Consider the following 49,840-nt stretch of genomic DNA (forward strand, 5'->3'; position numbering starts at 1 on the left):
ACTCGAAGGTTCCGCCGACCAGTTCGACCCTCTGGCGCAGCCCCTTCAGGCCACTCCCCGAACCGCTGGACGCCAGCTCCGTGTCCAGCGCGCGCGTCGCCGCCGAATTCGCCACGCGAAGCTGGACCCGCCCCGCCTCATAGCGCACTTCCACCCGTACCGAACTGCCCGGTGCGTGCTTGCGTACGTTCGTCAGGGCCTCCTGCACCACCCGGTACGCGGTACGCGCCACCACCGGTGACCACACCGACCGGTCCCCGACCTCATCGAGCTCCACATCGACACCCACCGCCCGCGACTCCTCCACCAGCACCGAAATCTGCAGCTCCTCAAACCCCATGCCGCTGCCGGCACTCGGCATCACCAACTCCGCCGACTCCAGTGCCTCCAGGCTCTCCGGAGACTTCAAGACCCCCACCAGATCCCGCAGCTCCTCCAGGGCCTGGCACCCCGCAGCGCGCAACACCTCCGCCTCCGCACGCACCACCTCATCCGACGACGACACCCGCAACGCCCCCGCCTGCAACACCATCAACGACACCCGATGCGTGACCACATCATGCATCTCCCCCGCCAACCGCACCCGCTCCTCGGCCCGCGCCCGCTCCGCCAGCAAGAACTGCTCCCGCTCCGCCCGCTCGGCCCGCTCCGTCAACGCCGCGATCAGCCCACGCCGCGCCCCCACATACATCCCCAACAACCCCGGCACCGCCGTCAGCAACACCCCCGACGCCGCCACCGCGAACGACAACTCCCACAACCGAGTCGCCACCAACGTCAACAACCCCGTCAACACCCACGCCACCCGCGAACGCGACGAATACACCACCGCCGAATACGCGGCGAAGGGCGCCGCCAGGGGTACCCACACTCCTGACCCGTCTCCCGATGCCACCAGGAGTCCGGGCGCGAGCCACGCCGACAGCGTCATCACCACTGATGCCGCCACCGCCACACCCAGTACCGTCAACGGCCACACGCGCCGCACCACCAGCGCCAACACCATCGTCACCTGAAGACCAAGCCCCGCCCATGGACCAAACCGGGGATGGTCTTCACGGGGGTAGCCGCTCCACACGGCCACGAAGATGTTCAGCACGACGAGAGCGGCGACGAGGATGGTGTCCTGAACGGCGCTGCGGCCCAACCATCGAATCGGCCATTTCACGGCGGTCACCCTACTGGCGCCCGCGTGCCCTGGGCCCATATGTGCGCCATTGGTCTGGGCGAAGCGTACGAAAGTGGGTAGTGCGCCCCCGAGGTTGCAACCTTGGTCGCTTCCACTCCACACGAACCGCTCTGTCTGCCCTCCCACTCCACTTGTTTGGCTGGTGGGGCAGGAACAGGAACAGCGAAGGCGCCCGGAGAACGGGAAGGGCGCAGAGGGCGGAGGAGCAGTGCCACAAGAGACGCGGCAGCCACTGCGAGGCGGCGCGGGGGAGGCAGCCCACGGCGCCGTCCTGCAGTGCCGACCCGGCCTGCCGCGGCCGCGTCACAGCCTCGACCGCCGCGCCGTCTACTGGTGGATGACGCAGAACCTCCTCGTCGTCGTGCCGGTCCTGGCCGGGCTCGGGGCAGCCACGCTGATCCCCGACGCACCCTCGTGGCTGCGGCTCGTTTTCGCGGTGCTGTGCCCGCTGAGCCTCGGCTACGCGCTCCTGACCCCGTGGTGGCGCTACCGCGCGCACCGCTGGGATGCGAACAGTGAAGCGGTGTCGGCAAGGTCGGGGTGGCTCACCCGGGAGTGGCGCGTGGTGCCCTTCACCCGGATCCAGACCCTGGACACCAAGAGCGGCCCGCTCCAGCACCTGTTCGGTCTTGCCGCGGTGACCGTGACGACCGCTTCGGCCGCAGGCCCCGTCACCATCGACGGCCTCGACCAGAAGCTCGCCGCCGACATCGTCGTGCGGCTCACCGAGCGTGTCCGCGCCCTGCACGAGGACGGCACATGAGCCGCCGTACGCAGACGCCGATGCCGCCCCATCCGGCGTACGAGACGCGTGAAGAGACCGAGATGCCGGCCGAAGAGACTCGGACGCCGGTCGAAGAGCCATGGCAGCGGCTGCACCCGCGCATGGTCGCTGTCAGCGTCAGCTGGCTCGTGGGGCCCGCGTTCCCGCTCGTGGCCGCCATGCTCCTGGCCCAGGACCTGCTCAACACCCATGCCTGGATCGTCCTCGGCTCCTACATCGTGGTCGCGGGCGTGCAGGCGGGGCACGAGTGGGTGCGCTACCGCACGACCCGCTACCGGGTCACGGGCAGCACGGTCGAACTGCACGCGGGGCTGCTGTTCCGAACGAGGAAGTCGATCCCGCGCGACCGGGTGCGCAGCGCCGACCTGACCGCCAACCCCGTGCACCGGCTTTTCGGCCTGGCCGCCGTGAAGATCGGCACCGGGCAGCACCAGAGTTCGGGCGAGGACGCCGAGTTGGTTCTCGACGGCATCTCCCGCGAACAGGCCCTGGAATTCAAGGTGCTGCTGCGGCCGGGCGCGAACGGGGCGGTGCGGGGGAGCGGGCAGGCGGTGCCCGTTTCACTCGCCCGCATGCACTGGTCCTGGGCCCGGTATGCGCCGCTGACGTTCACCACCCTCGCCGGAACGGTGACCGTCGTCGCGGGTGGGGCCAAGCTGCTCGACCTGCTCGGGCTCGACGTGACCAGCGGGCCTGTCGCCAGGTGGACTTGGGACCGTCTCTCGGCGCTCCCGGTCGGACTGGCCGTCGCCGTCGTGGTGGCCGCTCTGTTCGCCGTGGGTGTGCTTGCCTCGCTGGTGGTCATGGGCGAGGCCTGGTTCGGCTACCGCCTGGAGCGGGAGCCCGGCGGCGCCCTGCACATCACGCGCGGCCTGCTCACCTCCCGTTCTGTTTCCGTGGAGGAGCGGCGGATCCGCGGCGTCGAGCTCACCCAGGCGCTGCCGCTGCGCTGGGTGGCGGCGGCCCGCCTGAACATGCTGGCCACCGGGCTCGACCGGGGCGCGAACCGCCTCACGAACCCTGCCCAGCTGATGCCTCCCGCCCCCCTGGACGCCGCGCACCGGGCGACAGCGGACGTGCTCGACGAGGCACGTTCGCCCATTATCGCGGCGGCGCTGTGCGGTCACCCCCGGCCCGCACTGCGCCGCCGTCTGGTGCGCGGTTGCCTGCTGGTCCCGGCCGTAGTGGCAGCTCTGGCCGGGACCGGCGTGGCGGCCGGACAACTGCCCTGGTGGTCCCTCGGGGCCGTGCCCCTCGTCGTGCCCTTCGGGGCACTGCTCGCCCGGGACGCATACCGCTCCCTCGGGCACGCGCTGCACGGGGAGTACCTCGTGGTGCGGCAGGGCACCTTCATCCGCCGCTCGGTGGCGCTGCGCCGCGACGGGATCATCGGTTGGACCGCCAAGCAGTCGTACATGCAGCGCCGAGCCGGGCTGTTCACGCTGAGCGCCACCACCGCCGCAGGCCGGGGCGCCGTCCGGATCCCCGATATGGACGTGGCCGAGGGGCTGCGCTTCGCCGAGGCGGCCCGCCCGGGTCTCGTCGGCTCTTTCTAGATACTCACCGCTTGACCGCTTGACCGCTTGACAGTGACCTCTGGACCTCTAGATCTCTTGGAAGGAACCGTGTTCAAAGCACTAGGACGTTTCGTCGTCGGCCATCGCTGGCTGGTGATCCTCACCTGGCTCATCGCCGGGGCCGCCGTCATCGGCTTCGCCCCGTCCCTCACCACCACGTCTGATCAGGCGGAGTTCCTTCCCGGTCACTACGAGTCGATCCAGGCGCAGAAGATCCAGGAGAAGGCCTTCCCGAAGGGGTTCAGCCCCTCCGCGATCGTGGTCTTCACGCGCGAGAACGGCAAGCCGCTGTCCGGGGCCGACTCGGCGAAGGTCACCGAGATCGGCAAGTCCTTGGAGGCCAAGAAGTACGACAAGGTCGAACAGGTCGTCACCACACCGCCGTCGCCGCACAAGAAGGTGCAGACGGTCATGGTGTCGATGGCCGACGTGAAGGCGGGCGACAAGAGCCAGCAGCACGCGGTCGAGGACATGCGGGACGACCTCAAGCCCCTTGTCCGGGATACGGGGTTGAAGGCCGGAGTCACTGGTGACGCGGCCACTCAGCTGGACAACGAGGAGGCGTCCAAGGAAGCCGACGGGCTGATCTTCCTCGGCACCATCGGCCTCATCATCGTGCTGCTTACGATCATCTTCCGCAGCCCGACCATCACGATCCTCACCATCGCCGGGATCACCCTGGTCTCGCAGGTGGCCAACGGCCTCATCGCGACCTGTGCGGAGGTGTTCCACCTCAAGGCCGACAGTTCGGTGTCGTCCCTGCTGATCGTGGTGCTCTTCGGCGTCGGCACCGACTACATCCTGTTCCTGATGTTCCGCTACCGGGAACGGCTGCGGCTCGGCGAGGACCCGAAGACCGCGATGATCTCCGCGGTCGGCCGGGTCGGCGAGGCCATCGCGTCGGCGGCCGGAGCCGTCGCCGTCTGCTTCCTCGCGCTGCTGCTCTCGACGCTCAGCTTCCTCGTGTCGATGGGCCCGGCCCTGGCCATCGCCATCCTGGTGACGCTGATCGCCTGCCTCACCCTGATCCCGGCGATCGTCTCCCTGATGGGCACCAAGGTGTTCTGGCCGTCCAAGTCGTGGCGCCACGAGCCGCGTGCCGCGCGCTTCGGTGCGATCGGCAACGCGGTGGGCCGCCGACCCGCCCTGTTCGTGATCGGCTCCGGCCTGCTGATGATCGCTGTGGCCGTCGGAGCGTTCGGCTACAAGCCGACGTTCGCGTCCGACGAGTCCGCGACGTCCACCAAGGAGTCGCAGGTCGCCCTGCACGCGATGAGCAAGGACCTGCCGGCGGGCAGCACCAACCCCAGCAGCGTCCTGATGCGCTCCACCAACGGCGAGAAGCTCAGCCCCGCGGACATGACGGCGTTCCTGTCGAAGCTCAAGCAGGTAGAGGGAGTCGGTGACGCCTCCCGCACCCAGCTCAGCAAGGACGGCAGGACCGCCGAGTTCAACGCCGTCCTGAAGATGGACCCCAACGGCCGCGAGGCCATGGACATCGTCCGTGGCCCGCTGCGCACCACCGCCCACGAGGCGGCACCGGCCGGTACGGAGACGAAGGTCGGCGGCATCACCTCCGTCTTCGTCGACATCAACAAGGCCGTCAACCGGGACTTCTCCGTGGTGTTCCCGACGGCGGCCGTGCTCATCATGCTCATCCTCGGACTGCTGCTGCGCAGCATCGTCGCGCCGATCTATCTGATGGTGTCCGTGGCGCTCGGCTTCGGGGCCACACTCGGCGCGACCGTGATTCTCTTCCAGCAGATCGAGGGCAAGTCGGGCCTGACCTTCTTCCTGCCGGTGATCATGTACTTGTTCGTCGTCGCCATCGGCACGGACTACAACATCCTGATGGTGGCGCGGCTACGGGAAGAGGCGAAGGAAGGCCTCAGCCCACGGGAGGCCACTGCGAAGAGCATCCAGCACGCCGGTCCGACCATTGCCGCTGCCGGTGTGATCCTCGCGGGCACCTTCGCCTCGATGCTGCTCGCCAGCGACACCTCGCTCTCCCAGATCGGGTTCGCGGTCGCTTTCGGCATCATGATCTCGTCCTTCGTGATGGCGATGTTCTTCACTCCCGCGCTCACCGCCCTGTTCGGCCGGGCCGCCTGGTGGCCGCGCCGCATCCACCCGGACGTCCCGGCCGGGAGTCAGGGGGACTCCGGCCGACGGGCGCCGCACCACTCGGCGGACCCGGAGCAGGTACCCGCTCAGGGTGGTTCCCCCTACACCCCGCACTCGTCGTACGACCGGCGCGACTGACGGGCCGTCCGCACACAGAACTGTGCCCCACCACTTGGAAGGAGTGGTGGGGCACAGTTCTGTGGGGGGCTCCGTACGAGTAGTGGCCCCGGCTACTCGGCGATCTTGGTGCGGCCGACCCAGCGCAGCTTCAGGGGGTCTGCCGTCTGGTCGCTGAACTCGTAGTGCTCGTATCCGTTTTCGAAGCGGATCTTGATCTTCTCGGGAGAGCAGATCACTTCACTGAGCTCAGCGAGGACGACGACCGAGCCGGAAAGGCTGTGGGGGCCGCCTTCGAGAAACACAGATTCAGGCGTGACGGCGGGGGAGTTGGACTTGATTGCTCGCACGGGGCACCTCTCTTCTTGGAACCTCGGTCTCGCCCATATTGTTCTGCGTCACGGTGCCCGTCGGAAAGCCCCGAGATACCCCTACGTCACCCCTGCTCCCGCCCTGTCGTGGAACGCGAGTCGGGTGATCCTGCGGATCAAGCCATAGTGGCTTGTAAGATGCCGAGTTACTCCGCGACCCGGTATGGCGAGCAGCCCCGTTTCGTCAAGCGCAAGACGCCTGCGCGCAATGCCGTTGAGTTATCGGCCGGTGGAAGTACGGGGCGTGTGAGGTGAGGCACAGCGACCGTGTGCGAGTCCGAAACGGACAGAATGCGGAGCGCGTGCACGGTGAAACGGGCACGGATATCCCGTGATCGGTCGTGCCCGGCGTCGGAGTGCGATGCGTTAAATACTCCGGAGTCAGATGTCGCGGAAGCGAACTGCGGACATTGATGCCAGGTAGTGGAGGTGCCAAGCATTCGCGGCGGCATATACGTGGGCGCGTTCACCGCAGCGGCAAGCGCTTCCTGCATGCCGGTGGGAAAGTGGTTTTAGGCTCCTGCTAGCCACAACAAGAGAGTCTGGTGCGGGCTGCGCCCGCTCGGATACTGTTGGGCCGAGCGCGAGTCCATGGGTATCGCGTTCGATCTGACCATGTGCCACCCGGCCGTAGACTGATCCGGTCTTCTCGGAGTGCCCTCCCTTGGTCCTCCGTGTCGATCCCGGCAGCTGCGTGGGGCTTATATGAAGGAGGGATGAGCATTGCCGGCCATGACGCGGGTCCCGTACTTGCAGGCGTACCGCCTTGGCTGTCCGTGTGAAGATCAGATGGGCTGTACCTGCGTCTTTACCTGTGTCTGAACGCAAGTTGCTGTTCTTCTGAACGGCTTATATCTTTTCCGGCTCTCGACTGATGGGTCGCGAACCAGCCGTTGCGAACGTTGATTCAGGCCGGCGTCTCGTGGAGACGGCCGGGGTCTGTGTGTCACTCTTCCCCGCGCCCCCACAGTCATACCCACGCCGGTTCCCTCACTACCGTTGCCCCCCCCCGCTCAGCCAACGGAGTCTCGAGTGGTCCAACAGTTGTCGCCCCAGCAGGGTGGCGCGACTGCCCCCCAATCCAGTGCCCTCCACCGGGTCGTTCCCGTGTTTCCCGGGCCTGTGCCACCGATGTGTATCGGCACCTCCGCGCGAGCTTCGGCATGCGCGGCCGACCAGCCGGTTTAGGCCCCTTATTAATTCAGTGTTTCAGAGTGATCATGCATGCGGGCCGAATTCTTAACGGAACTCGTATGGCTGGATAGTGACGGCCGTATGGCGGGTTGCTGATGTGCGGGTGGTATCGCCAATCCGCTCTCCCGGGTGCGAGTTGCCGCTGCGCGATGAGGCAGAAGTCGCTGCACGATAGGGCAGACACTGCTCGGCGACTCGGCAAGAGGCGGGCCCTAACTCTCTCCTGGGTGCATTTAGAGCCGGGTAAATTTTGGAAGTCCGTACGGTAAAGCGCGTGAGTCGGCAGGCCCCTGACCCGCGCCTACGCGTGCTCTACGAACGTTTTCCGCCTGCGACAGACCGAAAATAGACCGCAGTTGACAATTTCCGGATAGCTGGCTTTGACTTGCGCTCGTTGCCGAGGCCAAGTGGCCGAGAAAGTATCGAGCCGATTCAGGCCAACCATGCATGTTTCCAGTTCCAGTTCCAGTGGATGACTGACGAAGGCCGAGGCTGCCATGCGCTTATCAGAAGGGGTGCACACCGGCACTGTCGCCGTCATTGGGGCCGCGTCCGCGGCACCGGTGCAGACGGAGCGCGATCACGGTGTACTGGCTGAACTGACGGGTGTACCCCTGCCCGCGGACCGGACAGACGAACTGGAGTCGGCGTGGACGGCCTGTGAGGACGCGGGCATCGGCGCGGACGAGCGGGAAGGCGTCGGTGTCTACCTGGCCGCCGGCGCAGAGGGCGACGACAACGCTGTCGAGCTGGCACGCGTGCTCGGCTTCCACGGTCCCTGCCGGACCGGACACGACCCCCTCGCCGATGCCTTGGCCGCCGTGCGTTCCGGTGAGTGCGACCTGGCGCTGGTCGGGGCAGACGGCGCCTTCGCCGTGCTCACACACGGGGACAGCGCACGGACGACCGCCTTCGCCTACCGACTCGACACCGGCAACAACACCGGCAATGACACCGGCAACGGCAGCGAGTGGTCCGACGGCGTTCCCTCTCTCGTCGAGGCCGCGCTGCGCTCGGGCCGTCCCGAGCTCGGCCGCGCCGCACCGGACGGGCTCGCCGTCCCGATCACGTTATCGGCGCACAGCCAGGGCGCGTTGCGGGCCCGGGCCGCCGATCTGCGCACGCTGATCGAGGCCGAGCCGGCCCTTCCGCTCATCGACCTCGCCTTCTCCCTCGCCACCACTCGACCCGTCCTCGACCGTCGCGCCGTGCTGGTCGGCGGGGACCGCACGCGGCTCGCCGAGGAGCTGCTCGCCGTCAGCGAGGGGCGAATACCGGTGCCGGGGCTCGCGTCCGGGCGACCGGCACGGGCCGCGGCCGACGACATCGCCTTCGTGTTCCCCGGTCACGGGCCGCAGTGGCTGGGCATGGCCGACGAACTCCTCGCCACGTCGCCGGTGTTCGCCGAGCAACTGCATGCCTGTGCGCAGGCCCTCACTCCGTACGTGGACTGGCCCGTCCTTGAGGTGCTGCGCGGCAAGACCGACACGCCGTCCCTCGACCGGCCGGACGTGGCGCAGCCCGCCCTCTGGGCGATGATGGTGTCCCTGTCCGCGCTGTGGCGGTCCTGGGGTGTGTCACCCGGTGCCGTGATCGGCTCCAGCGTCGGCGAGATCCCGGCGGCGACGGTCGCGGGCGCGCTCTCCGTCGAGGACGGTGCGCGGGCAGTGGCCCTGTTCAGCCAGGCGCAGGTGCACTTGCTCGAACAGGGCGTGATGCTCTCCGTGTTGGCGTCGGCCGACGAGGTGCGCGAGCGGCTGACCCGCTACGAGAACCTCGACCTGGCCGCCGTACACGCCCCGGGCTCGGTCCTGGTCTCCGGCACCGAGGAGGAGGCCGACGCACTCCTTGCCGAACTGACCGCCGACGGCATCAGGGCCAGAAGCATCGCGATCCGTCTCGCGGCGCACGGCCGCCAGACCGACTCCGTGCTCGACCTGGTGCGCGAGGGCCTCGCTCCGATCACGCCCCGCCCGACCGAGGTGCCGATCTATACGGGCACCACCGGCACGCGGGTCGACCCGCTCACGCTCACCGCGGACCACTGGTGCCGCAACCTGCGCAACACCGCCGACTTCCAGAGCGCCACGCGCGCCGTCCTGGCGGCCGGGCACCGACTGCTGCTCGAGCCGAGCCCCCACCCCGTGCTGACCAGGGCCGTACAGGAGACCGCCGAGGAAGCCGGTGTGGAGGCCGCCGTCGTCGGCACGCTGCGCAGGGAGCGGGGCGGCGCCGACCAGATGACCGCCGCGCTCGCCGAACTGCACACGCACGGCGTGCTCCCCGACTGGAACGCGGTGTTCGCGGGCCGGGACGCACGGGCGGTGCCGCTGCCCACCTACCCGCTGCACGCGGCGCCCGGCGACCTCCCCGCACCGACCCTCGCCGACCGGCTCGCGGCAGCCGCCGACCGCACCGAGTTCCTGCTCGACCTGGTCCGCACGCAGCTGGCCGCCGTGGTCGGGGACGCCGCGTCCGCCGCCGACGCGGACGCGCCGCTCCTCGAACTCGGCCTCGACTCGGCCGGTGCTGTGACACTGCGCAACCTGCTGAACGGGGCCTCCGGCCTGAACCTCCCCGTGTCGGCGGTGTTCGACACTCCGACGTGCCGTGGCCTCGCCGAACGCATCGACCGGATCCTGCTCGGCACACCGGCCGATGACGACGAGCCGCTGGCCTTCGCGACGGTCGGGGACGACGAGCCGATCGCCGTCGTGGCGATGAGCTGCCGCCTGCCCGGTGGCGTGCGCAGCCCCGAGGACCTGTGGCAGCTGCTGTCCGCGGGCGGCGACGGCATCACCGCGTTCCCCACCGACCGGGGCTGGGACCTGGAAGGACGCTACGACGAGGACGCCGAGCGGGCCGGTGGCTACTACCAGCGCGAGGCTGGTTTCCTGCACGACGCCCACCAGTTCGACCCGGAGTTCTTCGGCATCTCGCCGCGCGAGGCCCTCGCGATGGACCCGCAGCAGCGACTGCTCCTGGAGATCGGCTGGGAGGCGATCGAGCGCGCGGGCATCGACCCGGCAGGGCTGCGTGGCAGCCAGTCGGGCGTGTTCGTGGGCGCGATGACGATGGACTACGGGCCGAAGCTGCACGAGGCCCCCGCGGACCTCGAGGGCTATCTGCTCACCGGCAACACCGCGAGCGTCGCCTCCGGCAGGCTCTCCTACTCGTTCGGGTTCAACGGGCCCGCCGTCACCCTCGACACGGCGTGCTCCTCGTCGCTGGCCGCCCTGCACCTGGCCGTGCAGTCGCTGCGGCGCGGCGAGTGCCCCATCGCCCTCGCGGGCGGCGTCACGGTCATGCCCTCGCAGGGCATGTTCGTGGAGTTCAGCAGGCAGCGCGCGCTGGCCCCCGACGGGCGCTGCAAGGCGTTCTCGGCGAGCGCCGACGGGTTCGGCCTCGCCGAGGGCGCCACCATGGTGCTCCTCGAGCGGCTCTCCGACGCGCGCCGTAACGGGCACCCCGTACTCGCGCTGATCAAGGGCACCGCGATCAACCAGGACGGCGCGTCCAACGGCCTCACCGCCCCCAGCGGCCCCGCGCAGCGCAGGGTCATCCGCCAGGCGCTCGCCGACGCGGGCGTCCCGGCCGCCGAGGTCGACGCCGTCGAGGCGCACGGCACCGGCACCCGCCTCGGCGACCCCATCGAGGCGGACGCCCTCCTTGCCACCTACGGCCGTGAGCACCCCGCCGACCGGCCGCTGCTGCTCGGCTCGGTGAAGTCCAACATCGGTCACACACAGGCGGCTTCCGGAGTCGCGGGCCTGATCAAGATGGTCCTCGCGCTGCAGCACGGCGTACTGCCCCAGAGCCTGCACATCACCGAGCCCACTCCGCACGTGGACTGGACGTCGGGCGCCGTTTCGCTGATCACCGAGACCACGCCGTGGCCCGAGGTCGGACGCCCCCGGCGGGCCGCCGTGTCCTCGTTCGGCATCAGCGGCACCAACGCGCACGCCGTCCTCGAACAGGCGCCCGACGAGATCCCGGCCGCCCCGCTGCCGACGTCCGATCCGGCCCCCCTGGTGTTCTCCGCGCGCACGGAGGAAGCCCTGCGCGCCCAGGCCGCGCAACTCGCGCCAGCAGCGGCGGTGTTGTCGCCTGTCGACGTGGCGGATGCCCTGTTGTCCCGAGCGGTGTTCGATCATCGGGCTGTGGTGGTGGCGGGTGGTGCTGAGGCGCTGACGGCGGTGGCCGGTGGTGCGGAGTCTGCTCGGGTGGCGATCGGTGTCGCGCGGCCTGTCGGCAAGGTGGCGTTCGTGTTCCCGGGCCAGGGTTCTCAGTGGCTGGGTATGGGTGCGGAGTTGGCCGAGTCGTCGCCCGCGTTCCGTGCCTCTCTCGACGCGTGTGCTGAGGCGCTTGCTCCGTATGTGGACTGGTCGCTCCATGAAGTGCTGGCTGACGCGGCCGAGTTGGAGCGGGTGGATGTCGTGCAGCCCGCGTTGTGGGCGGTGATGGTGTCCCTTGCCGCGCTCTGGCGTTCGTACGGCGTGGAGCCGGACGCGGTGGTGGGGCATAGCCAGGGCGAGATCGCCGCAGCTCACGTGGCGGGGGCGCTCTCCTTGGACGATGCCGCCAAGGTGGTGGCGCTGCGCAGCAAGGCGATCCTGGCGTTGTCGGGTCAGGGCGGCATGGTGTCCCTCGCGGTATCCATCGATGCCGCGCGGGAGCGGATCGCGCGGTGGGACGGGCGGATATCGGTCGCCGCGGTCAACGGCCCGCGCTCGGTGGTGGTGGCGGGTGACGCCGACGCACTGGACGAGCTGATCGAGTCGTGCGCGGCCGATGAGGTACGCGCCCGCCGGGTTCCCGTCGACTACGCCTCCCACTCGCCGCATGTGGAGCGCATCCAGGAAGAACTGGCCCGCGTTCTTGGCGGTGTTGAACCCCTGGCCGCGAGTGTGCCGATGCTGTCCACGGTCACGGGGGAGTGGCTGACCGGTACCGAGGTCGGTGCCGAGTACTGGTATCAGAATCTGCGCAACACCGTGCGGTTCGAAGAGGTCACGCGCGGCCTGCTCGACCACGGCGTCGGCGCGTTCGTGGAGTGCAGCCCCCACCCCGTCCTCACCTTCGGGGTGCGCGAGACGCTGGACGCGGCCGATGGTGACGCCGTCGTCGTGGGCACGCTGCGCCGCACCGACGGCGGTCTCGACCGGTTCCTGCTGTCTGCCGCAGAGGCGTACGTGGAAGGCCTGCCGTTCGAGTGGCGGCAGACGGTGCCCGCCGGACAGCACGTGGACCTGCCCACCTACCCCTTCCAGCGCCGACGGTTCTGGCTGGAGGAGACGGCCCGCCCGACGGGAGCCGTCGACCCCGCCTTTGAGGAGTTCTGGTCCGCCGTGGAGCGTGGCGACCTCGCCACCACCCTTGACGTACCCGCCGACGCGCCGCTGACCGACGTCCTGCCGAGCCTGGCCGACTGGCGGCGCCGCAGGCAGGAGCGGTCCACTGTCGACGCGTGGCGCTACCGGGTCACTTGGCACGCGCTCGGCACAGGCGTCGCCCCGGCCCTGGACGGCACCTGGCTCGTGGTCGGCTCGCCGTCCGAGGCGGAGCACCCGTGGCGTGCGGCGGCCGTCGACGCCCTGCGTGCTCATGGCGCCGATGTCCTGGAGGTGGCCGGCTCGGTGGAGTCGCTGCGCGCCATGGACGTCGAACCCAGCGGTGTGCTCTCCCTCCTGGCCCTCGATGAGCGGCCCGACCCCGCGTCGCCGAACGTCCCGAGGGGCCTTTCCGGCACGCTGGAACTGGTACGGGCGCTGGGTGACGCCGGGATCGACGCGCCGCTGTGGCTGGCCACGACGGGCGCGGTGTCCGTCGGCCGGTCCGACCCGCTGACCCACCCGGCGCAGAGCCAGACGTGGGGCCTCGGCCTCGCCGTCGGCCTGGAACACCCCGGCCGCTGGGGCGGCATCGTCGACCTGCCCGTGACCCCCGACGCCAGGACCGCGACGAGGCTCGTCTCCGCCCTTGCCGGTCTCGCGGACGAGGACCAACTGGCGATCCGGGCCTCCGGTTCGTCCGTACGACGACTGTCCCCGGCGCCCGCACCGGCCGCGGCAGTAGAGAGCTGGCGCGCGAAGGGCACCGTACTGATCACCGGCGGCACCGGCGCCATCGGCGGCCACGTGGCCCGCTGGCTTGCGGGCAACGGCGCGGAGCACATCGTGCTGACCAGCCGCAGTGGCGCGAGCGCCCCCGGCGCGCAGGAGCTGGAGGCCGAGCTGACCGGGCTCGGTGTCAAGGCGACCATCGCCGCCTGTGACGCCGCCGACCGTGCCGCGCTCGCCGACCTGTTCGCCCGGTTCGACGCCGAAGGCACCCCGATCCGCTCGGTCTTCCACGCGGCGGGCACCGTCCCGTCGCTGCCGCTCGCCGACACGGACACCTCGGACCTCGCCTACGCCCTGGCGGCGAAGGCCGGCGGCGCGGCCCACCTCGACGAGCTGTGCGCCGGACGCGAACTCGACGCGTTCGTGCTGTTCTCCTCCGGGTCCGCGGTGTGGGGCAGCGGAGAACTGGGCGCGTACGGCGCCGCCAACGCCTTCCTCGACGGCCTCGCGCAGCGCCGCCGTGCCGAAGGACTGCCCGCCACCTCGGTCTCCTGGGGCATGTGGGCGGGCGGCGGCATGGTGACCGGCGACCTCGACGACCAGCTGCGCCGCCGGGGGATGCGCCCCATGCGGCCCGAACTCGCGGTCGGCGCGCTCGCCACCGCCCTCGCGACGGGCGAGACGACCCTGACGGTCGCGGACATCGACTGGGCCCGCTTCGCCCCCGGCTTCACCGCGGCCCGCTCACGCCCGCTGATCAGCGAGATCCCCGACGTCGTCGCCCTCGCCGCGCAGGACGCGGAGGAACAGCCGGTTTCCGGCGGGGCGCTCGCCGACCGGCTCACCGGGCTCGCCGAGGCCGACCGGCAGCGGCTCCTGCTCGACCTGGTACGCGGCCACGCGGCGTCGGTGCTCGGCCACGAAGGGCCCGACACCGTCACGCCGGACCGGGCTTTCCGCGAGCTGGGCTTCGACTCCCTCACCGCCATCGAGCTGCGCAAGCGACTCAACACCGCCACCGGCGTACGGCTGCCCGCGACCGTCGTCTTCGACCACCCGACGCCGGAGGCGCTCGCCGACCACCTGTACTCCGTGGTGCTCGGCGAGCGGCAGATCGCCGCGTCCGCCGCGTTCGCCGGGACCGCGCAGAGTGCCGCCGACGACCCGATCGCGGTGGTGGCGATGAGCTGCCGCTACCCCGGCGGCGTACGCGGACCCGAGGACCTGTGGTCGCTCGTCCTGGGCGGGCACGACGCCGTCGGGTCGTTCCCGGACGACCGAGGGTGGGACACCGACCGGCTGTACCCGGCCGACGCTCAGACCCAGGGCCGCAGCCGCACCCTGGAAGGCGCCTTCGTCGACGACGCGGGTGGGTTCGACGCGGGCTTCTTCGGCATCGCACCGCGCGAGGCCCTCGCGATGGACCCCCAGCAGCGCCAAGTGCTCGAACTGGCCTGGGAGGCCTTCGAGCGGGCGGGCATCGACCCCTCATCGGTACGCGACAGCCTCACCGGCGTGTTCGTCGGCGCGTCACCGCAGAGCTACGCGGGCACCCTGGAACAGGCGACGCCCGAGATGGACGGCTACCGCCTTACCGGCGACGCGCTCAGTGTCGTATCGGGCCGGATCGCCTACTCCCTCGGCCTGCGCGGCCCCGCCGTCACCGTGGACACGGCATGCTCGTCCTCCCTGGTCGCCCTGCACCTCGCGGTGCAGGCGCTGCGGTCGGGGGAGTGCTCGATGGCCCTTGCGGGCGGCACGGCGATCATGGTGACGCCGACGGCCTTCGCCGAGTTCAGCCTCCAGGGCGGCCTGGCCCCCGACGGCCGGTGCAAGCCCTTCGCCGACGCCGCGGACGGCGTCGGCTGGGGCGAGGGCGCGGGCCTGATCCTCCTCGAACGGCTCTCCGACGCACGGGCCAACGGCCACGAGGTGCTCGCCCTGGTCCGAGGTTCCGCGACCAACCAGGACGGCGCGTCTAACGGTCTCTCCGCTCCGAGCGGGCCCGCACAGCAGCGGGTCATCCTCGCGGCACTCGCGAACGCGGGCCTGTCCACCGCTGACGTGGACGCCGTCGAGGGCCACGGCACGGGTACCCGGCTCGGCGACCCCATCGAGGCGCAGGCACTCCTCGCCACCTACGGTCAGGACCGCCCCGCGGAGCGGCCGCTGCTCCTCGGCGCCCTGAAGTCCAACATCGGCCACACCCAGGCGGCTTCGGGCATCGCGGGCGTCATCAAGATGGTGCAGGCGATGCGGCACGGCGTACTGCCCCGCACCCTGCACCTCGACCGCCCCTCCGAGCACGTGGACTGGACGACCGGCGCCGTGGAGCTCCTCTCCGAGGTGCGGCCGTGGCCGGAGGCGGGCCGGCCGAGGCGCGCCGCCGTCTCCGCGTTCGGCGTCAGCGGCACCAACGGCCACGTCATCCTCGAACAGGGCGAACCCGTACCCCCGGCTCCCCTCGATGAGCCCGACGGCCGGACGCTGGCGTGGGCCCTGTCCGCCCGTGACACGTCCGCGCTGCGCGAGCAGGCCACCCGCCTGGCATCCACCGTGGACGAACAGCCGGAACTCTCGCCCCTGGACATCGCCGCGACCCTCACGGCAGGACGGGCCGCACTCGACCACCGCGCCGTCGTGCTCGGCACCGACACGGCCGAACTGCGCGCCGCGCTCGACGCGCTGGCGGCAGACACCGAGCACCCGGCCGTGGTGCGGGGCACCCCCGACGGCGGACGGCTCGCCGTACTGTTCTCGGGCCAGGGCTCCCAGCGCATCGGCATGGGCCGCGGCCTGTACGAGGCGCACCCCGTCTTCGCCGACGCGCTCGACGAGGCGTTCGCGCAGCTCGACCCGCTGCTCGCCGTACCGCTGCGCGACGTGGTCTTCGGCGACGACCAGGCCCTGCTCGACCGCACCGAGTACGCCCAGCCCGCGCTGTTCGCCGTCGAGGTCGCGCTGTACCGGCTGTGGGAGTCCTGGGGCCTCACGCCCGACGCGCTCGCGGGCCACTCGGTCGGTGAACTGGCCGCCGCGCACGTGGCGGGCGTCTTCTCGCTGGCCGACGCCTGCACGATCGTCGCCGCGCGCGGCGCGCTCATGCAGGCGCTGCCCGACGGCGGCGTCATGGTCGCGGTGCAGGCCACCGAGGACGAGATCACGCCGGAGTGCTCCGAGAACGTCGGCATCGCCGCCATCAACGGCCCCAACTCCCTCGTCCTGTCCGGCAGCGAGCTCGAAGTGCTCGGCCTCGCCGACCGTCTCAAGGCGCAGGGGCGCAAGGTGACCAGACTGCGGGTCAGCCACGCGTTCCACTCGCCGCTGATGGAGCCGATGCTCGCGGAGTTCCGCGGCGTCGTGGCGGGCGTGACCGCCAACCCGCCCAAGCTGCCGATCGTGTCCACGCTGACGGGCGCGCCGGTCGACGCCGAGGAACTGACGTCACCGGACCACTGGGTACGGCACGTGCGCAGGCCCGTGCGGTTCGCCGACGGCGTCACGGCGCTCGTCGCGCAGGGCGTGACGACCATGGTGGAGGTCGGACCCGGCGGCGCACTCGCCGCGATGGGCCAGGACAGCGCCCCCGACGCCGTGTTCGTGCCGACGCTGCGCTCCGAGCGGCCCGAACCTGACGCGCTGACCCTCGCCGCCGCGCAACTCCACGTCCGGGGCGCGCGATGCGACCTGGCCGCGGTGCTCGGCAGCCGCGGCAACCGCGTCGACCTGCCCACCTACGCGTTCCAGCACGACCGGTACTGGCTGACCGCTGCTGTCGCGCCCGCCGGCGACGGGGCGACGACGGCCCTCGGTCTGGCCACCGGCGACCACCCGCTGCTCCGCGCGGCGGTCGCGCTGCCCGACACCGGCGGCGTCGTGTTCACCGGCAGGCTGTCCACCCGTACCCAGCCCTGGCTCGCCGACCACGGCGTCGGCGACCGGGTGCTGTTCCCCGGCACCGGCTTCCTCGACCTCGCCCTGCACGCCGCGGGCCACTGCGGGCTCGACACGGTCGAGGAACTGACCCTGCACGCCCCGCTCGTCCTGCCCGAACACGGCGGCACCGCCCTGCGGGTCGCGGTCGGCGAGGAGAACGACGGCGGACGCAGCATCCGGATCCACTCGCGGGCCGAGGACGCCGACCGGGACGCACCATGGACCGAGCACGCGACCGGAGCGCTCACGACAGGCGATGCCCCGGCGACCGAACTGGCGGCGTGGCCGCCGCAGGACGCGTCACCGATGGACGTCGACGACGTCTACGACCGCCTCATCGAACTCGGCTACGGCTACGGTCCTGTGTTCCGCGCGCTGCGCGCGGCCTGGCGCCTCGGCTCCGACGTGTACGTCGAGGTGTCCCTGCCCGACGGAACCGGCGGCGAAGGCTTCAGCGTGCACCCCGCCCTGCTCGACGCCGCCCTGCACGCGCCGGTACTGCGGGCCCTCGACGAGATCGACGGCGGCCCCCGGCTGCCGTTCAGCTTCACGGGCGTACGACTGCACGCCGTCGGCGCCTCGACGCTGCGGGTGCGCTGGTCGCCCACCGGGCAGGACCAGATGTCCCTTGCCGTCGCGGACCCGGACGGCAGGCCCGTCGCGACCGTCGAGTCGCTCGTGATGCGGCCGGTGGACCTGAAGAAGACCGCGTCGTCTACCGCGGACGCCCTGTTCGCACTGGAGTGGACGCCTGTCGACGGGACCGGGGACAGGCCGGTCCGACTCGCCGTGCTCGGTGACGAGGGCCTTGGTGAGTACGACCTCGGCGTCGACGCGCCGACCGTGTCCGACTTCGGCGCTCTCGACGGCGTGACCGACCTGCTCGCCCTCTGCCCCTGGCCGTCAGGCACGGACGGAAAGGCGGCGCGTGAGACCGTCTCCTGGGCGCTGCGACTGGCCAAGGACTGGCTCGCCGACGAGCGGACGGCCGACACCCGCCTGGTCTTCGTGACCCGTGGCGCGGTCGACACCGAGTCGCCCGACCCGGCACAGGCCGCCGTGTGGGGGCTCGTGCGGACGGCACAGACCGAGAACCCCGGCCGGTTCGCGCTGATCGACCTCGACGCCGCGCAGTCCGCGCTCGGCGTACCGGCCGCGCTGGCCCACGAGGAGTCCCAGGCAGCCGTACGCGACGGCCTGGTCAGCGTGCCCCGGCTCACCCGTGCCGCCGCCGACAGCCCGCTCGCCCCGCCCGCCGATGGCCCCTGGCGCCTCGACATCCGGCCGCGCGGCTCGCTGGACGACCTCACCCTGGTGCCGCACCCGGACGCCCTCGCACCCCTCGCGCCCGGCGAGGTACGCGTCGCCGTCCGCGCGGCGGGCCTCGACGTCCACGACGTGCTGAGCACCCTCGGCGACCACTCCGGCGGCGACATCGCGGGCATCGTGACCGAGACCGGCGCCGAGGTGACCGACCTGACGGTGGGCGACCGCGTGCTCGGCACGGCCACCCAGGGCTTCGGGCCGCTCGCGGTCACCGACCGCGAGCTGGTCGCCCCGGTGCCCGCAGGATGGTCCTTCGCACAGGCCGCATCCGTACCGATGGCGTTCCTCACGGCCCACCACGCCCTGCGCGGCCTGGCGGACCTGCGCCCGGGCGAGTCCGTTCTCGTCCATGAGGCGGCGAGCGCCGACGGCATGGCGGCCGTACAACTCGCGCGGCACTGGGGCGCGGAGGTCTACGCGACCGCGAGCCCCGCCGACTGGGACGCCCTGCGCGAGACGGGCGTGCCCGCATCGCACCTGGCGTCCTCGCTCGACACCGACTTCGCGGCGAAGTTCGCCGCGCGGACCGGCGGCACCGGCGTCGACGTCGTACTCAACCCGCTGGCAAGGGAGTTCATGGACGGCCCCCTGCCCGCCCGGGAGCTCATGGACGCCCTCCTCCGACTGCTGTCCGACGGAGGGCGTTTCGTCGAGCCCGGCACATTCGACGCCGGTGAACCCGAGAACCTGCCGCCCGGCGTCAAGTACGCGACGTACGACCGGACTCAGCCAAGCCCCGACCGCACCCAGGAGGCGCTCGTCGAGGTGCTCGCACTCTGCGAGACGGGCCAGTTGAGTCCCCTCCCGGTGCGCGCCTGGGACGTCCGCCGCGCCCCCGAGGCGTTCCGCCACCTCAGCCGGACCCGGCACGCGGGCAAGGCCGTCCTGACCGTGCCCGCGCCGATCGACCCGGACCGCCCGGTCCTGGTGACCGGCGGACTCGGCACCCTCGGCGCGCTGGTGGCCCGGCACCTGGTCGTCGACCGGGGCGCACGGAATCTCGTACTGGCGGGACGCAAGGGATCGGCCACCGAGGGCGCGGAGGAACTGCGCGACGAACTGGTGGCCTTGGGCGCCGAGGTGTCCCTGGCGGCGTGCGACGTCGCCGACCGAGACTCCGTGGCGGCGCTCCTGTCCTCCCTCGACCGGCCGCTCGGTGCGATCGTGCACGCGGCGGGCGTCGTCGACGACGGCGTCCTCGAATCGCTGACACCCGCGCGGATCGACCGGGTGTTCGCCCCGAAGGTCGACGGCTTGCAGCACCTGGACGAACTGACCAGGGACGCCGACCTGTCCGCGTTCGTCGTGTTCTCCTCGGCGGCCGGCATCATCGGCAGCGCGGGCCAGGCGAGCTACGCCGCGGCGAACGCGGCGCTCGACGCCTTCATGCGCCGCCGCCACTCGCTCGGCCTGCCCGGTGTCTCGGTCGCGTGGGGCATGTGGGCGGCCGCGAGCGGCATGACGGCGGAGCTCGACGCTGGTGACCGGGCCCGGCTCAGCCGCTCCGGAATCCGCGAACTGCCCACCGAGGACGCCCTCGCGCTGTTCGACGCGGCGGCGGACGACGACCGCACGCCACTCGTGCCGCTCCTCCTCGACACCGCCGCACTGCGCGGACAGGCGGCGGACGGCACCCTGCCCCCGGTGCTGCGCGGTCTGGTCCGCGCCCCCGCCCGCCGCGTCACCACGGCGGCCCCCGCCGCGACCACGACGTTCGCCGACACCCTCGCGGGCCAGTCCGCGGCGGACCGCGAACAGACGGTCCTCGACCTGGTCCGCGGGCAGGTCGCGGCGGCGCTCGGCCACTCGAACGACACGCACATCGAACCCGGCCGCCCGCTGCAAGACCTCGGGTTCGACTCGCTGACCGCGGTGGAGCTGCGCAACCGGCTCACCTCCGCCACCGGACTGCGGCTGCCCTCGACACTCGTCTTCGACCACCCGTCGGCAGCCGCGATCACCCGGCATGTGCTCACGCTGCTCCCGAGTACCGAGCACGAGCCGGAGACCGGCGTCCTCGAACAGCTCGACCGCCTGGAGAGCGCACTCCTCGCGCTCAACGACGGCGCCGCGACAAGCGACGGCGCCGCCACGAAGGTCGATCTGCGGCTGCGTGCCCTGCTCGCCAGCTGGAGCGACGCGCGGGCCGGTGACGCCGACGAGGACGACACGTCCGACCTCACCTCGGTCACCGACGACGAACTCTTCGGCTACCTCGACGACGAACTTGAGACCTCGTGACCGGGTCGGACCACAACGAACTCGCCCGCCCCGCCGTAAGGAGCACACGCACGATGCAGAACGAGGACAAGCTCCGCGATTACCTCAAGCGGGCGACCACCGATCTGCGCACCGCACGCCGACGCCTGCGCGAGGTCGAGGACCGCGAGCAGGAGCCCATCGCCATCATCGGGATGAGCTGCCGCTACCCGGGCGGGGTCGAGTCGCCGGAAGACCTGTGGCAGCTGGTGTCCGAGGGCCGCGACGCCGTGGTGGAGTTCCCCTCCGACCGCGGCTGGGACGTCGAATCGCTCTACGACCCCGACCCGGAGCACGCGGGCACCTCGATCACCCGGCACGGCGGATTCCTGCAGGGCGCCGCGGGCTTCGACCCGGCCTTCTTCGGCGTCAGCCCGCGCGAGGCCCTCGCGATGGACCCGCAGCAACGACTGCTCCTCGAAACCTCCTGGGAGGCGTTCGAGCGGGCCGGCATCGACCCGGCGCAGGCCAGGGACACCAGGACCGGCGTGTTCGCGGGCGTCATGTACAACGACTACGCGACACGGCTGCCGCAGGCGCCCGAAGGGTTCGAGGGCTTCCTCGCCAACGGCAGCGCGGGCAGCATCGCCTCCGGCCGGATCGCCTACACGCTCGGCCTCGTCGGGCCCGCCGTAACGGTGGACACGGCGTGCTCGTCGTCGCTCGTCGCCCTGCACCTCGCGATGGTGGCGCTGCGCCGCGACGAGTGCTCCCTGGCGCTCGCGGGCGGTGCCACCTTCATGTCCACGCCGCGTACGTTCGTCGAGTACAGCAGGCAGCGCGCCCTGTCCGTGGACGGCCGCTGCAAGGCGTTCTCCGACAGTGCCGACGGCACCGGCTGGGGCGAGGGTGTCGGCATGCTCCTGGTGGAGCGTCTGTCCGACGCGCAGCGCAACGGACACCCCATTCTCGCGGTCGTGCGTGGCTCGGCGGTGAACCAGGACGGCGCGTCCCACGGCCTGACCGCGCCGAACGGCCCGTCCCAGCAGACGGTGATCAACCAGGCGCTGAAGAGCGCTCGGCTCACCCCCGCGCAGGTGGACGCCGTCGAGGCGCACGGCACCGGCACCACCCTTGGCGACCCGATCGAGGCACAGGCCCTCATCGCGACCTACGGCGCCGAGCGGGACGCGGACCGGCCGCTGTGGCTGGGCTCGCTGAAGTCGAACATCGGTCACTCCCAGGCGGCGGCCGGGGCCGGCGGCATCATCAAGATGGTCATGGCGATGCGGCACGGTGTGCTGCCCAAGACCCTCCACGTCGACGAGCCGAGCAGCCACGTCGACTGGTCGGCCGGCGCCGTGGAGCTGCTGACGGAGGGTCAGCAGTGGCCGCGGACGGATGAACCGCGCCGCGCCGGTGTCTCCTCGTTCGGCGTCAGCGGCACGAACGCCCACGTCATCCTGGAGGAGGCGCCCGCCCCCGAACCGGCGCCCACAATGGCCGACGATTCGCAGGCCCCCGCCGTCACTCCGTGGGTGCTGTCCGCCCGCAACCCCGACGCGCTGCGCGCCCAGGCCGACCGTCTCCGCTCCGCGGTGGAGGCTTCCGCCGACTTCGACCCTGCGGGCGTCGGCTACTCGCTGGCCACGACACGGTCCCTGTTCGAGCACCGCGCCGTACTCCTCGCCGAGGACCGGACCACCACCATCGACCGTCTCGCCGCGCTGGCCGAGGGGCGTGGTGGCCCGGGTGTCGTGGTCGGTGAGGCGACACCGCACCGGTTGGGTTTCTTGTTCTCGGGGCAGGGGTCGCAGCGGCTGGGTATGGGGCGTGAACTGGCGGCCCGTTTCCCGGCGTTCGGCGAGGCTCTGGAGGCTGTGCTTGCGGAGTTCGGGCCTGAGGTCCGTGAGGTGTTGTTCGGTGAGGACGCCGACGCCCTGAACGAGACCGGGGTGACGCAGCCTGCGTTGTTCGCGGTCGAGGTCGCGCTGTTCCGGCTGCTTGAGTCGTGGGGCGTGCGTCCCGATGTGCTGGCGGGGCATTCGATCGGTGAGTTGGCTGCGGCGCATGTGGCGGGTGTGTGGTCGCTGGCGGATGCCGTGAAGGTGGTGTCGGCGCGTGGTGCGCTGATGCAGGCGCTCCCGTCCGGTGGCGCGATGGTGGCGATTCAGGCGTCCGAGGCCGAGGTCGCCTTGGATCTGCCGGAGACGGTGGGCATTGCTGCGGTGAACGGCCCGACATCGGTGGTTGTTTCCGGTGTCGCGGCTGATGTCGAGGCGGTGGCCGAGCGGTGGCGCGAGGCGGGCCGCAAGGTGTCACGGCTGAAGGTCAGTCACGCCTTCCACTCGCCGTTGATGGAGCCGATGCTCGACGAGTTCCGGCGGGTCCTCGATGGCGTGTCGTACGAGGCTCCGGCGATCCCGATCGTGTCGACGCTGACCGGCCGTTCGGCCACCGCCGAGGAGCTGACGTCGCCGGAGTACTGGGTGCGGCACGTGCGCGAGCCCGTGCGGTTCCACGACGCGGTGGTGGCGCTGCGCGAGCAGGGTGTCGATGTCTTCCTGGAGGTCGGCCCCGGTGGCGTGCTCTCCGGTCTCGGGCAGCTCAACACCCCGGAGGCCGCCTTCGTACCCGTGCTGCGCGGCGACCGGCCCGAACTCGTCGCCCTGACCACCGCCATCGGCCAACTGCACGTACGCGGTGTCCCGGTGGACCTGGCCGCCCTCTTCGACGGCAGCGGCGCCACCCGGGTCGACCTGCCGACGTACGCGTTCCAGCGCGAGCACTACTGGCTGGACGCGCCGGCCGTCGAGGAGAGCGCCGAGCGGATATCGCCGGTGGACGCGCGGTTCTGGGCGGCAGTGGAGGAGGGCGACCCCTCCGATCTCGCCCGCACGCTGGGTGTGTCGTCCGACGACCCGTTGAGCGCCGTGCTGCCCCGTTTGTCCGCGTGGCGCCGCAAGCAGCGGGACCGGTCCACGGCCGATGGCTGGCGGTACCGGGTCGAGTGGCGGTCGGTGGCAGCCGGTAGGCGGAAGTTGGACGGTGCTTGGCTGGTTGTCGCTCCGGCCGGTGAAGAGCGTGCCGAGTGGGTGCGCGAGTCGCTGACGCGCAACGGCGTGGACGACGTGCACGTGCTGAGTGTGGACCCGGAAGCGGTCGACTGGGCGGAGCAGTTGGGCGGGTTGCCGTCATTGAGCGGGGTTGTCTCGCTGCTGGCGTTCGCTGACGCGGGTGCGTCGACTGTGCCCGTGGGTGTCGCGGCCACGGTTGGGCTGCTGCGGGCTCTCGGCGACAGGAACGTACCGCTGTGGTGCCTGACGTCGGGCGCGGTGTCGGCGGGCGCGGGTGACGTGGTCGCCGGGTTCGAGCAGTCGATGCTGTGGGGCCTCGGCCGGGTCGCCGCGCTGGAACACCCCGGCCGCTGGGGCGGCCTGGTCGACCTGCCCGAGACGCAGGACGACGCGACCGGAGACCTGCTCGCCTCCGCTCTCGCCGAACCGGCGGAAGGAACCGCCGAGACGATCGGCGAAGACCAGATCGCCCTGCGCGGCAACGAGATCCTCGGCCGCAGACTGGTCCCCGCCCCGCTGGGCGACGCCTCAGGCGAGAACTGGTCGCCGCGCGGCACAGTCCTGGTCACCGGCGGCACCGGCGCCCTGGGCGGCCACGTGGCGCGCTGGCTGGCCACGCACGGAGCCGAGCACATCGTGCTTGCCGCCCGTCGCGGCAGGGCAGCGACAGGGGCCGAGGAACTGGAATCCGAGCTCGTCGAGTTGGGTGCCCGGGTCACGTTCGCCACCTGTGACGTCGCCGACCGGGACGCCGTCGCGGCGATGCTGGAGAGCATCCCGCCGCTCACCGCCGTCGTGCACACGGCGGGCGTCGAGCGCTCGGCCGCCCTCGCCGACCTCGACCCGGACGACCTCACCGGGTTCGCAGAGGTCCTGGCGGCGAAGGCCGACGGCGCGCGGAACCTGCACGAGCTCCTTGCCGACACGCAGTTGGACGCGTTCGTCCTGTTCTCGTCCATCGCCGGAGTGTGGGGCAGCGGCGGCCAGGCCGCGTACGGGGCAGCCAACGCCTACCTGGACGCCCTCGCGGACCACCGCAGGGCGGCAGGCCTTCCCGCCACAGCCGTCGCGTGGGGCCCGTGGGGCGGCGGCGGCATGGTCGAGGACTCCGGACAGGCCACCCACCTCCAGCGCCTCGGCCTGACCACCATGGCCCCCGACGCGGCGCTCGCAGGTCTCGGCTCTGCCATCGAGAACGGCGACGGCAAGATCACCGTTGCCGACGTCGACTGGACCCGGTTCGCCGGAGCCTTCATGGCGCAGCGCCCGAGCGGGCTCCTCGCTGAACTCCCCGAGGTGCGAGCCGCGTTCGACACGGCCCCAGCCGAGCGGAGCAGCGGAACGTCGGCTCTCGCGCAGCGCCTCGTGGGTCTTGACGAGTCCGAGCAGGAGCGGCAACTGACCGACCTCGTACGGTCCGAGGCCGCCGCGGTACTCGGTCATTCCTCCGCCGACGCCTTCTCCGCGACCCGTGCCTTCAGGGAGCTCGGCTTCGACTCGTTGACGGCGGTGGAACTGCGCGCCCGGCTCAGCGAGGCCACCGGTGTCGCCCTGCCCGCGGCCGTGGTGTTCGACTACCCGACGGCCGCTGCCCTGGCCGCCTACCTGCGCACGGAACTGTCCGGAGCGTCCCCTGCCGCCTTAGCCCCCAACGCCGTCTCCGGCGTGACCGACGAGCCGATCGCCATCGTGGCGATGGCCTGCCGGTTCCCGGGCGGTGTGGCGAGCCCGGAGGACCTGTGGCAGGTGCTCCTGTCGGGCGAGGACGCCGTGACGGAGTTCCCCACGGACCGCGGCTGGGACGTCGAGGCGCTGTACAACCCCGACCCGGACACGGCGAGCATCGGCACGTCGTACTCCCGTATGGGCGCGTTCCTCGACCACGTCGCGGACTTCGACCCGACGCTCTTCGGCATCTCGCCGCGCGAGGCCCTCGCGATGGACCCGCAGCAGCGGCTGCTCCTTGAGACCTCCTGGGAGGCGTTCGAGCGGGCGGGCATCGACCCCGACTCGCTGCGGGGCAGCAGGTCGGGTGTGTTCGTCGGCACCAACGGCCAGGACTACACGACGCTGATGATGGCCGCGCCGGACAGCGTCGACGGCTACTTCGGCACCGGCAGCGCGGCGAGTGTCATCTCCGGCCGCCTGTCGTACACCTTCGGCCTCGAAGGCCCCGCGGTGACGGTCGACACAGCGTGCTCCTCCTCGCTGGTGGCCCTGCACCTGGCGGTACAGGCCCTGCGGAAGGGCGAGTGCGAGCTGGCGCTCGCGGGTGGTGTGACGGTGATGTCGACGCCCGCCGCGTTCGTGGAGTTCAGCCGCCAGCGCGGACTTTCGGTCGACGGCCGCTGCAAGGCCTTCGGGGCCGACGCGGACGGCACCGGCTGGGGCGAGGGCATCGGCATGCTGCTCGTCGAGCGTCTTTCGGACGCCGAGCGCAACGGCCACCAAGTCCTGGCGGTCGTACGGGGATCCGCGGTCAACCAGGACGGCGCGTCCAACGGCCTGACCGCCCCGAACGGACCCTCGCAGCAGCGGGTCATCCGGGCCGCTCTGGAGGCAACAGGCCTCACGCCGTCCGATGTGGACGCGGTCGAGGCGCACGGCACGGGTACGAAGCTGGGTGACCCGATCGAGGCCCAGGCGCTCCTCGCCACTTACGGCCAGGACCGCCCCGCCGGCCGCCCGCTGTTGCTCGGCTCGATCAAGTCGAACATCGGTCACACGCAGGCCGCCGCGGGCGTGGCGGGCGTGATCAAGATGGTCATGGCGATGCGGCACGGTGTGCTGCCCCGCACTCTGCACGCGGACGAGCCGTCACCGCACGTGGAATGGTCGGCGGGTGCGGTGGAACTGCTCACCGATCAGCGCGAGTGGCCTGCCGCGGACCGGCCGTGGCGCGCGGGCGTCTCGTCGTTCGGGTTCAGCGGTACGAACGCCCACGCCATCATCGAGCAGGCCCCGCAGGCCCCCGAGACCGAGCAGGAAGAAGCCCCGGAGCCGCTGCCTGCCGGCACGGTCGTCCCGTGGACGCTGTCGGCCAAGAGCCCCGAGGCACTGCGGGCGCAGGCCGGACGGCTCAAGTCGTTCGTGGACGGATCGTCGGGCCTGGCAGTGGCGGACGTGGCCCGTTCGCTGACGTTCTCGCGGGCGGCCCTTGAGCACCGCGCGGTGGTGGTCGGTGCGGACCTCGCCGAGTTCCAGTCGGCTCTGACCGCGCTCGCCGAGGGGCGTGGTGGCCCTGGTGTCGTGGTCGGTGAGGCGACACCGCACCGGTTGGGTTTCTTGTTCTCGGGGCAGGGGTCGCAGCGGCTGGGTATGGGGCGTGAACTGGCGGCCCGTTTCCCGGCGTTCGGCGAAGCTCTGGAGGCTGTGCTTGCGGAGTTCGGGCCTGAGGTCCGTGAGGTGTTGCTCGGTGAGGATGCTGATGCGCTGAATGAGACGGGGGTGACGCAGCCCGCGTTGTTCGCGGTTGAGGTGGCTTTGTTCCGGCTGCTTGAGTCGTGGGGTGTGCGTCCCGATGTGCTGGCGGGGCATTCGATCGGTGAGTTGGCCGCCGCGCATGTGGCGGGCGTGTGGTCGCTGGCTGACGCCGTGAAGGTGGTGTCGGCGCGTGGTGCGCTGATGCAGGCGCTGCCGTCTGGTGGCGCGATGGTCGCGATTCAGGCGTCCGAGGCCGATGTTGCTGTGGATCTGCCGGAGACGGTGGGCATTGCGGCGGTGAACGGCCCATCGTCGGTGGTTGTCTCTGGTGTTGCTGCTGATGTTGAGGCGGTAGCCGAGCGGTGGCGCGAGGCGGGCCGGAAGGTGTCTCGCCTGAAGGTCAGTCACGCCTTCCACTCGCCGCTGATGGAGCCGATGCTCGACGAGTTCCGGCGGGTCCTCGATGGCGTGTCGTACGAGGCTCCCGCGCTCCCGATCGTTTCGACGCTGACCGGTGTCCGTGCTTCCGTCGAGGAGTTGTCGTCGCCGGAGTACTGGGTGCGGCACGTGCGCGAGTCGGTGCGGTTCGCCGACGCCGTCGGCACGCTCGTCGCCGAGGGCGTGACGACCTTCGTCGAGGTCGGCCCGGGCGGGACGCTGTCGGCGCTGGGCCAGGAGTCCGCGCCGGAGGCAACCTTCGTACCCACGCTGCGTGGCGATCGCCCCGAGGCGGTGGCCGCCACGACGACTGTCGGGCAGTTGCATGTACGCGGTGTCGAGGTGGACTGGGAGGCGTTCTTCGCCGGTCGCGGCGCACGGCGCGTCGACCTGCCGACGTACGCGTTCCAGCGTGAGCGCTTCTGGCTGGACACTCCGGACGTGCACGATGCCGACAAGGGCGCCGAGCGGATATCGCCGGTGGAGGCGCGCTTCTGGGAGGTCGTGGAAGAGGGCGACATCGCGGATCTCGCCCGCACGCTCGATGTGTCGTCCGACGATCCGTTGAGCGCCGTGCTCCCCCGCTTGTCCGCGTGGCGCCGCAAGCAGCGGGACCGGTCCACGGCCGATGGCTGGCGGTACCGGGTCGAATGGCGGTCGGTGGTCGCAGGGAATCGGCGACTGGACGGTGCTTGGCTGGTCGTCGCGGCGGCCGGGGAGGAGCGCGCCGGGTGGGTCGGCGACGCGCTGACCCGCAATGGTGCGGACGTGCGTGTCCTGTACGTGGACGCGGGAGCGGTCGACTGGGCGGAGCAGTTGGGCGGGTTGCCGTCGTTGAGCGGGGTTGTCTCGCTGCTGGGGTTCGCTGACGCGGGCGGGTCGACTGTGCCCGTGGGTGTCGCGGCCACGGTTGGGCTGCTACGGGCTCTCGGCGACAGGGACGTACCGCTGTGGTGCCTGACCTCGGGCGCGGTGTCGGTGGGCGGGAGTGACGCCGTCGCCGGGTTCGAGCAGTCGATGCTGTGGGGCCTCGGCCGGGTCGCCGCGCTGGAGCAGCCGGCCCGCTGGGGCGGTCTCGTGGATCTGCCCGAGGCGCAGGACGGCGGGACCGGTGATCTGCTGGCTTCCGTGCTCGCCGGGACGAGTGGCGAGGACCAGGTCGCGCTGCGCGGCGGCAAGGTACTGAGCCGCAGGCTGGTCACCGCGCCGGTGAGCGAGGCGTCCGGCGACGGCTGGTCGCCGCGCGGCACGGTCCTTGTCACCGGCGGCACCGGCGCACTGGGCGCACACGTGGCCAGATGGCTGGTGGGCAAGGGCGCCGAACATCTCCTGCTGACCAGCAGGCGTGGACCCGAGGCCGATGGTGCGGACGAGCTGCGTGCGGAGCTGACCGCGCTGGGCGCCCGGGTCACGATCGCGGCCTGTGACGCGGCCGACCGGGATGCGCTGGCCGACGTGCTCGCGTCCGTACCCACCGAGTTTCCGCTCACCGCTGTCGTGCACGCGGCAGGCATCGAGCGCTCGGCCGCCCTCGCCGACCTCGACCCGGACGACCTCGCCGAGTTCGCCGACGTACTGACGGCGAAGGCCGACGGCGCGCGGAACCTGCATGAGCTGCTCGCCGACTTGCAGTTGGACGCGTTCGTCCTGTTCTCCTCCATCGCCGGTGTGTGGGGCAGCAGCGGGCAGGGCGCGTACGCGGCTGCCAACGCCTACCTCGACGCCCTCGCCGAACACCGCAGGGCGGCGGGCCTTCCCGCCACGGCCGTCGCATGGGGCCCGTGGGGCGGCGGCGGCATGGTCGCGACCGACGAGCAGGCCACGCAGCTGCGCCGTTGGGGCCTTGCGACGATGGATCCGGATGTGGCTGTCGCCGGTCTGGCCACGGCCCTTGAGCGCGGTGACGGGAACATCGTCGTCGCAGACGTCGACTGGAGCCGGTTCGCGGGCACGTTCATGGCGCAACGCCCGAGCGCACTCCTCGGCGAACTGCCCGAGGTCCGCACCGCGTTCGATGCCGCTCCCACTGAGCAGGGCGGCACGTCGGCTCTCGCGCGGCGCCTCGCGGGTCTGGACGCGGCCGAGCAGGAGCGGCAGCTCACTGATCTTGTCCGGTACGAGGCCGCCGCGGTCCTTGGTCACGTGTCCGGCGACGCCTTCTCTCCGACACGTGCGTTCAAGGAGCTCGGTTTCGACTCGTTGACGGCCGTGGAACTGCGCGCCCGGCTCCGCGAGGCCACGGGCATCGCCCTGCCCGCGACCCTGGTGTTCGACTACCCGACGCCCGCCGCCCTGGCCGCCTATCTGCGCGTAGAGCTGTCCGGCGTGGATTCGACGCCCACCACCTCCGCCCCTGTTGGCGTCTCAGGCGTCTCCGGTGTGACCGACGAGCCGATCGCCATCGTGTCGATGGCGTGCAGGTTCCCCGGCGGTGTGACAGGCCCGGAGGGCCTGTGGGACTTCCTCCTGTCGGACGGCGACGCGGTGACGGAGTTCCCCACCGACCGCGGCTGGGACGTCGAGGCCCTGTACGACCCCGACCCGGACACGGTGGGGACCACATACCTGCGCTCAGGCGCGTTCATGTCGGACGTGAGCGGCTTCGACGCGGGCTTCTTCGGCATCTCGCCGCGTGAGGCCCTCGCGATGGACCCGCAGCAGCGGCTGCTGCTCGAGACCTCCTGGGAACTCCTCGAGCGCGCCGGGGTCGACTCGGCGTCGCTGCGCGGTGAGCGCGTCGGCGTGTTCGTCGGGTCGAACGCCCAGGACTACAGCCTTGTCCTCGGCGACGCTGCCGAGGACGTGGGCGGCTATGTGGCGACCGGCAACGCGGCCAGCGTGGCCTCGGGCCGTCTGTCGTACACCTTCGGCTTCGAAGGCCCTGCCGTCACGGTGGACACGGCGTGCTCGTCGTCCCTGGTGGCTCTGCACCTGGCGGTGCAGGCGCTGCGGACGGGGGAGTGCGAGCTTGCCCTTGCCGGTGGCGTGACGGTGATGTCGACGCCGGGCGCGTTCATCGAGTTCAGCCGCCAGCGCGGACTGTCGCTGGACGGCCGGTGCAAGGCGTTCGGCGCGGGCGCCGACGGCACCAGCTGGGGCGAAGGCGTCGGCATGCTCTTCGTCGAGCGGCTCTCGGACGCCCAGCGCAACGGGCATCCGGTCCTTGCCGTCATCCGCGGTTCGGCGGTGAACCAGGACGGCGCGTCCAACGGCCTGACCGCGCCGAACGGCCCCTCGCAGCAGCGCGTCATCCGCCAGGCGCTCGCCAGCGCGGGCCTCACGCCGTCCGATGTGGACGCGGTAGAGGCACACGGCACCGGCACCAAGCTGGGCGACCCGATCGAGGCCCAGGCGCTCCTCGCCACCTACGGCCAGGACCGCCCTGATGACCGGCCGCTGTTGCTGGGCTCGGTGAAGTCGAATATCGGTCACACGCAGGCCGCCGCCGGTGTCGCCGGTGTCATCAAGATGGTCATGGCGATGCGGCACGGCGTGCTGCCCCGAACCCTGCACGCGGACGAGCCGTCACCGCATGTCGACTGGTCGGCTGGTGCGGTGGAACTGCTCACCGATCAGCGCGAGTGGCCTGCCGCGGACCGGCCGTGGCGAGCAGGTGTGTCGTCGTTCGGGTTCAGCGGTACGAACGCGCACGCCATCATCGAGCAGGCCCCGGTGGCCGAACCCGAGGCAGCTCCGGAGCCGGCGCGTGACGGTGGCCTGGTGCCGTGGGTGCTTTCGGCGGGCGACGAGGGCGCCCTGCGTGGCCAGGCCGAGCGCCTGCTGTCCCTGGTGGACGAGCACGCGCCGGTCGACATCGGCTACTCGCTCGCGACGTCACGGTCGGTCCTTGACCACCGTGCCGTGGTGATGGCCGCCGACCGCTCCGAGTTCCTGGCGGCCTTGACGGCCGTGGCCGACGGCCGGACGACCGGTGCCGTGGTCGGGGGAGTCGCCGGCGAGCCCGGCCGGTTGGGCTTCCTCTTCTCGGGACAGGGTTCGCAGCGGCTCGGCATGGGACGCGAACTGGCCGACCGCTTCCCGGTGTTCGCCGAAGTGCTGGACGAGGTTCTTGACGCATTCGACCCGCAGGTCCGTGAAGTGTTGTTCGGTGAGGATGCCGACGCCCTGAACGAGACCGGGGTGACGCAGCCTGCCCTGTTCGCCGTCGAGGTCGCCCTCTTCCGCCTCCTGCAGTCCTGGGGTGTACGTCCCGATGTGCTGGCCGGACACTCCATCGGCGAACTGGCAGCGGCGTACGTGGCCGGTGTCTGGTCGCTGACCGACGCCGTCAAGGTGGTGTCGGCGCGAGGTGCGCTGATGCAGGCGCTGCCGTCTGGTGGCGCGATGGTGGCGATCCAGGCGTCCGAGGCCGAGGTTGCTGTGGATCTGCCGGAGACGGTGGGCATTGCGGCGGTCAACGGTCCGACGTCGGTGGTCGTTTCCGGTGTGGCCGCTGACGTCGAGGTCGTCGCCGAGCGGTGGCGTGAGGCGGGGCGGAAGGTGTCTCGCCTGAAGGTCAGTCACGCGTTCCATTCGCCGCTGATGGACCCGATGCTCGACGAGTTCCGCCGGGTACTGGAGGACGTTTCGTACGAGGCTCCGGCGGTCCCGATCGTGTCGACGCTGACGGGCCGGTTGGCCACCGCCGAAGAACTTGCCTCGCCCGACTACTGGGTGCGGCATGTGCGGGAGTCCGTGCGGTTCCACGATGCGGTGGTGGCGTTGTGTGAGCAGGGCGCCGGGGTGTTCGTCGAGGTTGGTCCGGGCGGGACGTTGTCGGCGCTGGGGCTTGGCGGTGCGCCGGATGCGGTGTTCCTGCCCGCGTTGCGTGCGGACAGGTCCGAGGAGGTCGCGCTGGTCACTACGGTTGCCGCGCTGTACACGCGGGGTGTGGTGGTCGACTGGGCCGGATTCTTCGCGGGCAGCGGCGGTCGGCGCGTTGACCTGCCGACGTACGCCTTCCAGCACCAGCGCTACTGGATGGACGCCCGGCCCGTCGCCGTCGAGGCCGCCACGAACGCGGACGAGGCGAAGTTCTGGGCCGCGGTGGACAGCGAGGAGGCGACCGCGCTCGCGTCGTCCCTGGGCATCACCGACGACGGGGCCACCGACTCGCTCCGCGCCGTGCTGCCGCTCCTGACGTCGTGGCGGCGCCGGAGCCACGAGAAGTCCACGCTGGACAAGTGGCGTTACACCGTCGGCTGGAAGCCGGTCGGTGTTCCCACGACGACGCCGCCCTCGGGCACCTGGCTGGTCGTGGCGCCCCCCGGTGACGAGCGCGCCGCCGCGCTGAGCGAGCTGCTCGCGGCCGGTGGCCTGGCACTCGCCGTGGTCGAGGCCGACACGGCCGACACGGCGGCCAGTGCTGCGGCCAACGCTGCGGCGAGCGCGGACCGCGCGGGCCTTGCCGACGCGCTGCGTGCGGCCGTCGCCCAGGTTCTCGCGAGCGAAGAAGAGGTCGGCGGAGTCCTGTCGCTGCTGGCGTTCGACGAGTCGCCGCACTCCGACCACCCCGCGGTGCCGAAGGGCGTGGCAGCCACCCTCGCGCTGATCCAGGCCCTCGGCGACGCGGACGTACAAGCGCCCCTCTGGTGTGCGACATCCGGTGCGGTGGCGGCGGTCGCGGATGACGCGGTCGCAGGGTTCGCGCAGTCGATGGTGTGGGGTCTCGGACGGGCCGCCGCGCTGGAACTCACCTCACGCTGGGGCGGGTTGGTCGACCTTCCGGAGACGGTGGACGAGCGGGTGGCCGCACGGCTGTGCGGGCTGCTCGGCGGGGCGGAGGACCAGGTCGCCGTACGCGGGTCCGGTGTGTTCGCACGCCGCGTCCGCCGGGCCGACTCGGTGGCACCGGACTCAGGCTCCGGCTGGACGCCGCGCGGCACGGTACTGGTGACCGGTGGTCTGGGCGCCCTGGGTGCCAGGGCCGCGCGCTGGTCCGCGGCGCACGGCGCCGAGCACCTCGTCCTGGTGAGCCGTCGCGGCAACGAGGCCGAGGGAGCAGCGGAGTTGGAGGCCGAGCTCGTCGAACTCGGCGCACGCGTCACGGTCGCCGCCGTCGACATCGCCGACCGGGACGGGCTCGCGGCCCTGCTCGACGGCCTGGCCGCCGCCGGAGACCAGGTCGACGCCGTCGTACATACCGCTGGACTCAACGACAGCACCCCTGTCGAGGAGACCGACCTCGCGCGCTTCGCGGACGTGGTTGGCGCCAAGGTGGCGGGCGCGGCGCATCTGCACGAACTGCTCGCCGACACACCGCTCGACGCGTTCCTCTCCTACTCCTCGATCGCCGGCATCTGGGGCAGCGGCGGCCAGGTCGGCTACAGCGCGGCCAACGCCTACCTCGACGCCCTCGCCGAACACCGCACCGCGCACGGCCTGCCGGGCACAGCTGTGGCCTGGGGTCCCTGGGGCGGGGGCGGCATGGCCGACGACGAGGCGCAGCGGCAGCTCTCCCGGCGCGGGCTCCTGGCCCTTGAACCCGACCTCGCGGTGGCCGCCATCGCCGACGCGGTCGGCGGCGGCACGGCGAGCACCGTCGTGGTGGACGTCGACTGGGCACGGTTCGCACCCGCGTTCACCATCGGCAGGCCGAGCCCGCTGCTCGCCGATCTCCCCGAAGCACGAGACGCGATCGCGGGCCGGACCGCCAAGGCCGACGGGTCTGCCGCGTCCGCAGGGTCGGACGGGTCCGATCAGGAGGGGGCTGAGCTGCGGGGCCGACTCACCGGCCTTGACGCGGCCAAGCAGGGCGAACTCGTACGCGGTCTGGTGGTGGCGCAGGCGGCCACCGTCCTGGGGCACACCACCGCCGGTGCTGTCGATCCCGAACGGGCCTTCCGCGACCTGGGCTTCGACTCGCTGACCGCCGTGGAACTGCGCAACGGTCTCGCGGCCGCGTCGGGCCTGACCCTGCCCGCGACCGTGGTCTTCGACTACCCCACCCCCGCCGTGCTCGCCGACCATCTGCTGTCGGCGGTCCTGGAACCGTACGGCGAGTCGCCCCTGGCACCGACACCGGACACCGCACCGCCGGTCGTGACCGACGAGCCCATCGCGATCGTGGCGATGACGTGCCGGTACCCCGGCGGCGTCACCAGCCCGGAGGACCTGTGGCAGGTGCTCCTGTCGGGCGGGGACGCGGTGACGGACTTCCCGGCCGACCGCGGCTGGGACCTGGAGGCCCTGTACGACCCGGACCCCGCGGGCATCGGCACGACGTACTCGCGCAGGGGCGCCTTCCTCGACCGTGTGGCGGACTTCGACGCGACCTTCTTCGGGACCTCACCGCGTGAGGCCCTCGCGATGGACCCGCAGCAGCGGCTGCTCCTTGAAACCTCCTGGGAGGCGTTCGAGCGGGCGGGCATCGACCCGAGCTCGGTCCGCGGCGAGCGGGTCGGCGTGTTCGTCGGCTCGAACGTGCAGGACTACGGGCTTGTCCTCGGTGATGCCGTCGAGGACGTGGGCGGGCATGTGGCGACGGGCAGCGCGGCGAGCGTCATGTCCGGCCGCCTGTCGTACACGTTCGGCCTCGAAGGCCCCGCGGTGACGGTGGACACGGCGTGCTCGTCGTCCCTGGTCGCCCTGCACCTGGCGGCGCAGGCGCTGCGGTCGGGGGAGTGTGAACTGGCCCTCGCGGGTGGCGTGACGGTGATGTCGACGCCGGGCGCGTTCATCGAGTTCAGTCGGCAGCGCGGACTGTCCGTGGACGGCCGCTGCAAGGCCTTCTCGGACAGTGCCGACGGCACCGGCTGGGGCGAAGGTGTCGGCATGCTCATCGTCGAGCGCCTTTCCGACGCCCGGCGCAACGGCCACCAAGTGCTCGCCGTCGTACGGGGATCAGCCGTCAACCAGGACGGCGCGTCCAACGGCCTGACCGCCCCGAACGGCCCCTCACAGCAGCGCGTCATCCGCCAGGCCCTGGCAAGCGCGGGCCTCACGCCGTCCGACGTGGACGCGGTCGAGGCGCACGGAACCGGCACCACCCTCGGCGACCCCATCGAGGCCCAAGCCCTGCTCGCCACCTACGGCCAGGGACGCCCTGATGACCGGCCGCTGTTGCTGGGCTCGGTGAAGTCGAACATCGGTCACACCCAGGCCGCCGCCGGTGTCGCCGGTGTGATCAAGATGGTCATGGCGATGCGGCACGGCGTGCTGCCGCGGACGCTGCACGTCACCGAACCGTCGTCGCACGTGGACTGGTCGGCCGGAGCGATGGAACTGCTCACCGACCGGCGCGAGTGGCCCGCCGTGGACCGGCCGTGGCGAGCGGGTGTGTCGTCGTTCGGATTCAGCGGAACCAACGCACACACCATCATCGAGCAGGCTCCCGAGACGACGTCCCCCGAAATCAAGCCGGGAGAGCCGGGAGAGCCGGGAGGGCCGGGAGAGCCGGGCGTGGTCCCGTGGGTCCTTTCGGCGCGATCCGCCGAAGCACTGCGGGAACAGGCGTCCCGCCTCCGCGAGGAGTTCGAAGGCGCCGACGCGACCGTGTCGGCCGCCGACATCGCCCACTCGCTGCGGTCCCGCTCGGTGTTCGACCACCGGGCCGTCGTGGTGGGCCTCGGCCGGGAGGAGTTCAGCACCGGCCTCGCCGCCCTGGCCGAAGGCCGCGAGGCTCCCAACGTCGTGACCGGCACGGCCGAGAACCGTGGCACCGGTACGGTGTTCGTGTTCCCCGGCCACGGCACGCAGTGGGTCGGCATGGCCCTGGAACTCCTCGACTCCTCACCGGTGTTCCGTACGCGGATGGAGGAGTGCGCGGAAGCACTGGGCGAGTACGTCGACTGGCCGCTCCTCGACGCGATCCAGGACCCCGCGCTGATGGAGCGTCTTGACGTCGTCCAGCCCGCACTGTTCGCCGTGATGGTGTCCCTTGCCGCCACCTGGCGGTCCTGGGGCGTCGAGCCGAGCGCCGTACTCGGTCACTCCCAGGGGGAGATCGCCGCGGCGTGCGTCGCGGGCGCCCTGTCCCTGAAGGACGCGGCACGCCTCGCCGTCCTGCGGAGCAAGGCGCTGACCGCCCTCGCGGGCCAGGGCGGCATGGTCTCGGTCGCGCTCGGCGTGGACGACGTACGGGAATTCCTCGCGAGGTGGGACGGACAGCTCGCCGTCGGCGTGGTGAACGGCCCCGCGTCGGTCGTCGTCTCCGGCGACGTCGCCGCGCTGGACGAGCTGATGGAGGTCTGCGCCGAACAGGGCGTATGGGCGCGGCGGGTCCAGGCGGACTACGCCCCGCACTCCCACCACGTCGAACAGGTCGAGACGGAGATCCTGGAGGGACTGGCGGACGTGGCGCCGCGTTCCGGCGACGTGCCGTACTACTCGCCGCTGACCGGCGGCTGGCTGGACACCCGTGACCTGGACGCCTCGTACTGGTACCGCAGCCTGCGCCAGACGGTGGAGTTCGCGGACTCCGTCTCCACCCTGGTGGCGGAAGGCTTCACCACCTTCGTCGAGGTCAGCCCGCACCCGGTCCTGGTGGCCGGGCTCGGCGAACTGGCCGGCGCCGACGGCCTGGTCGTCGGCTCGCTGCGACGCGGCGACGGCGGCAAGGACCGGCTCCTGAACTCGGCGAGCAGGCTGTTCGTGCGCGGCGGCCGGGTGGCCCTGCCGTTCCCCGAAGCCCGGCGCGTGGACCTTCCCACGTACCCGTTCCAGCGCCTGCGCTTCTGGCCCACGACGGCGCACACCGCGTCCGGCGACGTGACATCGGCAGGACTCGGCCGGGTGGATCACCCCCTGCTCGCGGCCGTCACCGAACTCGCGGACTCCGAGGGCCTCGTGTTCAGCGGCAGGCTGTCCCTGCGCACCCACCCCTGGCTCGCCGACTACCGCGTCCTGGACACCGCGGTGCTCCCCGGCGCGGCCTACGTCGAGCTCGCACTGCGCGCCGGTGACCACGTCGGCTGCGCGTCCCTGGACGACCTGGTCCTCGAAGCGCCCCTGGTGCTGCCCGAACGGGACGGCGTCCAGATACGACTCAGCCTCGAAGGACCCGACGTGTCGGGCGCGACGGACGCACCGGGCTCCGGCAGCCGGACCTTCACCGTGGACTCCCGAAGGGACGAGGGCGGGGAGTGGACCCGCCACGCCACCGGCACCCTGACGGCCGAAGCCCACCCCGTCACCGACGACCTCGTCATCTGGCCCCCGAGCGAAGCCGAACCCGTCGACCTGGACAGTCACCACGCCACCGTCGCCGCCTCCGGCCTCGACCACGGCCCCGCCTTCCAGGGCCTGCGCGCCGCCTGGCGCAAGGGCGACCAGGTGTTCGCCGAAGTGACACTGCCGGACGGCCTCGCCGACGAGAACTTCGGCCTGCACCCGGCTCTCCTGGACGCCGCGCTGCAAGCCGTCGGGCTCAGGGCGAACTCGGACGGCCTGCCGTTCTCGTGGGCCGGGGTGCGACTCATCGCGACCGGGGCGACGGCGCTGCGGGTCCGGTTGACGCCGGTCGGCGTGGACTCTGTGGCGGTGCTCGTCGCCGACGGTTCCGGCGAGCCGGTCGCCGCCGTCGACGAGCTGAGCCTGCGCCCCCTCTCCGCCGACCAGCTCAACGCCGCACGCTCCGCCCACCGCGACTCGCTGTTCGAGGTGAAGTGGGTGCCGATGCCGGACGCCGCTCCCGAAACCGGCACCTGGGCGGTCCTCGGCGACGACACCGCCCGCCTCGCCCACGCGCTCACCGCGGCCGGCGAACCGGTGGACGAACACGCCGACCTGGCCGCGCTCCTGACCGCCGTCGACGCGGGCGCGCCCGTGCCGCACTGCGTGGCCGTGACACCCGGCGAGGGCGCGACAACCCCCCGGGAGGCCACGCACCACACCCTCGACCTGCTCCAGTCCTGGCTCGCGGACGACCGGTTCGCCGCGTCGCGGCTCGTGTTCCTGACGAGCGGCGCGGTGCCGGCAGGACCGGACGAGGCTGTACCGGACCTGGTGCGCGCTCCCGCCTGGGGCCTGGTGCGGTCGGCACAGTCGGAACACCCGGAGCGATTCGTCCTCGCCGACGTTGACGACCTGACCGACCTGACCGACCTGACCGACCTGACCGACCTGACCGACCTGACCGACCTGGCCGACCTGACCGACCTGGCCGACCTGACCGACCTGACCGACCTGGCCGACACGGCCGGGAACGAGAAGTCGCTGCGCAGGCTGCCCGCCGCCGTGGCGACCGGGGAACCGCAGGTGGTCATCAGGAACGGCACCGCCACGGTGGCCAGGCTCACGCGGCTCGCCGCTCCGGCCGACGCCCCCGAGCAGACGGCGTTCACCCCCGAAAGCACCGTACTGATCACCGGTGGTCTCGGCGTGCTCGGCGGCGTGACCGCACGGCACCTCGTCACCCGCCACGGAGTCCGGGACCTGGTACTGACCGGCAGGCGCGGCCCGGCCACACCGGGCGCGCAGGAACTGCGCCGGGAACTGGCCGACCTCGGCGCGCGCGTCACCGTCGTGGCGTGCGACGTCAGCGACCGCGCCGCGGTCGCCACGCTCCTTGCCGAACACCCCGTGACCGCGGTCGTCCACACGGCGGGTGTCCTCGACGACAGCATCATCGAGTCCCTGACCCCGGAGCACATCGATACGGTGTTCGGGCCCAAGGCCGATGCCGCGCTGCACCTGCACGAACTGACCCTGGGGACGGACCTCACGGCGTTCGTACTGTTCTCCGCCGCCGCCGGGGTGTTCGGCGGCCCCGGCCAGGGCAACTACGCGGCCGCCAACGCGTTCCTCGACGCACTCGCACAGCACCGCAGGGCCGCCGGGCTGCCCGCGACATCGCTCGCCTGGGGCCTGTGGGCCGAGGCCAGCGGCATCACAGGGCATCTCGACGACGCCGACGTACAGCGGATGGCCAGGGGCGGCATGACCCCGCTGTCCTCCGCGGACGGCATGGCACTGTTCGACGCGGCGCACACGACGGGCACCGCGACCGCGGTGCCCGCAGCGATCGACCTGGCAGCGCTGCGCTCCCACCCGGAGCAGGTACGGCCGCTGCTGCGCGGCCTGGTTCCGACACCCGCCCGCCGGACCGCACGGTCCGGCGACGGCTCCGGCGCGGTCCCGCTGGCCCAGCGGCTCGCCGGCCTCACCGAGGCGGAGCAGGACCGGACTCTCGTGCAGCTCGTCCGCACCCACACCGCGGCCGTGCTCGGCTTCCCCGGACCGGACGCCGTCGAGGCGGATAGGGCGTTCAAGGAGCTCGGCTTCGACTCGCTCACCGCCGTGGAACTGCGCAACAGGCTCGACGCCGAGGTCGACTCGCGACTGCCCGCCACCCTGGTGTTCGACCATCCCAACCCGGCGGCACTCGCGGCCCATCTCCGGACAACGGTGCTCGAAGGCGACGGCACCCCCGCCGCCGTGGTGCTCAGCGAGCTGAACAAGCTGACGGTCACCATCTCCAAACTCGACCCGAACGACGCTCTGGCCGGGGACATCCGGCTGCGGCTTCGCTCGCTCCTGTCCACCTGGGACGAGAGCGAACCCGAGCCCGCGGCGGACGACTTGACCTCGGCAACCCTCGACGACGTCTTCGACATCATCGACGACGAACTCGGAAGGTCCTGACCAGCGGGTACGGACTCTCACCAACCTGATCTGACCTGATCTGACCCGACGACCTGACCTGACCTGAGCTGCCCGGTACGGACTCTCATCAAGACGGGTACGGACTCTCACCCAGAGGGGTATCAAGCACATGCCGACCGACGACAAGGTCCTCGACTACCTGAAGCGCCTGACTGCCGACCTGCGGCAGACCAAGCAACGTCTCCGTGAGGTCGAGGAGAAGGACAGCGAGCCGATCGCGATCGTCGGCATGAGCTGCCGTTTCCCCGGTGGTGTCGAGTCGCCGGAGGACCTGTGGCGTCTTGTCGAGTCCGGTGCGGACGCGGTCGCCGGGTTCCCCGCCGACCGCGGCTGGGACCTGGAGTCTCTGTACGACGCGGACCCCGACCACACGGGCACCACCTACGCCCGTGAAGGCGGGTTCCTTTACGATGCGACGGAGTTCGACCCCGGCTTCTTCGGGATCTCCCCGCGCGAGGCCGCGGCGATGGACCCCCAGCAGCGGCTGCTCCTTGAAACCTCCTGGGAGGCGTTCGAGCGGGCGGGCATCGACCCGACATCGCTGCGCGGCAGCAGGTCGGGCGTGTTCGTCGGCACCAACGGCCAGGACTACGCGGCGCTGCTGATGGCCGCGCAGGAGGAAGTCGAGGGATACGCGGGCACCGGCATCTCGGCGAGCATCATCTCCGGCCGACTGTCGTACACCTTCGGCCTCGAAGGCCCCGCCGTCACGGTCGACACGGCGTGCTCCTCCTCGCTGGTGGCCCTGCACCTGGCGGTACAGGCCTTACACAAGGGCGAGTGCGAGCTGGCACTGGTCGGCGGTGTGACGGTGATGTCGACGCCGGGCTCGTTCATCGAGTTCAGCCGCCAGCGCGGCCTCGCCCCCGACGGCCGGTGCAAGGCGTTCTCCGACAGCGCCGACGGCACCGGTTGGGGCGAGGGCGCGGGCATGCTGCTCGTGGAGCGCCTTTCGGACGCTCAGCGCAACGGCCACCAGGTGCTTGCGGTGGTACGTGGTTCGGCGGTGAACCAGGACGGCGCGTCCAACGGCCTGACCGCGCCGAACGGCCCGTCGCAGCAGCGCGTCATTCGCCAGGCGTTGGCGAGCGCGGGCCTGACTCCGTCCGACGTGGACGCCATAGAGGCACACGGCACCGGTACGAAGCTGGGCGACCCGATCGAGGCCCAGGCGCTCCTCGCCACCTACGGCCAGGACCGCCCCGCGGACCGCCCGCTGATGCTGGGCTCGATCAAGTCGAACATCGGCCACACCCAGGCCGCCGCAGGTGTCGCGGGCGTCATCAAGATGGTCATGGCGATGCGGCACGGCGTACTGCCGAAGACGCTCCACGTCACCGAGCCGTCGTCACACGTGGACTGGTCCGCGGGCGCGGTGGAGCTGCTTACGGACACCCGGGCGTGGCCGGAGACCGGCCAGCCGTGGCGGGCCGGTGTGTCGTCGTTCGGCGTGAGCGGCACGAACGCGCACACCATCATCGAGCAGGCCCCGGAAGTCGAGCCGGCCGCGGCGGTCGAGGAGTCGGCTCCCGCTGTTGCCTCCGGCACGGTCGGGTTCGTGCCGTGGGTGCTGTCGGCGCGTAGCGCAGAGGCACTGCGCGAGCAGGCGGAGCGGACGCTCTCCGGTGGGCTCGGTCTGGACCCGGTGGATGTCGGTTTCTCCCTCGCGACGACGCGGGCGTCACTGGAACAGCGTGCGGTCGTCATCGCGGACGACGCGGAGACACGCCTTGCTGCTCTGACCGCGCTGGCCGAGGGCGGTCAGGCGGCTGGGGTGGTGACGGGCAGTGCCGTTGCCGGTCTGGTGGGCTTCTTGTTCTCGGGTCAGGGGTCGCAGCGGCTGGGTATGGGCCGTGAACTGGCCTCCCGTTTCCCGGTGTTCGCTGCGGCTCTGGACGAGGTTCTTGGCGCGTTCGATCCGGTGGTTCGTGAGGTGTTGTTCGGTGAGGATGCCGACGCGCTGAATGAGACGGGGGTGACGCAGCCTGCGTTGTTCGCGGTTGAGGTGGCGTTGTTCCGGCTGCTTGAGTCGTGGGGTGTGCGTCCCGATGTGCTGGCGGGGCACTCGATCGGTGAGTTGGCTGCGGCGCATGTGGCGGGTGTGTGGTCGCTGGCTGACGCCGTGAAGGTGGTGTCGGCGCGTGGTGCGCTGATGCAGGCGCTGCCGTCTGGTGGCGCGATGGTGGCGATCCAGGCGTCCGAGGCCGAGGTTGCTGTGGATCTGCCGGAGACGGTGGGCATTGCGGCGGTCAACGGTCCGACGTCGGTGGTCGTTTCCGGTGTGGCCGCTGACGTCGAGGTGGTTGCGGAGCGGTGGCGTGAGGCGGGGCGGAAGGTGTCTCGCCTGAAGGTCAGTCACGCGTTCCATTCGCCGCTGATGGACCCGATGCTCGACGAGTTCCGGCGGGTCCTTGAGGGTGTTTCGTACGAGGCTCCGGCGGTCCCGATCGTTTCGACGCTGACGGGCCGGTTGGCCACTGCTGAGGAGCTGACCTCGGCGGAGTACTGGGTGCGGCACGTCCGAGAGCCGGTGCGGTTCGCCGACGCCGTGAGCACGCTCGTGGACGAGGGTGTGACCACGTTCGTCGAGGTGGGTCCGGGCGGAACGCTCTCCGCGCTGGGGCAGGAGTCGGCTCCGGAGGCCGGGTTCGTGCCGGTGCTGCGGAACGATCGCCCGGAGGAGGCGGCGGTGACCGCCGCGGTCGCGGAAGCGCACGTGCGGGGCGCTCACGTGGACTGGTCCGCCTATTTCGAGGGCAGTGGCGCGCGACGGGTGGATCTGCCGACGTACGCGTTCCAGCGTGAGCGCTTCTGGCTGGACGTGCGGCCCTCGGTCGGCGATGTCACGGCGGCCGGACTGGGTTCGGCGGAGCACCCGTTGTTGGGTGCGACCGTCACCCTCGGTGGCACGGATGGTGTGTTGCTGACGGGTCGGCTGTCGGTTCAGTCGCATCCGTGGCTTGCTGATTATGTGGTGCAGGGTTCGGTGTTGTTGCCTGGTGCTGCGTTTGTGGAGTTGGCGGTGCGGGCGGGGGATCAGGTCGGGTGTGATCTGGTGGAGGAGTTGGTGCTGGAGGTGCCGCTTGTTCTGCCGGTCAGTGGTTCGGTTCGGGTGCAGGTGTGGGTTGGTGCGGCGGATGAGTCGGGTCGGCGTGAGCTGAGTTTCCATTCCAGTGTGGGTGACGCGGACGATGGTCGTTCGTGGGCGCGGCATGCCACGGGTGTGCTGCGTGAGGGTGATCGCTCTGGTGGGGCTTCGCTGGTCGAGTGGCCGCCCGCGGGTGCGGAGGCCCTAGGCCTTGAGGGGTTCTACGGCGAGTTGGCGGAGCTGGGCTTGGACTATGGCCCGGTGTTCCAGGGGTTGCGGTCGGCTTGGCGCAAGGGCGATGAGGTGTTCGCCGAGGTCGCGCTGCCGGAGGGTGTGAAGGCCGAGGGCTTCGGTCTGCATCCGGCGTTGCTGGACGCGGCGCTGCACGCGATCGGCCTGGCGGGTGACGGCAGTGACTCTGGTGGCTTGCCGTTCTCGTGGTCGGGTGTGCGGCTGCATGCCTCGGGTGCGACGGCGTTGCGGGTGCGGCTGACTCCTGCGGGGGCGGACGGAGTGTCGTTGGCCGTGGCGGATGGGGCGGGTGCTCCGGTCGCGACCGTGGACTCGCTGGTATTGCGCCCGGTGTCGTTGGACCAGTTCGCTGCTGGTGACGGTCAGGGCGACGACGCGTTGTTCGGTGTCGACTGGGTGTCGGTGCCCGTGTCCGTATCCGTGTCCGAGGGCGATGTTCCGTCGGTCGAGTGGACCGATGCGGAGGCGCTTGCGGGGTCGGCGGAGCTGGCTGACTTTGTTGTTCTGTCGTGCCCGGTCACTTCCGGGTCCGACCCGGTCGCCGGTGCGCATGAAGTGGCGCACTGGGCGCTGAATGCCATCCAGTCCTGGTTGGCGGACGAGCGGTTCGACGCGTCGCGCCTGGTCATCGCGACCAACGGTGCGATCGCCACTACGGCCGAGGAGGACGCGCCGAACCTGGCGCAGGCGGCGGTGTGGGGTCTGGTGCGGTCCGCTCAGTCGGAGAATCCGGATCGGATCGTGCTGGTCGACCTCGACGAGGAGACGGCCTCGCTGGATGGACTGGCGTCCACGCTGGCCACGGGTGAGCCGCAGTTGGCGGTGCGTGCGGGTGCTGTCAGTGCCCCGCGCTTGGCCAGGGTGCGGCGGTCCGTGGTGGACGATCCTGGTTTCGGTTCGGGTGCGGTGCTGGTGACCGGTGCGACGGGCACGTTGGGTGGCCTTGTCGCTCGGCACCTGGTCGCGGAGCGAGGTGTACGCAGCCTGCTGCTGGTGAGCAGGCGCGGTGCCGCGGCTCAGGGCGCTGAGGATCTGCGTGCCGAACTGGTCGCGCAGGGCGCCGAGGTGGCGTTTGCCGCGTGTGACGTGGCCGACCGTGAGGCCGTGGCGGCGCTGCTGGCCGAGCATGAGGTCTCCGCCGTTGTGCATACGGCGGGTGTGCTGGACGACGGGACGATCGGTTCGCTGACGCCTGAGCGGATCGACGGTGTGTTCCGGCCGAAGGTGGATGCGGCGTGGCATCTGCATGAGCTGACACGGGACTTGGGCCTGTCGGCGTTCGTGCTGTTCTCGTCCGCCGCGGGTGTGTTCGGTGGCGCGGGTCAGGGCAACTACGCGGCCGCCAACGCGTTTCTCGACGCACTCGCCCAGCATCGCCGCGCGGCCGGTCTGTCCGCCACGTCGTTGGCGTGGGGGCTGTGGGCGGATGCGGATGGTATGGCGGGCAGTCTCGATGAGGCTGATGTGCGGCGGATGACTCGTAGTGGTGTGATCCCGATCGGTGCGGCCGAGGGCTTGGCGTTGTTTGATGCGGCGGGTTCGGCGGGTCGTGCCGCGCTGGTCCCGATCCCCCTCGATCTGCCGGTGTTGCGTCGCGAGGCGCGTTCTCGGCCGTTGCCGCATCTTCTGCGGGGTCTGGTTCGGGGTGTTGTGCGTAGGTCGGTGGAGTCTGGTCTGGTGGTTGCCGGGTCTGCGTTGGCTCGGTCGTTGGCGGGGCTGTCTGTCGCGGAGCGGGAGAAGGCGCTGTTGGATCTGGTGCTGGGGCATGTGGCGGTGGTCCTTGGGCATGGTTCGGCGCAGGCGATCGTGCCTGAGCGTGCGTTCAAGGAGTTGGGTTTTGATTCGCTGAGTTCGGTGGAGTTGCGTAACCGGTTGAATGCGGCGACTGAGTTGGCGTTGCCGGCGACGTTGGTCTTTGATTATCCGACTCCTGCTGCGCTGGCGGCGCATCTTGGTGCGGAGTTGCTGGGTGGTGTGGTCGATGTTGTGGCCAATGTTCCGGTGGCGGTGGTGGCTGATGAGCCGATCGTGATTGTCGGGATGAGTTGCCGTTTCCCGGGTGGGGTCGAGTCGCCGGAGGACTTGTGGCGTTTGGTGGCCGGGGGCGGGGACGCGGTGTCGCAGTTCCCGACGGACCGTGGCTGGGACATCGACTCGCTTTATGATCCCGATCCGGATCAGTCGGGCACCACGTACAGCCGTATGGGTGCCTTCCTGGACGGCGTCGCGGACTTCGACCCGGGCTTCTTCGGGATCTCGCCGCGCGAAGCCGCCGCCATGGACCCGCAGCAGCGGCTGCTGCTCGAGACGTCGTGGGAGGCCTTCGAGCGGGCGGGCATCGACCCGACTTCGCTGAGGGGCGGCCGGTCGGGTGTCTTCGTCGGTACGAACGGCCAGGACTACGCGGCGCTGTTGATGGCCGCGCAGGAGGAAGTCGAGGGGTACGCGGGCACCGGTATCTCGGCGAGTGTCATCTCCGGCCGCCTGTCGTACACGTACGGCTTTGAAGGCCCTGCGGTGACGGTGGACACGGCGTGCTCGTCATCGCTGGTCGCGCTCCACTTGGCGGTGAACGCGCTGCACAAGGGTGAGTGCGAGCTGGCGCTGGTCGGTGGCGTCTCTGTGATGTCGACGCCGGGCTCGTTCATCGAGTTCAGCCGCCAGCGTGGCCTGGCTGCGGATGGTCGTGTCAAGGCGTTCGCTGATGCTGCTGACGGCACCGGGTGGGGTGAGGGTGTCGGCATGCTGCTCGTGGAGCGTCTGTCGGATGCTCAGCGCAACGGCCACCAGATCCTTGCGGTGGTACGTGGTTCGGCGGTGAATCAGGATGGTGCGTCGAATGGTCTGACCGCGCCGAATGGTCCCTCGCAGCAGCGGGTGATCCGCCAGGCGCTTGCGAGTGCGGGCCTGGAGTCGGCCGATGTCGATGCCATGGAGGCGCATGGCACGGGCACCACGCTTGGTGACCCGATCGAGGCGCAGGCGCTGCTTGCCACTTACGGTCAGGGCCGCCCTGCCGACCGGCCGCTGTTGCTGGGGTCGGTGAAGTCCAACATCGGTCACACGCAGGCCGCCGCCGGTGTCGCCGGTGTGATCAAGATGGTCATGGCGATGCGGGAGGGCGTGCTGCCGCAGACACTGCACGTGGATGAGCCGACCTCACAGGTCGACTGGTCCGCCGGCGCGGTGCAGCTGCTGACCGAGTCGCGCCCGTGGCCGGAGACCGACCGGCCGCGCCGGTTCGGTGTGTCATCGTTCGGATTCAGCGGCACGAACGCGCACACCATCATCGAGCAGGCCCCGGAGACCGAGCAGGGCGCGGCTGCGGCCGAGTTGGCTCCCGCCGTTGCCTCCGAGGCGGTCGGCCTTGTGCCGTGGGTGTTGTCGGCGCGGAATGCCGAGGCGCTGCGGGAGCAGGCGACGCGACTGCTCTCCGGCGTGGTCGACCTGGACCCCGTGGATGTCGGCTTCTCCCTCGCGACGACGCGGGCGTCGCTCGAAGAGCGTGCGGTCGTCATCGCGGACGACGTGGAGACCCGGCTTGCTGCTCTGACCGCGCTGGCCGAGGGCGGTCAGGCGGCGGGTGTGGTGACGGGCAGCGCCGTTGCCGGCGGGCTGCTGGGCTTCTTGTTCTCGGGTCAGGGTTCTCAGCGGCTGGGTATGGGGCGTGAACTGTTCGCCCGTTTCCCGGTGTTCGCCGAGACTCTGGAGGCTGTGCTTGCGGAGTTCAGGCCTGAGGTCCGTGAGGTGTTGTTCGGTGAGGATGCTGATGCGCTGAATGAGACGGGGGTGACGCAGCCCGCGTTGTTCGCGGTTGAGGTGGCGTTGTTCCGGCTGCTTGAGTCGTGGGGTGTGCGCCCCGGCATACTCGCCGGTCACTCGATTGGCGAGTTGGCCGCCGCGCATGTGGCGGGTGTGTGGTCGTTGGCGGATGCCGTGAAGGTGGTGTCGGCGCGTGGCGCGCTGATGCAGGCGCTGCCGTCTGGTGGCGCGATGGTGGCGATCCAGGCGTCCGAGGCTGAGGTCGCTGCGGATCTTCCGGAGTCCGTGGGCATTGCTGCCGTCAACGGCCCGAGCTCGGTGGTCGTTTCCGGTGTCGCCGCTGATGTTGAGGTGGTTGCGGAGCGGTGGCGTGAGGCGGGGCGGAAGGTGTCTCGCCTGAAGGTCAGTCACGCGTTCCATTCGCCGCTGATGGACCCGATGCTGGACGAGTTCCGGCGGGTTCTTGAGGGTGTGTCGTACGAGGCTCCCGTGCTCCCGATCGTGTCGACGCTGACGGGCCGGTTGGCCACCGCCGAAGAACTTGCCTCGCCCGACTACTGGGTGCGGCACGTGCGGGAGTCCGTGCGTTTCCATGACGCGGTGGTGGCGTTGTGCGAGCAGGGCGCTGAGGTGTTCGTCGAGGTTGGTCCGGGCGGGACGTTGTCGGCGCTGGGGCTTGGCGGTGCGCCGGATGCGGTGTTCCTGCCCGCGTTGCGTGCGGACAGGTCCGAGGAGGTTGCGCTGGTCACTACGGTTGCCGCGCTGTACACGCGGGGTGTGGTGGTCGACTGGGCCGGATTCTTCGCGGGCAGCGGCGGTCGGCGCGTTGACCTGCCGACGTACGCCTTCCAGCACCAGCGCTACTGGCTGGATGTGCGGACCGGTGAGCGCACCGAGCGTCTTTCGCCGGTGGAGGCGCGGTTCTGGGGGGTTGTGGAGGACGGTGACATCGCCGATCTCGCCCGTACGTTGGATGTGTCGTCGGATGCTCCGTTGAGTGCGGTGCTGCCGAGGCTTTCGGCGTGGCGTAAGGAGCAGCAGGGTCGTTCGACGGTTGATGGTTGGCGGTATCGGGTCGAGTGGCGGTCGGTGGTTGCCGGGTCCGGGCGCCTGGAGGGTGCTTGGCTGGTTGTTGCGCCGGTTGGTGAGGACCGTGCGGAGTGGGTTCGTGAGGCGCTGGTCCGTAGTGGTGCGGACGTGCGGGTTGAGCACGTGGATCCGGGGTCGGTTGACTGGGCGGAGCGGCTGGCTGACCTGTCGGTTCTGAGTGGTGTGGTCTCGCTGCTGGGCTTGGCGGATGCGGGTGGTTCGGCTGTGCCTGTGGGTGTGGCGGCCACGGTTGGTCTGTTGCAGGCGCTGGGTGAGGCGGAGGTGCCGTTGTGGTGCCTGACGTCGGGTGCGGTGTCGGCGGGTGCGGGTGATGTCGTTGCCGGGTTCGAGCAGTCGATGTTGTGGGGTCTGGGCCGGGTGGCCGCGCTGGAGCAGTCCACCCGCTGGGGTGGCCTGATCGATCTGCCGGAGGCTCGGGATGAGCGGGTCGGTGATCTGCTGGTCTCGGTGCTTGCCGGGTCGGGTGGTGAGGACCAGGTCGCGCTGCGGGACGGCGAGATCCTGGGACGCAGGCTGGTGCCCGCGCCGCTCGGCAAGGCACCCGAGGCGGGCTGGTCGCCGCGCGGGACGGTCCTGGTCACAGGTGGTACCGGTGCGCTCGGCGCACACGTAGCCAGGTGGCTGGTGGGCAAGGGTGCCGAGCACCTGCTGCTGACCAACAGGCGTGGGCTGGAGGCCGATGGTGCGGAGGAGCTGCGCGCGGAGCTGACCGAGCTGGGCGCCCGTGTCACCATCGCGGCCTGCGACGTCGCCGATCGCGACGCTCTGGCGGATGTGCTGGCGTCGGTCCCCGACGAGTTCCCGCTCACCGCGGTGGTGCATGCGGCGGGTATTGAGCGTTCTGGTGTTCTGGCGGATCTTGATCCGGATGCTTTGGGTGGGTTCGCCGAGGTGTTGTCGGCGAAGGTGGAGGGTGCGCGCAATCTGCATGAGCTTTTGGGTGAGCGTCAGTTGGACGCGTTCGTTCTGTTCTCCTCCATTGCTGGTGTGTGGGGCAGTGGTGGGCAGGGGGCGTATGCGGCCGCCAATGCCTATCTGGATTCCCTGGCCGATCACCGCAGGGCGGTGGGTCTGTCTGCGACGGCGGTGGCGTGGGGTCCGTGGGGTGGTGGTGGCATGGTCGCGGGGGCCGGCCGGGATGCGGCGGCGCAGTTGCGGCGTCGGGGTCTGCCGACGATGGCTCCGGGGGTGGCGATTGCGGGGCTGGC

8 protein-coding genes are annotated in these 49,840 nt (G+C 71.1%); 6 read left to right on the forward strand and 2 right to left on the reverse strand.

Features of this window, described 5'->3' with window-relative positions; all coding sequences use genetic code 11:
* On the reverse strand, positions 1 to 1,168 hold a 1,168-nt coding region (locus ACZ5CR_RS41220), incomplete at its 3' end, for a sensor histidine kinase (RefSeq protein ID WP_468867643.1).
* Positions 1,169 to 1,397: 229 nt separating this feature from the next.
* Here ACZ5CR_RS41220 and ACZ5CR_RS41225 point away from each other — a divergent pair.
* The 3 genes from ACZ5CR_RS41225 to ACZ5CR_RS41235 all read left to right on the forward strand — a co-directional run bounded on the left by ACZ5CR_RS41225 (position 1,398) and on the right by ACZ5CR_RS41235 (position 5,812).
* Entirely contained in the window at positions 1,398 to 1,952 is a 555-nt protein-coding gene (locus ACZ5CR_RS41225) for a PH domain-containing protein (protein WP_468867646.1), read from the forward strand.
* Positions 1,949 to 3,529, forward strand: coding sequence for a PH domain-containing protein (locus ACZ5CR_RS41230; RefSeq protein ID WP_468867648.1), 1,581 nt, complete (start codon positions 1,949 to 1,951; stop codon positions 3,527 to 3,529). Before ACZ5CR_RS41225 ends, ACZ5CR_RS41230 begins: the two co-directional genes overlap by 4 nt.
* Positions 3,530 to 3,598: 69 nt before the next feature.
* Positions 3,599 to 5,812, forward strand: a complete 2,214-nt coding sequence (locus ACZ5CR_RS41235; RefSeq protein WP_468867650.1) for an MMPL family transporter — start codon at positions 3,599 to 3,601, stop codon at positions 5,810 to 5,812.
* A gap of 92 nt (positions 5,813 to 5,904) precedes the next feature.
* On the opposite strand, the gene ACZ5CR_RS41240 is transcribed toward ACZ5CR_RS41235, so the two are convergent.
* Positions 5,905 to 6,141 (reverse strand): DUF5988 family protein, encoded by a 237-nt coding sequence (locus ACZ5CR_RS41240; RefSeq protein WP_389912146.1) that lies wholly within the window; start codon positions 6,139 to 6,141, stop codon positions 5,905 to 5,907.
* Positions 6,142 to 7,871: 1,730 nt separating this feature from the next.
* Between ACZ5CR_RS41240 and ACZ5CR_RS41245 the strand changes: the two genes are divergently transcribed.
* From ACZ5CR_RS41245 to ACZ5CR_RS41255, 3 genes are all read left to right on the forward strand, one after another.
* On the forward strand, positions 7,872 to 20,921 hold the full coding sequence (locus ACZ5CR_RS41245) for a type I polyketide synthase (protein WP_468867653.1): 13,050 nt from the start codon (positions 7,872 to 7,874) through the stop codon (positions 20,919 to 20,921).
* A 53-nt stretch (positions 20,922 to 20,974) separates the two neighbouring features.
* On the forward strand, positions 20,975 to 40,399 hold the full coding sequence (locus ACZ5CR_RS41250) for a type I polyketide synthase (protein WP_468867655.1): 19,425 nt from the start codon (positions 20,975 to 20,977) through the stop codon (positions 40,397 to 40,399).
* 130 nt (positions 40,400 to 40,529) lie between these two features.
* Positions 40,530 to 49,840 (forward strand): type I polyketide synthase (locus ACZ5CR_RS41255; protein WP_468867656.1); only part of this gene is annotated, 9,311 nt, incomplete at its 3' end.

The sequence above is a fragment of the Streptomyces sp. NPDC031274 genome (assembly GCF_055570235.1).

Excerpts from the sequence above, each read along its gene's own strand:
- ACZ5CR_RS41230 (WP_468867648.1), top strand. The coding sequence starts at position 1,949 with ATGAGCCGCCGTACGCAGACGCCGATGCCGCCCCATCCGGCGTACGAG.
- ACZ5CR_RS41250 (WP_468867655.1), top strand. The coding sequence starts at position 20,975 with ATGCAGAACGAGGACAAGCTCCGCGATTACCTCAAGCGGGCGACCACC.